General features: G+C 61.1%; 48 protein-coding genes, 1 tRNA gene and 3 pseudogenes (2 of these 52 only partly in view). 28 read left to right on the top strand and 24 right to left on the bottom strand.

The genetic code is table 11. The annotated features are described in order from the left end of the window. Window positions 1-316, bottom strand: partial view of a ribosome silencing factor gene (rsfS, locus tag ACD590_RS22060; protein WP_018244113.1) — the 5' portion only. It extends 134 nt beyond the left edge of the window; the window shows 316 of its 450 coding nt (coding positions 1-316); it begins with the start codon at window positions 314-316; its stop codon lies beyond the left edge, outside the window. Between the two features lie 204 nt (window positions 317-520). Here rsfS and ACD590_RS22055 point away from each other — a divergent pair, with 204 nt between their 5' ends. Next, window positions 521-898, top strand: a complete 378-nt coding sequence (locus tag ACD590_RS22055; protein ID WP_018244112.1) for a winged helix-turn-helix domain-containing protein — start codon at window positions 521-523, stop codon at window positions 896-898. On the opposite strand, the gene modC is transcribed toward ACD590_RS22055, so the two are convergent. The 7 genes from modC to obgE form a co-directional block, all read right to left on the bottom strand. Continuing rightward, window positions 899-1,966 (bottom strand): molybdenum ABC transporter ATP-binding protein, encoded by a 1,068-nt coding sequence (gene modC, locus ACD590_RS22050; protein ID WP_028734114.1) that lies wholly within the window; start codon window positions 1,964-1,966, stop codon window positions 899-901. Next, on the bottom strand, window positions 1,963-2,664 hold the full coding sequence (modB, locus tag ACD590_RS22045) for a molybdate ABC transporter permease subunit (RefSeq protein ID WP_028734115.1): 702 nt from the start codon (window positions 2,662-2,664) through the stop codon (window positions 1,963-1,965). The genes modC and modB overlap by 4 nt, the downstream gene beginning before the upstream one ends. 125 nt (window positions 2,665-2,789) lie before the next feature. Then, on the bottom strand, window positions 2,790-3,581 hold the full coding sequence (gene modA, locus ACD590_RS22040) for a molybdate ABC transporter substrate-binding protein (protein WP_439003361.1): 792 nt from the start codon (window positions 3,579-3,581) through the stop codon (window positions 2,790-2,792). A 526-nt stretch (window positions 3,582-4,107) separates the two neighbouring features. Beyond that, entirely contained in the window at window positions 4,108-4,770 is a 663-nt protein-coding gene (locus ACD590_RS22035) for a nicotinate-nucleotide adenylyltransferase (RefSeq protein ID WP_028734117.1), read from the bottom strand. Continuing rightward, window positions 4,745-6,028, bottom strand: coding sequence for a glutamate-5-semialdehyde dehydrogenase (locus ACD590_RS22030; protein WP_130718333.1), 1,284 nt, complete (start codon window positions 6,026-6,028; stop codon window positions 4,745-4,747). The genes ACD590_RS22035 and ACD590_RS22030 overlap by 26 nt, the downstream gene beginning before the upstream one ends. Continuing rightward, a complete protein-coding gene (gene proB, locus ACD590_RS22025) occupies window positions 6,021-7,190 on the bottom strand; it encodes a glutamate 5-kinase (RefSeq protein WP_439003360.1) in 1,170 nt (389 codons plus the stop codon). The genes ACD590_RS22030 and proB overlap by 8 nt, the downstream gene beginning before the upstream one ends. Next, complete coding sequence (obgE, locus tag ACD590_RS22020) at window positions 7,177-8,253, bottom strand: GTPase ObgE (RefSeq protein ID WP_439003359.1); 1,077 nt, start codon at window positions 8,251-8,253, stop codon at window positions 7,177-7,179. The genes proB and obgE overlap by 14 nt, the downstream gene beginning before the upstream one ends. Before the next feature lie 84 nt (window positions 8,254-8,337). On the opposite strand from obgE, the gene ACD590_RS22015 reads away from it, so the two are divergent. Then, a complete protein-coding gene (locus ACD590_RS22015; protein WP_112905554.1) occupies window positions 8,338-9,204 on the top strand; it encodes an endonuclease/exonuclease/phosphatase family protein in 867 nt (288 codons plus the stop codon). A gap of 33 nt (window positions 9,205-9,237) precedes the next feature. Here ACD590_RS22015 and ACD590_RS22010 read toward each other — a convergent pair whose 3' ends face one another. The 4 genes from ACD590_RS22010 to rplU all read right to left on the bottom strand — a co-directional run bounded on the left by ACD590_RS22010 (window position 9,238) and on the right by rplU (window position 11,225). Then, on the bottom strand, window positions 9,238-9,825 hold the full coding sequence (locus tag ACD590_RS22010) for a GNAT family N-acetyltransferase (RefSeq protein WP_018244103.1): 588 nt from the start codon (window positions 9,823-9,825) through the stop codon (window positions 9,238-9,240). Beyond that, window positions 9,822-10,478 (bottom strand): GNAT family N-acetyltransferase, encoded by a 657-nt coding sequence (locus ACD590_RS22005; RefSeq protein ID WP_017966066.1) that lies wholly within the window; start codon window positions 10,476-10,478, stop codon window positions 9,822-9,824. The genes ACD590_RS22010 and ACD590_RS22005 overlap by 4 nt, the downstream gene beginning before the upstream one ends. Window positions 10,479-10,604: 126 nt before the next feature. Further along, a complete protein-coding gene (gene rpmA, locus ACD590_RS22000) occupies window positions 10,605-10,874 on the bottom strand; it encodes a 50S ribosomal protein L27 (protein WP_003567620.1) in 270 nt (89 codons plus the stop codon). Window positions 10,875-10,907: 33 nt separating this feature from the next. Beyond that, entirely contained in the window at window positions 10,908-11,225 is a 318-nt protein-coding gene (rplU, locus tag ACD590_RS21995) for a 50S ribosomal protein L21 (RefSeq protein WP_003543907.1), read from the bottom strand. A gap of 306 nt (window positions 11,226-11,531) precedes the next feature. On the opposite strand from rplU, the gene ACD590_RS21990 reads away from it, so the two are divergent. Further along, window positions 11,532-11,621, top strand: a tRNA-Ser gene (locus tag ACD590_RS21990). Between the two features lie 202 nt (window positions 11,622-11,823). On the opposite strand, the gene ACD590_RS21985 is transcribed toward ACD590_RS21990, so the two are convergent. Further along, on the bottom strand, window positions 11,824-12,384 hold the full coding sequence (locus tag ACD590_RS21985; RefSeq protein WP_439003358.1) for a DsbA family protein: 561 nt from the start codon (window positions 12,382-12,384) through the stop codon (window positions 11,824-11,826). Window positions 12,385-12,420: 36 nt separating this feature from the next. Next, window positions 12,421-13,857: a DUF6880 family protein gene (locus ACD590_RS21980; RefSeq protein WP_439003357.1), complete on the bottom strand. Its 1,437-nt coding sequence runs from the start codon at window positions 13,855-13,857 to the stop codon at window positions 12,421-12,423. 198 nt (window positions 13,858-14,055) lie between these two features. On the opposite strand from ACD590_RS21980, the gene ACD590_RS21975 reads away from it, so the two are divergent. Further along, window positions 14,056-14,310, top strand: a complete 255-nt coding sequence (locus ACD590_RS21975; RefSeq protein ID WP_018448355.1) for a DUF2934 domain-containing protein — start codon at window positions 14,056-14,058, stop codon at window positions 14,308-14,310. A gap of 34 nt (window positions 14,311-14,344) precedes the next feature. Here ACD590_RS21975 and ACD590_RS21970 read toward each other — a convergent pair. Then, window positions 14,345-14,914: pseudogene (locus ACD590_RS21970) on the bottom strand (GNAT family N-acetyltransferase). 161 nt (window positions 14,915-15,075) lie between these two features. Then, window positions 15,076-15,720, bottom strand: a complete 645-nt coding sequence (locus ACD590_RS21965; protein WP_439003356.1) for a ThuA domain-containing protein — start codon at window positions 15,718-15,720, stop codon at window positions 15,076-15,078. 246 nt (window positions 15,721-15,966) lie between these two features. Between ACD590_RS21965 and galE the strand changes: the two genes are divergently transcribed. Together galE and ACD590_RS21955 are read left to right on the top strand one after the other, a co-directional pair. Then, complete coding sequence (gene galE, locus ACD590_RS21960; RefSeq protein ID WP_018517028.1) at window positions 15,967-16,950, top strand: UDP-glucose 4-epimerase GalE; 984 nt, start codon at window positions 15,967-15,969, stop codon at window positions 16,948-16,950. Beyond that, complete coding sequence (locus ACD590_RS21955) at window positions 16,928-18,472, top strand: alkaline phosphatase family protein (RefSeq protein ID WP_439003355.1); 1,545 nt, start codon at window positions 16,928-16,930, stop codon at window positions 18,470-18,472. The genes galE and ACD590_RS21955 overlap by 23 nt, the downstream gene beginning before the upstream one ends. Before the next feature lie 28 nt (window positions 18,473-18,500). Here ACD590_RS21955 and ACD590_RS21950 read toward each other — a convergent pair whose 3' ends face one another. After that, the gene (locus ACD590_RS21950) at window positions 18,501-18,998 is read right to left on the bottom strand and encodes a DUF1993 domain-containing protein (RefSeq protein WP_439003354.1); all 498 of its coding nucleotides are present in this window, start codon (window positions 18,996-18,998) and stop codon (window positions 18,501-18,503) included. Window positions 18,999-19,372: 374 nt separating this feature from the next. Here ACD590_RS21950 and ACD590_RS21945 point away from each other — a divergent pair, with 374 nt between their 5' ends. The 13 genes and pseudogenes from ACD590_RS21945 (at window position 19,373) to ACD590_RS21885 (ending at window position 40,627) form a co-directional block, all read left to right on the top strand. Next, on the top strand, window positions 19,373-20,302 hold the full coding sequence (locus tag ACD590_RS21945) for a sugar ABC transporter substrate-binding protein (RefSeq protein WP_018244093.1): 930 nt from the start codon (window positions 19,373-19,375) through the stop codon (window positions 20,300-20,302). 69 nt (window positions 20,303-20,371) lie between these two features. Beyond that, on the top strand, window positions 20,372-21,913 hold the full coding sequence (locus ACD590_RS21940) for a sugar ABC transporter ATP-binding protein (RefSeq protein WP_439003353.1): 1,542 nt from the start codon (window positions 20,372-20,374) through the stop codon (window positions 21,911-21,913). A 34-nt stretch (window positions 21,914-21,947) separates the two neighbouring features. Further along, the gene (locus ACD590_RS21935) at window positions 21,948-22,973 is read left to right on the top strand and encodes an ABC transporter permease (protein WP_018244091.1); all 1,026 of its coding nucleotides are present in this window, start codon (window positions 21,948-21,950) and stop codon (window positions 22,971-22,973) included. A 267-nt stretch (window positions 22,974-23,240) separates the two neighbouring features. Next, window positions 23,241-24,299: a dipeptidase gene (locus ACD590_RS21930; protein ID WP_131704840.1), complete on the top strand. Its 1,059-nt coding sequence runs from the start codon at window positions 23,241-23,243 to the stop codon at window positions 24,297-24,299. A 38-nt stretch (window positions 24,300-24,337) separates the two neighbouring features. Continuing rightward, window positions 24,338-25,981: an ABC transporter substrate-binding protein gene (locus ACD590_RS21925; protein WP_439003352.1), complete on the top strand. Its 1,644-nt coding sequence runs from the start codon at window positions 24,338-24,340 to the stop codon at window positions 25,979-25,981. 18 nt (window positions 25,982-25,999) lie between these two features. Next, window positions 26,000-27,067 carry an ABC transporter permease gene (locus ACD590_RS21920; protein ID WP_018244088.1) on the top strand — a complete coding sequence of 356 codons (1,068 nt, stop codon included), beginning with the start codon at window positions 26,000-26,002 and terminating at the stop codon, window positions 27,065-27,067. After that, window positions 27,064-27,999 carry an ABC transporter permease gene (locus ACD590_RS21915; protein WP_168298839.1) on the top strand — a complete coding sequence of 312 codons (936 nt, stop codon included), beginning with the start codon at window positions 27,064-27,066 and terminating at the stop codon, window positions 27,997-27,999. Before ACD590_RS21920 ends, ACD590_RS21915 begins: the two co-directional genes overlap by 4 nt. Further along, window positions 27,996-28,829: an ABC transporter ATP-binding protein gene (locus tag ACD590_RS21910; protein WP_439003351.1), complete on the top strand. Its 834-nt coding sequence runs from the start codon at window positions 27,996-27,998 to the stop codon at window positions 28,827-28,829. The genes ACD590_RS21915 and ACD590_RS21910 overlap by 4 nt, the downstream gene beginning before the upstream one ends. Then, window positions 28,826-29,575, top strand: a complete 750-nt coding sequence (locus ACD590_RS21905) for an ABC transporter ATP-binding protein (protein ID WP_168298838.1) — start codon at window positions 28,826-28,828, stop codon at window positions 29,573-29,575. The genes ACD590_RS21910 and ACD590_RS21905 overlap by 4 nt, the downstream gene beginning before the upstream one ends. Before the next feature lie 162 nt (window positions 29,576-29,737). Next, entirely contained in the window at window positions 29,738-29,926 is a 189-nt protein-coding gene (locus ACD590_RS21900) for a hypothetical protein (RefSeq protein WP_028733602.1), read from the top strand. 127 nt (window positions 29,927-30,053) lie between these two features. Next, window positions 30,054-30,218, top strand: coding sequence for a hypothetical protein (locus tag ACD590_RS21895; RefSeq protein ID WP_018244083.1), 165 nt, complete (start codon window positions 30,054-30,056; stop codon window positions 30,216-30,218). 567 nt (window positions 30,219-30,785) lie between these two features. After that, a pseudogene (locus ACD590_RS21890) lies at window positions 30,786-39,288 on the top strand (GH36-type glycosyl hydrolase domain-containing protein). A gap of 100 nt (window positions 39,289-39,388) precedes the next feature. Continuing rightward, window positions 39,389-40,627, top strand: a complete 1,239-nt coding sequence (locus ACD590_RS21885; RefSeq protein WP_182562160.1) for an OpgC family protein — start codon at window positions 39,389-39,391, stop codon at window positions 40,625-40,627. A 49-nt stretch (window positions 40,628-40,676) separates the two neighbouring features. Here the strand turns inward: ACD590_RS21885 and ACD590_RS21880 are convergent, their stop codons facing one another. Continuing rightward, a complete protein-coding gene (locus ACD590_RS21880; RefSeq protein WP_439003349.1) occupies window positions 40,677-41,030 on the bottom strand; it encodes a VOC family protein in 354 nt (117 codons plus the stop codon). Window positions 41,031-41,284: 254 nt separating this feature from the next. Between ACD590_RS21880 and ACD590_RS21875 the strand changes: the two genes are divergently transcribed. After that, window positions 41,285-41,479, top strand: coding sequence for a helix-turn-helix domain-containing protein (locus tag ACD590_RS21875; protein ID WP_439003348.1), 195 nt, complete (start codon window positions 41,285-41,287; stop codon window positions 41,477-41,479). A 228-nt stretch (window positions 41,480-41,707) separates the two neighbouring features. Here the strand turns inward: ACD590_RS21875 and ACD590_RS21870 are convergent, their stop codons facing one another. Next, window positions 41,708-43,471 carry a glucan ABC transporter ATP-binding protein/ permease gene (locus ACD590_RS21870; protein WP_047620366.1) on the bottom strand — a complete coding sequence of 588 codons (1,764 nt, stop codon included), beginning with the start codon at window positions 43,469-43,471 and terminating at the stop codon, window positions 41,708-41,710. Window positions 43,472-43,791: 320 nt separating this feature from the next. Between ACD590_RS21870 and ACD590_RS21865 the strand changes: the two genes are divergently transcribed. From ACD590_RS21865 to ACD590_RS21855, 3 genes are all read left to right on the top strand, one after another. Further along, window positions 43,792-44,547 (top strand): helix-turn-helix transcriptional regulator, encoded by a 756-nt coding sequence (locus ACD590_RS21865; RefSeq protein WP_131605699.1) that lies wholly within the window; start codon window positions 43,792-43,794, stop codon window positions 44,545-44,547. Between the two features lie 216 nt (window positions 44,548-44,763). Further along, entirely contained in the window at window positions 44,764-48,228 is a 3,465-nt protein-coding gene (gene pyc / locus ACD590_RS21860) for a pyruvate carboxylase (protein WP_439003347.1), read from the top strand. A 197-nt stretch (window positions 48,229-48,425) separates the two neighbouring features. Continuing rightward, window positions 48,426-48,998 carry an NADPH-dependent FMN reductase gene (locus tag ACD590_RS21855; RefSeq protein WP_130653291.1) on the top strand — a complete coding sequence of 191 codons (573 nt, stop codon included), beginning with the start codon at window positions 48,426-48,428 and terminating at the stop codon, window positions 48,996-48,998. Window positions 48,999-49,155: 157 nt separating this feature from the next. Here ACD590_RS21855 and ACD590_RS21850 read toward each other — a convergent pair whose 3' ends face one another. The 4 genes from ACD590_RS21850 to ACD590_RS21835 form a co-directional block, all read right to left on the bottom strand. Beyond that, on the bottom strand, window positions 49,156-49,917 hold the full coding sequence (locus tag ACD590_RS21850; RefSeq protein ID WP_130718283.1) for an amino acid ABC transporter ATP-binding protein: 762 nt from the start codon (window positions 49,915-49,917) through the stop codon (window positions 49,156-49,158). Then, entirely contained in the window at window positions 49,914-50,594 is a 681-nt protein-coding gene (locus ACD590_RS21845; protein WP_018244073.1) for an amino acid ABC transporter permease, read from the bottom strand. The genes ACD590_RS21850 and ACD590_RS21845 overlap by 4 nt, the downstream gene beginning before the upstream one ends. 213 nt (window positions 50,595-50,807) lie before the next feature. Continuing rightward, window positions 50,808-51,581, bottom strand: coding sequence for an amino acid ABC transporter substrate-binding protein (locus ACD590_RS21840; protein WP_439003346.1), 774 nt, complete (start codon window positions 51,579-51,581; stop codon window positions 50,808-50,810). 150 nt (window positions 51,582-51,731) lie between these two features. Continuing rightward, the gene (locus tag ACD590_RS21835; RefSeq protein WP_026188555.1) at window positions 51,732-52,601 is read right to left on the bottom strand and encodes a DMT family transporter; all 870 of its coding nucleotides are present in this window, start codon (window positions 52,599-52,601) and stop codon (window positions 51,732-51,734) included. A 211-nt stretch (window positions 52,602-52,812) separates the two neighbouring features. Between ACD590_RS21835 and ACD590_RS21830 the strand changes: the two genes are divergently transcribed. The 4 genes and pseudogenes from ACD590_RS21830 to ACD590_RS21815 all read left to right on the top strand — a co-directional run. After that, entirely contained in the window at window positions 52,813-53,589 is a 777-nt protein-coding gene (locus tag ACD590_RS21830; RefSeq protein ID WP_018244070.1) for a DeoR/GlpR family DNA-binding transcription regulator, read from the top strand. Between the two features lie 65 nt (window positions 53,590-53,654). Continuing rightward, window positions 53,655-54,845: an MFS transporter gene (locus tag ACD590_RS21825; protein WP_283185758.1), complete on the top strand. Its 1,191-nt coding sequence runs from the start codon at window positions 53,655-53,657 to the stop codon at window positions 54,843-54,845. Window positions 54,846-54,941: 96 nt separating this feature from the next. Then, window positions 54,942-56,192: a flavodoxin-dependent (E)-4-hydroxy-3-methylbut-2-enyl-diphosphate synthase gene (gene ispG, locus ACD590_RS21820; protein ID WP_018448334.1), complete on the top strand. Its 1,251-nt coding sequence runs from the start codon at window positions 54,942-54,944 to the stop codon at window positions 56,190-56,192. Window positions 56,193-56,240: 48 nt separating this feature from the next. Continuing rightward, window positions 56,241-56,945, top strand: a pseudogene (locus tag ACD590_RS21815) (pyridoxal phosphate-dependent aminotransferase); the annotation flags it as partial. Between the two features lie 17 nt (window positions 56,946-56,962). Here ACD590_RS21815 and ACD590_RS21810 read toward each other — a convergent pair. Continuing rightward, window positions 56,963-57,562, bottom strand: a complete 600-nt coding sequence (locus ACD590_RS21810) for a TetR/AcrR family transcriptional regulator (protein WP_439003345.1) — start codon at window positions 57,560-57,562, stop codon at window positions 56,963-56,965. Between the two features lie 71 nt (window positions 57,563-57,633). Here ACD590_RS21810 and ACD590_RS21805 point away from each other — a divergent pair, with 71 nt between their 5' ends. Further along, a protein-coding gene (locus ACD590_RS21805) for a cupin domain-containing protein (protein ID WP_439003344.1) crosses the window boundary here: on the top strand, window positions 57,634-57,671 show its beginning. Its footprint extends 451 nt past the window's final position; 38 of the gene's 489 nt are visible here — the first part of the coding sequence; it begins with the start codon at window positions 57,634-57,636; the stop codon falls past the right edge of the window.

Below are 57,671 nucleotides of genomic sequence, written 5' to 3'. Positions count from 1 at the left end.
GACCTTCGACGCGGGCCGTACCGAGGCCGTCGTCCTTAAGGTCGGTGAGCAGGTGATCCGAGATCGCCATGACATGCCTGTTCGAGCGGCCGGAGACGACGATCATGTAGTCTCCCAGCGCCGATTTTCCGGCAATGTCGATGGTGACGATATCTTCCGCTTTGGAGTCCTCGAGGCTGGCGAGGACGGTTTCTAGGGCACGGGCGGCGGCATCGGCGCCACGTTCCGCACTCTTCGGGATAACGGCGAACGTTTTTCCCTTGGCGTGTACTGTTGTCAGTGCTTTCCCTTTCCTGGAATGACAAACTAGGCACAACACAGATCCGATCGAGACCGGATCATGGTTAAGATAGGCATCAAACCATTAATGTTTCAAGACATGCTAAGGTACGGAACGGCCGAAAATCCGATCTGCCGTTCGAATTGAAGTATTTGGCTGCTCGGGGCGGCCTCGTGCGGGCGGTGTACAGTTTCCATGCCGCAGCGTAAAGTGCGGCAAATTCCACGATCTCCCGATTCAATGACCGACTCAGCCGCAAAAACACTCGTGCCCGTCCTGCGAATCAGCTTCCCGGATGAGGATCGCCTCGGCCATGGCAAGATGGAACTGCTGGAGCATATCCGCCAGACCGGATCGATCTCGGCGGCGGGGCGGGCGATGGACATGTCTTATCGCCGGGCATGGCTGCTGGTCAGCGAGATGAACCGGATGTTCTCTGAACAGGTGGTGGAATCGCAGCGCGGCGGGCAGAAGGGCGGCGGCGCGGCGCTGACGCCGTTCGGCGAGGAATTGCTGGCGCGTTTCCGCCGGATGGAAAGGACGATGCGCACCAGCCTTGCCGAAGATCTCGCCTGGCTCGAGGGCAAGCGTAACCTGCAGCAGGGCGAGCGCGGCTGATCAGGCCTCCAGGGCAACTGTCTTGATGACGGCGAAGACCGCCCTTCCCAGTCGAAGATCCAGACGCTCGCAGGACAGTGTGGTGATCCGGGAAAGAATGATATCGCCGCCGCAATCGAGCCGGATTTCCACCGTTCCGTCCTCGGTCGACGACATCGCTTCTATCCTTGCTTCCAGGATATTCAGCGCGCTGAGCCCCTCGGGCCTTGCGGTCGCCAGCATGACATCGCGGGAGGGAATGCGGATGCGGACCGATTTGCCGGGCGCAAGGGCGGCACCGGGAATATGGAGCTGGCAGGATTTCAGCGCGATAGTCGACAGGCGGTGAAGCGCATCGAAGCTTTCCACCGTGCCTTCCAGCAGCGCGCCCGCCTCGCGCCGCTCGGAGGCGGCGGAGGGGCGGCTCAATATGTCGATCGCGGGGCCTGTCGCTTCCACCTTGCCGTCGCGCATGACGACGACCTGGTTTGCCAGCCGCGCCACCTCGGCGATCGAATGGCTGACATAGACGATCGGGATGTCGGTTTCGTCGCGCAATCGCTGGAGATAAGGCAGGATCTCGGCCTTGCGCGCATCATCGAGGGCGGCGAGCGGCTCGTCCATCAACAGCAGGCGGGGCGAGGAGAGAAGTGCGCGGCCGATGGCGACGCGCTGCTTCTCGCCGCCTGAGAGTTTCGCGGGGCTGCGCTCCAGCAGCGTCTCGATGCCGAGCAGGTCGACGATGTGATCGAAGCTCTCGCCGTGTGCCGGTCTCGCCGCGAACCAGCGGCCATAGGAGAGATTGGCGCGAATGCTGAGATGCGGGAAAAGCCGGGCCTCCTGGAAGACATAACCGAAGCGGCGGCGATGTTTCGGGACGAAGATACCGGTTGCGGTTTCGGTCAGGGGCTCGCCGTCCAGGACGACGCGGCCTTCGTCCGGGCGGGCGAGGCCGGCGATGATGCGGATCATCGAGGTCTTGCCGGAGCCGGAGCGGCCGAACAGCGCGGTGACGCCGCGCTCGGAGGTGAAGGCGGCATCGAGCGAAAAGGCGCCGAGCCTCTGTTTTGCCTCGACGATCAGCGTCATTCCGGATCGATCCTCCGGCCGGCGAGACGGGCAAGGAATTCGGAGGCGAGCAGGGCGGCCATGGAAATGACGATGGCGACGAGCGTCAGGCGGAGCGCGCCGGCATCGCCGCCAGGCACCTGGGTGAAGGTATAGATCGCCGACGACAGCGTCTGGGTTTCGCCTGGAATGTTGGAGACGAAGGTGATCGTCGCGCCGAATTCGCCCATCGCCTTGGCGAAGGAAAGGATCATGCCGGCGATGATGCCGGGCAGGGTCAGCGGCAAAGTGATCGTCAGGAAGACCCAGAGAGGGCCGGCGCCGAGCGTTCCAGCCGCCTCTTCCAGCTTGCGGTCGACCGCCTCGATCGACAGGCGGATGCTGCGCACCATCAGCGGAAAGGCCATGATGGCGCAGGCCAGTGCAGCACCCGTCCAGCGGAAAGACAAGACGATGCCGAAATACTGGTCGAGCAGGCTGCCGATCGGACCGCGGCGGCCAAACAGGATGAGGAGAAGAAAACCGGTGACGACCGGGGGCAGGATCAGCGGCAAGTGAACGACGCCGTTCAGCAGCGATTTACCCCAGAAGCGGCCGCGGGCAAGCAGCAGGGCGACGAGGATGCCGAAGGGCAGGCTCGCCAGCATGGCGACAATCGAGACGCGCAGGCTGAGCAGGATCGCCGTCCATTCCTCATCGCTCAAGCCCAACATGTCCAAATGCAGCGGTCTCCCCGGAAAATCGAAGGCTCGCCGTGGCGAGCCCTCACGCTAAGCTGCGGCCGACGATTCCGCAATCATTTCAGCCCTCAATCACTTGAAGCCCAGATCATTTCAGGCCCATATCACTTCAGGATGGTGAAACCCTGCGCCGTGAAGAAGGCGGCCGCCTTGTCGGATTTCAGGAAGTCGAGATAGGCGGATGCATCCGGGTTCTTGCTCTCGGCGAGGATTGCGATCGGATAGATGATCGGCGGGTGGGAATCGGCGGGGAATGTGCCGACGATGGCGACACCCTTATCGGCCGCGGCATCCGTCTGATAGACGATGCCATAAGGCGCTTCGCCGCGCGAGACGAGGGCAAGGGCGGCGCGCACGCTTTCGGCGCCGGCGACCTTGCTTTCCACTGATTTCCAGACGCCGAGCTTTTCGAGCGCGGCCATGCCGTATTTACCGGCCGGAACCGATTTCGGCTCACCCATGGCAAGCTTGCCGCCACCGAGGAGTCCTGCGAGATCGAAGCCCTGCTTGATCTCGACCGGTTTTGCCTTGTCCTTTTCCGCCACGAGCACAATCTTATTGCCGAGCAGGTTGGAGCGGGTATCGGCCTTGATCAGGCTTTTCTTGGCGAGATACTCCATCCAGTCGAGGTCCGCCGAGATGAAGACATCGGCAGGGGCGGCGTTTTCGATCTGCTTGGCCAGCGCGCCGCTCGCGGCATAGGAAGCGACGGCGTCCTTGCCGCTTTCCTTCGTCCAGGCGGCATTGGCGGCGTCGAGCGCATTCTTGAGGCTCGCTGCCGCAAAGATAGTGAGCTTTTCGGCTGCGGCGGCAGGCGTCGGAAGCGCTGTCGCGCCAAGCCAGAGGGCCGAGATCGCGGCGGTTGCCAGTTTCATCCATTGGCGACGGTTTTGCATGATTATTCCCCGGGGTTCGAAATATTGCGACGAATATAACGAGCCACACGCCTTGGCTAGGGATATATCCAAGAAAATATAACCGTATTGGGCGCTCGCGTTCGCAGCAGCGCGATGTTCACGCATTCGTGAGGTGCATGGCTTCCGCCGAAAGTGAGATCAGTAGGGTGAAAATACCTGGGAGACAGTTTGCAAACCGCAAGGACTGCCGGCCGCCGGGACCAGTTCCTTAATTTTTGCTAATAAAAACGGCAATGGGGAAGCCAAATTCACCTCGAGATTTGCATCCTATGCATTGCTGCAATGCACCAATCGATATTCACCTTTTTGTCGAATATGATAAAACATACTCATCGACACGGCTTCTCCTCCTCCCATAGCCGTTCGATAGGGTCGACAACACTCCTCCTCCCAGTTGTCGATCGAGTTTATAAGCCCGACGGATCTCCTCCCCCGTCGGGCTTTCTCGTTTCCAGGATATTCTGAAATCAGGCCGGCGCATGCGTCTTGCTGGGCGCGGGGCGCTCTATTCGGCGTCGGCGTGCGACGAGCCGTTGCGGATTGCCGTCGAACTCAGGCCGGAGCGCGGCCCGTGGATGAAGGTCCAGGCCGGCGCACGCTTCTTCCAGAGAACACGCGCGTCATCCTCGTCAACACGGGCGAAATCGAAGGTCCTGGCCATTTTCGAGGAGAGGAAGGAAAGCGTCGCGCCCGGCCGATCGATCACCGCGATCGGGAAGGTGCGGGCAATCTCCTGCCATTTCTGCCATTTGTGAAAGGTCTGCAGGCTGTCTGCGCCCATGATCCAGATGAAATGCACATGCGGATTACGCGCCTTGACGCGGGCAAGCGTGTTGGCGGTGTAGCTGACGCCGAACGTCTGTTCGAAGGCGGTGACCTTGACGCGGGGATCGGCGGCAACACGCTCGCTTTCGGCAATGCGCTCGGCAAGCGGGGCGAGCTGGTTGCGGCTCTTCAGCGGATTGCCGGGGGTGACCATCCACCAGAGCTGGTCGAGGCCAAGCCGCTTGATGGCGATTTCGGCGACGAGCGCGTGGCCCTGATGCGGTGGATTGAACGAACCACCGAACAGACCGACGACCATGCCGCGCTCGCTGTGCGGCATGCGGAGATAGTGCCGGTCCACATTCTCGGTCGTCACGTCAGGGCCGCGTCTGTCCGGCACCATGCACCCGATATTTGAAAGAGGTGAGCTGTTCGACACCGACAGGCCCACGGGCATGCATCTTGCCGGTGGCGATGCCGATTTCTGCACCCATGCCGAACTCGCCGCCATCGGCAAATTGCGTCGAGGCGTTGTGCAGCAGGATCGCCGAATCGACCTCGGTGAAGAAACGCGCGACGACCTCAGGGTCCTCGGCGATAACTGCCTCGGTGTGGTTGGAGGAATATGTCTGGATATGGGCGATGGCGCCCGATATGCCGTCGACGACGGCAACCGAAATGATCGCGTCGAGATATTCCGTCGACCAGTCCTCCTCGGTCGCGGGCTTCATGCCGGGCGCGACCTTCAGCACCGTCGGCGAAGCGCGGATTTCGCAGCCGGCCTCGGTCAGAACCTCGAGCAGCGGCGTCAGATGCGTGCCGATCGCGGCGCCATCGACGAGCAGGGTTTCGGCCGCGCCGCAGATGCCGGTGCGGCGCATCTTGGCGTTGACGATAATCTTTTTCGCCATTTCGATATCGGCCGAGGCATCGACATAGATGTGGCAAAGGCCTTCGAGATGGGCAAAAACCGGCACGCGGGCCTCGCTCTGCACGCGGGCGACGAGGCTCTTGCCGCCGCGCGGCACGATGACGTCGATCGCGCCGTCGAGGCCGCGCAGCATGGCGCCGACTGCAGCGCGGTCGGTGACCGGCACGAGCTGGATAGCATGCTCTGCAAGTCCCGCCGCCTTCAGGCCCTCGACCAGGCAGGCATGGATAGCCTGCGATGAACGGCGCGAATCCGAGCCGCAACGCAGAATGACGGCATTACCCGCCTTGAGGCAGAGGGCGCCGGCATCCGCAGTGACGTTCGGCCGGCTTTCGAAGATCACGCCGATGACGCCGAGGGGTGTGCGGACCCGTTCGATCTTCAGCCCGTTCGGCCGGTCCCAGGCAGCAATGACTTCGCCGACCGGATCGGCAAGGGCGGCGATGGCGCGGATTCCCTCCGCCATTTCGGCAACGCGCTTGTCATTCAGCGTCAGCCGGTCGATGAAGGAAGCGAGCATCTCGGTGCCTTCGATGTCCTTCAGGTCCTTGGCGTTCTCGGCAAGAATATGCGCCTTGTTCGCTAGGATCGCATCGGCCATGGCATTCAATGCGCTGTTCTTGGCCTCAGTGGACGCAAAGCTCAGTGGTCGTGCTGCAGCCCTTGCCTTGCGGCCGATGTCGTTCATCAGCGCGTCAATGTCAGGGCTTGGCGCAACGGTATCAAGCATAGCTCGCGTCCTTCTTCTGCCTTTCCGATTTCGAACCGACCTGCGCGGTCATTACCATGTCGTCGCGATGGACCATGGCGGCGCGCCCGGCATAACCGAGAATGGCCGCGATCTCCGCCGACTTGCGGCCGGCAATCCGACGGGCGTCGTCGGCATCGTAGCTTACCAGGCCGCGGGCGATCTCGCGGCCGGCCGGGCCGATGATCGCCACCGTATCGCCGCGGCTGAAGAGGCCGGAAACGCTGCGCACGCCGGCTGGAAGCAGGCTTTTGCCGGCCCCGAGGGCAACGACGGCGCCGTCATCGACATGCAGTTCGCCGGCCGGCTGCAACTGCCCGGCAATCCAGGTCTTGCGGGCGGTAACGGGTGTGCCCGATGGCGCGAACCAGGAGGAACGCGCGCCGTTTTCGATCGCCGACAGCGGATTGTCGGTCTTGCCGGAGGCGATGATCATCGCGCAGCCTGATGCCGTCGCAATCTTGCCGGCATCGATCTTGGTGCGCATGCCGCCGCGCGAAAGTTCCGAAGCGGCTCCGCCGGCCATCGCCTCGATCTCGGGGGTGATTTCGGCAATCGTCTCGAGGAACGTCGCGTTCGGATCGAGATGCGGTGGTGCGGTGTAGAGGCCGTCGATATCGGAGAGAAGGATGAGCAGATCGGCGCCGGTCATCGTCGCAACGCGGGCGGCCAGCCGGTCGTTGTCACCATAGCGGATCTCGCTGGTGGCGACGGTGTCGTTCTCGTTGATGATCGGCACGGCGCCGATCTTCAGGAGCTGATTGATGGTGGCGCGCGCATTGAGATAGCGGCGGCGCTCCTCGGTATCACCGAGCGTCAGCAGGATCTGGCCGGCGACGATCTCGTCGCGCGACAGGCTTTCCGACCAGGCGCGCGCCAGCGCGATCTGGCCGACGGCAGCCGCAGCCTGGCTTTCCTCCAGCTTCAGCGCGCCCGAGGGCAGGTCGAGCACCGAGCGGCCGAGCGCGATTGCGCCCGAGGAGACGACGAGCACGTCGATGCCCTTGGCCTTCAGGCTGGAGATATCGGCGCACATGGCATCGAGCCAAGCCTTCTTCAGCCCGGCCTTGCGGTCGACCAGAAGCGCAGAGCCGATCTTGATGACGATGCGGCGGTAGCGGCCATGCGGCTTACGGCTGGTCATCGTCCTCGCCCTCATCGGTGACGACCATGTCGCGATGGCGCAGCTTCGGCACCTTGGCCGGCTTCTCTTCGGTATTGGCCTCGACGATGATGTCGCGGAGTGCGCGCAGCACCTCGGTCATGCCCTTGCCGGTGACGGCCGAAATCTGGAACGGCGTCTTGCCGCAGGCCTTGGCCAATTCCTTGGTCTTCTTCTTCAGTTCGGCATCGTCGAGCACGTCAATCTGCGACAGCGCCACGATCTCAGCCTTGTCGGCCAGCTCGTTTCCGTAGGCTTCGAGCTCGTGCTTGACCGTCTTATACGCCTTGCCGACCTTTTCCTCCTGGGCCGAGATGAGGTGGAGCAGCACGCGGGTGCGCTCGACATGGCCGAGGAAACGGTCGCCGATGCCGACCCCTTCATGGGCGCCTTCGATCAGGCCCGGAATGTCGGCAAGAATGAATTCGCGCTCGTCGATGGTGGCGACGCCGAGATTGGGATGCAGCGTGGTGAAGGGATAGTTGGCGATCTTCGGCCGGGCGCGGGTGACGGCAGCCAGGAAGGTCGACTTGCCGGCATTGGGCAGGCCGACGAGGCCGGCATCGGCAATCAGCTTCAGGCGCAGCCAGATGGTCTTTTCCTCGCCGGGCAGACCGGGATTGGCCCAATCCGGCGCCTGATTGACCGAAGTCTTGAAATGGGCGTTGCCGAAGCCGCCATTGCCGCCATGAGCGAGACAGTAACGCTGGCCTTCGACAGTCAGGTCGCAGATCAGCGCTTCCTGATCTTCCTCGAAGATCTGAGTGCCGACCGGAACCTTGAGCGTCACGTCGCTGCCATTGGCGCCGGTGCGGTTTCTGCCCATGCCATGGGTGCCGATCGTCGCCTTGAAATGCTGCTGATAGCGGAAATCGATCAGCGTGTTCAGGCCGTTGACGGCCTCGACCCAGACGTCGCCGCCGCGCCCGCCGTCACCGCCATCCGGGCCGCCGAACTCAATGAATTTCTCGCGTCGGAAGGAAACGCTGCCGCCGCCGCCGTCCCCGGACTTGATATAGACCTTTGCTTCGTCGAGAAATTTCATTTTACTTCCAATATTCAGTGGCAGTTGGACGGCCCGTCTTGGCCCATTCGATATAGGCGGTTCCGACGGAGGTCAAAGATTATCGTGAATTTTGCGAGCTATAACATACAGTACGGCTTCGGTCTCGACGGCAGATACGATCTGGCGCGTATTGCCCGGAGCCTCGAGGGAGCCGATGTCATCGCGCTGCAGGAGGTGACTCGCGGTTTCTCCCGCAACGGTTTTGCCGACATGGTGGCCGATGTTGCAGCCTTTTTTCCCGACTATTTCTGGGTCTATGGGCCAGCCTGCGACATGCATGTCGAAGCTGATGAAGGCGGGCTCCAGCCGGTGCCGGGCACCCGTTTCCAGTTCGGCAACATGGTGCTGTCGCGCTGGCCTGTTGTCTCGACCCGGACGCTGCTTCTGCCGCGCAGCCGGACGATCGGCAAGATCAACCCGCAGCGCGGCGCAACCGAAGCGGTAATCGCAGCACCCGGCGGGGCGATCCGCGTCTACTCCGTGCATCTCGACCATGTCTCCGCCGATGAGCGCATCCGCCAGCTGCAATTTCTGAACGCGCATATCAATGCCTTCGTCCAGGAGGGTGGATCGCTGACGGGGGGTGGTGAATTCGATCTGCCGGAGCCGCCGCTGCCGGAGGATTACGTGATCATGGGCGATTTCAACATGGAGCCGGAATCGCCGGAATATTGCGCGCTTGCCGGTGCTGGCGGCGGATATTATGGCCGTGTCGCCCGGATCGGCACGCCGATAGACGCCTTTGCGGCGCTCGAAGCCTATCGCCCGGGGAGTTACAGCTGGATGGATCCCGAAGATCACGGCAAACGCATGCATCTCGATTATTGCTTCGTCAGTTGCGGCCTCGAGGGCCGATTGAAATCCGCTCGGATCGATACGCAATCCGAGGGCTCCGATCACTTCCCCCTATGGGTCGAAATCGTTGATTGAGACGCCGCCGGTGCGGCGACGTCTCGATTTTGATCAGGCAACCTTTCGCGGTTGCAGCATGCCCGGCTGCAGCACGGTTTCGATGTGCGACACCATCGTGTTGCGAGAGAAACAATAGATTTCGCCGCAACCCGTCATGTGGAAACCGAGCTTCTCCTGCAGTCGCAGCGAAGCGGGGTTGTCGGCGAAGACGCCGGAATGGATCGGCGTCTCCGGCATGCGGCGCGAGAAGCGCTCGATGATCGCCGCCACCGCCTCGCTCATATAGCCGCGCCGCCAGTAATAGCGGTTCAGCCAGTAGCCGAGGTGCCAGCGACCGTGGCGCAGCTCGATCGAGACGTTGCCGATATGGACATCGTCCTTATCGGTGATCGCCAGCGGCCAGTCGGGCAGGGTGCCCGAGGTGACCGGGATCAGCCAGTCCAGCGCATCCTGCCGGTCGAACGGTGCGGGTACGCGGGACAGCATGCGCGTGACCGCGAAATCGGAGAGCGATTCCGCGATCGCAGGTGCATCGCTCAGCCTGTGGGGGCGAAGCGTCAGCCGGGCGGTCGAGATAACAGGCGCGGGGCCGGGCATCATCGGCTTGACCTCTGGCCTTTGCAGCGCAGTCGTGCTCATGCGATGTTCCCCCAGCTTCGGAGGGACATCCAGGTCTTTCGGTCGAGCCTGTACCATTCGACCGGCACGTTGCTGCCGAGCGCCAGCGAGGCGGCGAGCCCCGATCCCTGGAACTGGAAGCCGCACTTCTGGATGACGCGGCGCGAGGCGACGTTCATTACCCGGCAGCGGGCATCGATCTGATCGACGTCCTGGCGGGTCCTGAACACCATATCGACCAGGGCATGGCAGGCCTCGGTCGTATAACCCTTGTTCCAATAGGGCTCGCCCAGCCAGTAACCGATCTCGACGGTTCTGCCGTCCGCATGCGGCTCGACGCCGCAGCAGCCGATAAAGGCGCCATTTTCAGCCTTGGTGATCGCATAGACGCACTTGCCAATATCGCCATTTTTCGTGCGACGCACGAAGTCAGCAGCATCATCGGCGGTATAAGGGTGCGGCATACGCGATACCATGGTGGCGACTTTGGCGTTGTTGGCGAGATGGGCAAGGGCGTCGATGTCTTCTTCGTGGGGCGCGCGCATGACGAGCCTTTCCGATAACAAGACAGGGCAATCGGTCCTTAACCGTTCCGGCCTCAGCCGTTCTTCGGAAGACCGCTGGTCTTCCCGGGGCGACCGTGATTGGTCTGCCCTTAACAATTCGCCTTGCATGGTTCAGTCCTCCTTGAGGGGTAAAGAAAAAGGGGAGATGGCGCCCCATCTCCCCTGTTTTCTAGACTGAACCTGATACGGCCAGCCGGGTCGATGAGACGCCGGCTGTTTTTGAGCGCTACCGGCTTATTCCGCTGCTTCCGCTTTCGGCATGACAGACACGTAGACGCGACCGTTGGCCTTCGTTCGGTAGTTCACATTGCCGGCGGTAAGCGCAAAAATCGTGTGATCCTTGCCGAGGCCGACGTTGGAACCCGGATGCCACTGCGTCCCGCGCTGACGCACGAGGATGTTGCCTGCGATGACGGCTTCGCCGCCGAACTTCTTCACGCCAAGGCGCTTGGATTCGGAATCGCGACCGTTGCGCGAGGAACCGCCAGCTTTTTTGTGTGCCATTGGAGTTCTCCTTTAAACCTTGTCCCGTTGATCTTACTTGGCAGCCACGATGTCCGTGATACGGACGACCGTGTGATGCTGACGATGGCCGCGCGAACGCTTCGAATTCTGACGGCGGCGCTTCTTGAAGGCGATGACCTTCTTGCCGCGGTTCTGTTCGACGACTTCTGCCTTGACAGAGGCGCCGGTTACGAAGGGCGCACCGATCGCAGCGTCGGCGCCTTCGCCGATCACGAGCACTTCGGTGAATTCAATGGAATCGCCAGCGGTGGCTTCCAGCTTTTCGATGGTCAGCACGTCGTTGGCTGCCACACGGTACTGTTTACCGCCGGTCTTGATGACTGCGAACATTTTTTATCCTTTCATGTTCGTTCCAGCTCTCCTCGCCGATTGAGCAAGGTGGCCGTCTTTTTATCAGTCGAAGTTAAGCAGGGATTTCAGAGGACTAACCTCGAACTCTTCCTGCCGGTGAAGCGCCCCACGCAAACGCAGGACGAGCTAGGCACGGATTTCTCCAAACCTATTGCGCAGCCGAGATACGCGAGTGACAAAAAGCTGTCAAGGCAAAAGGATGGAATGGTTCGACTTTTCGGCTTGCCAGCCTGTCATTTGCCCGTTATGAGAACGCCCGCGCCGAACAAGCGCCGACCAGACCGCGGAGAGGTGGCAGAGTGGTCGAATGCACCGCACTCGAAATGCGGCATACCTGCAAGGGTATCGTGGGTTCAAATCCCACCCTCTCCGCCATAAATTTCCCGGGATTATTAACGTTTGAGATTACCGGGAGATTGCCGTGACCGGCGGTCAGAATCGCATGCATTCCAAGGCCGCACCCAGAGCCGTTCCCGAATCAAAACATCGCGCTTTGCTTGCGCTGATTCTGCCCGATATCCATTGAGCGAAACAGGCAGGAGACAAATATACGGGTGGCTCTTGGTGCGGGATCTCGTCAGTTACCCAGCGCCTTCTTCACCCAGACTCCAACCTCATCACCGCTGCTCATATCTGCCTGCACCAGCCCATCTATCATGAAGGTCGGCGAGACGTGGATGCCGTTCTGCCGGGCATATTTGCAGTGCCACTTGATCTCGCGGTCGAGATCCGGGATTGCGAAGGCTTCTTTCAGCTTGACGCCGCTGTAGCCTTCCAGGCGCTCGATGATCTGGTTCGGCGTCACATCCATATTCGGGCCGCCGGCGTGACGCTCGAATTCGAACTCCTCGCGATGGGCTGCAATGGCGGCCATCACTTTCTTTGCTGTCTGCTTGCCGCCTTCCAACGTTGAGGCTGCGATGATGCAGCGGACGAGGACACCCGAATACATATGCCAGGGCTGCGACTGCAGGCGGATCTTCACGGTGATCCTGTCCTCACCGGCCTGGCTCAGCAGTTCGTCGAGCTTGTTGAACGCTCTGACCGAGTAGGGGCAAGTCGGCTCCAGAAAGGCTTCGAAGATGCGGGGACCAGTGCCCCAAGTCAGCGGATCGGCATGCCAGGAAGTGGTCGTCATGGAATTCCTCTCTGAGGGTAAGGTATCTGGAGCAACTTAGGTCACCAGGCTCCAGAAGCCATGCTTCTTGCCGTGCCGACGTTTGAGTTCCGCGACATAGAGGTCATGGGATCTGGTGTTGCCGAAGTCATCGATATGAGGCGCAAAGGATGCACAGTCCGCCAGATGCCTCGCCGCATGCTTATAGCGGCCGGACCGGCCGCTATCGAGCGCGAAATCGATCATGGAGCGCAAGACAATGGTGGCCGCGAGCGGATGTTTCTCCGCCAGAGCTTCGGCCGCCAGCGTCATCAGCCCATAGAGATCGCCATCCAGTTCCGCCTTCCTGCTCGCTACAAGTTTTGCCGCCTCGGCAGGCGCCGGCCAGTTGAGAAAAAACGCAAGTGCCTGGTGGACGTCAGGAAAAGCCCGAACATGGACAAATGCCTTCTCCTCGGCCTCAAGATCGTCGAAATCGGGCAGCCGCTTGAGGAAAGCCTTGAGGTGCTCGCCATACAGTGACTGCTCGAAGCATGTCCATCTATAGGTCTGCGCCTCCGATGCACGCCCCAGGGCCTCGAGCGTCTCAACGCGCGCGCGCTGCCATTCGAATGGCATGTCGGCCCAGCCTCTCCTGTCGGCCTCATCCAACGTCTCAAGCGCTTCCTTCGCCCGGCCGGCCGAGAGCAGACGATTGGCGATGTCGGCAGCTATCATCGGCGCCTTGCGCGCGTCCTCGGGGTGTTGGCCAATGTAGGCATCAACATCGCCCTGGGCGTCGGCAATTTCCTGCAAGGCTATGCGCACCGTCAGATCTCGCTGAGTGCCGTCGATCTCATCTTCGTAAAGGGGGCCTGCGCTGCCCCAGCCGATGATCTCGCGCTTGTCCTCCGTCGGCTTGTCTTTCGGCTCCTTGGACCATTGGATGAAGAGGGTTTTCAGGCAATCGAGACCATCCTTGCCGAGAGCTGGCGCCATCGCCGCAATCAGGTTGTCGTACTGGCCGTAACCATCGTCTTGCACGGCTTTGAACACCTTCTCGGCCAGGACATTGGAGTCAATCTTGGCGGACGCGGCGATTGCGGCAGCATCCTCGCAAGCCTGATGAAAACTTTGGATGACAGAACCGCTGCTCTCGTTGGATCTCTCAAAGATGGAATTCGCCAGGGCGAGGAACTGCCATATCAGTTCGAAAGCCTCCTGGGGATCATCGGCGGCAACCGTCTCTGTGATCGTCTTGCGCTGCGTTTCCAGGTCGCTCTTCAGCGCCTTCACTTTGCGCCAGTTGATGAGGGTGCGAGCGCGGGCGATGCTGGCAAGCCGTTTTCGTACCTCACGCGCGACCTCGGCGCTGCCGTGATTGCCGGCAAGCTCCATTCGAAGCCGTCGCTTATGGGCAGCACTGCCCATGCTGATCTCGACCAGCAGCTCGGCAAGGCGCTGCGCACCAAGGGATTCAAGATTCTTCGCATTGAGTGTTGTCTTGGCTGCCATCGGTCATCGCTATCGTTTCTGCGATGACCCTACCCTGCAGGCAGTGCGAGGCCAAGGTCCGGGAATGTGCACAGGGATAATCCTCTGTGCCTCGCTATTAGCTAAAAACTAACGCTGCCTCGTAACGACTCCTAAAGCCGGTTTTGGCACCTTGTTGCCTGTCGAATATTGCTTCCAAATTTCTCGCTGGGGTTGATTATGAGTCATAATAAAGACGCCTGGGTCAGCCAGCGCGCTTATTCACTATGGGAATCGGAAGGCAGGCCGGATGGGCGTGGGGAAAGCCATTGGGCGCAGGCGCTGAGGGAGTTCGAGCAGCTGGAGCTGACGAAGGCCTCGCCTGATGGAAACGATCTCATCGAGAAGCTGAAGGCAGCCGGGCGGCTGATGCGGATCTATGACGAGGCGGCGCCCGCCGTCGAGAACGACCGGCAGATCAAGGCGGCTCGCTAGGCCGTATTTTTCGATCCCTGGGTTGCCGAAATATTCAGCGGCATTCCAGGCGGACGATCGGCCTTGCCGGCAGGCGTCTTGCCACCTCGACGAAACCGGCATCCAGAAACATCGACAGCGTTCCCGGATAGAGCTCGGCTCCGTTCGAAGCACGGGCTGCCTGATCGACAGGGTAGGCTTCGAGACATTCGGCGCCGTTCGCGCTTGCGAATTCGACGGCGTGTTTCAATAACAATCGCGACAGACCCTGCCGCCGGAACGACTTGCGGACGATGAAGCAATTGATCGACCAGACCGGCTTGTCATCCACCGGCGCAAAGGGTTTTGAACGGCGCAGCCGGTCGAATACGGCGCGTGGCGCGACACCGCACCATCCGGCCGGTTCATTCTCGTGATAACCGAGAATACCGGGCGGGCGCCGTTCGGCGACGAGGCTTCGGAACCAGTTGCGATTTCCCTCGCCTCATCCTGCCTTGTAGTCGGCATTCGGACGATACCAGTAGGCGCAGCGACAATTCCGGCCGTCGGCGCTATCGTCGAAGACCGCTTCGATATCGGCCAGGCGGTCGGTGGTTGCGGGGAAGAAAGAGAAGCGATCCTGCATCCGGGCAAATTATGGCGCGGGCGGGTGATCGGCAAGCAGTCGCCCGTGCCGGCCGATCAGCCGCGGCGGCCCACCAGCTTGAAATGCTTATTCTTTAGCGGCCGACGTCGTCCGGCTGTCGCCGCCGGTCGGCATTCGCCGGCGTGCGGTTCGCCCTGACGCTACTGGCGTGCGGCCCAGCTCAGGCCACGCCGCAGGATGAGGGGCATGTAGGGATGGTCGAATTCGGCTGCGACATGGCCGAGGGCGGAATAGAAGATGCGGCCGGCACCGAAATGGCGCTTGAAGGCGACGGGCATCACGACATTGCGGGCTGCCGGATCGTAGGCGCCGGTGAAGGTGGTGGTCGCAAGGATTTCGACGGTCGGATCGTAATGAAGGTAATATTGCTCCGAACGATAGTCGAAGTCGGGGATGCCCTCCATGACGGGATCGTCCTGGCGGGTGACGGCGACGCGGAAGTCGATGATATTGCCGGGATGGGCGACCCAGGTGACGCCGGAGACATAACGGAAAGGCGCGCTCTCCTTGAAGGATGTGGCGAGTGCGCCGTGATGGCCGGCAAGCCCCAGCCCGCCGCGCACCGCTTCGACGAGGGCGCTAGCATGAGGCTTTTCGAGCGTTTCGCCGGTAATGATGGGCACCAGCAGATCGGCCTTCGTCAGTGTCGGAGATCCGAAAATGCCGAGATCGCCGGTTACCTCGACCGCAAAATCGTCCTCGCGCAGAAGGTCGGCGACGATATGAGCGCATTGCTCCGGTTCATGACCTTGCCAGCCGCCCCAAACGACCAATGCCTTCCTCATTCGCGCTCTCCCTGCCTGATGGCTGCAGACCGTTGATCATCACATGGTGGTAGAAGCCCCTTAGATCGCGCGGTTATGCAAATCACGCGAATAATTCATGAATATTGCGGGTCCGGCACCCATCGCCCGGACGGGCGGCTTCGGCATTTGACGTATTGTCCGTTTGCGCCGATCGCAGTTCCTTCTTTTTATTGACGTGTAACTCGTTTAGGCTTCTCCCATCTCTCGTGAACAATAGGGTGGTGTATGGCAGGTGAAACGGTTCTTGTCGTCGGCGGCGCCGGCTATATCGGCTCGCATACGTGCCTCGACCTGGCGAACAAGGGCTATAGGCCTGTCGTCTTCGACAATTTTTCGAACGGTCATCGCGAGTTCGTCAGATGGGGGCCGGCCGAAGAGGGCGATATTCGCGATCGCGCCCGGCTGGATGAGGTGCTGGCCAAGCACAAGCCGGCGGCGATTCTGCATTTCGCGGCGCTGATCGAGGTCGGCGAATCGGTCAAGGATCCGGTTTCCTTCTACGAAAACAATGTGATCGGCACGTTGACGCTGCTTTCGGCGGCACAAGCGGCCGGCATCAATGCCTTCGTCTTCTCCTCGACCTGCGCGACCTACGGCCTGCCGCAGAGCGTGCCGCTCGACGAGACGCATCGGCAGGTGCCGATCAATCCCTACGGGCGAACGAAATATATCGTCGAACAGGCGCTTGCCGATTACGACCAGTACAGGAGCCTGCGCTCGGTGGTGCTGCGCTATTTCAATGCGGCCGGCGCCGATTTCGAGGGCCGGATCGGCGAATGGCACCAGCCGGAAACGCATGCAATACCCCTGGCGATCGACGCGGCACTCGGCCGCCGCCAAGGCTTCAAGGTGTTCGGCAGCGATTACGAGACACGCGACGGCACCTGTGTGCGCGACTATATCCATGTGCTGGATCTCGCCGATGCGCATGTGCGCGCCGTCGAATATCTGCTGAAGGGCGGCGATTCCGTTGCGCTCAACCTCGGCACCGGCACCGGCACGACGGTGAAGGAATTGCTCGGCGCGATCGAAGAAGTGTCGAACCGGCCTTTCCCGGTCGAATATATCGGCCGGCGCGAAGGCGATTCGCACACGCTGGTGGCCAATAACGACAAGGCGCGCGACGTGCTCGGCTGGGTGCCGCAATATGATCTGTCTGAGATCATCCGCTCCGCCTGGGATTGGCATGCAAAATCCAACCAGCATTGAGAAGGCGCGCCGGCCGAACGTCCTGCTGATCACGGCGGATCAGTGGCGCGGCGATTGCCTGTCAGCCGTCGGTCACGCCTGTGTAAAGACGCCTGGTGTCGATGCGCTGGCGCGGGAAGGCACGCTCTTCCGGCGGCACTATGCCGGCGCGGCACCCTGCTCGCCGGCGCGGGCCACGCTCTATACCGGCCTCTATCAAATGAACCACCGCGTCTGCCGTAACGGTTCGCCGCTCGATACCCGCTTTGACAATCTGGCGCTGGCGGCCCGGCGGGCGGGATATGACCCGACGCTGTTCGGTTACACGGATACGGCGCCCGATCCGCGCGGGATGGATGCCGGCGATCCGCATCTGACGACCTACGAAGGCGTGCTGCCGGGTTTTACGGCCCGCCAGCTTCTGCCGGAGCACGAAAGACAATGGCTCTCCTGGCTACGGTCCCGCGGCCATGCCGATGCCGTCAGCCGCGATATTCACATTCCCGTCGGTGCGGGAGCGGGAGAAATTTCGAATGCAGCGCCGGCCTATTCGCGCGACGAGACCCAGACGGCTTTCCTGGCCGGCGAGTTCATTCGCTGGGTGGGCGAACAGGACAGGCCGTGGTTTGCGCATGTCTCCTTCTTGCGTCCGCATCCGCCATTCTCCGTGCCGGAGCCGTTCAACCGAATGTTCAAGCCGGGGGACGGGCCGGTTTTTGCACGCGCGGCAAACTGCGAAGCCGAACAGGACAGTCATCCCTACCTCGCCTATGCCATGCCAGGCTCCGACAAGGGCAGCTTCATTCACGGTGCAACGGGGCCGCTCAGCGACTGGGACGGTGAGGATTTCGCTGCGGTCCGGGCGATCTATTACGGCATGATATCAGAGGTCGATGCGCAGCTCGGCCGTATCTGGCAGGCCCTCAAGGATGCGGATGCCTGGGACGATACGCTTGTTGTCTTCACCTCCGACCACGCCGAGATGGCGGGCGATCACTGGACGCTCGGCAAGGGCGGCTTCTTCGACGGCAGCTATCATATTCCGCTTGTCATTCGCGATCCCTCAAGCAGTGCTGCGGGTGGGGTCGTCGACAAATTCACCAGCGCTGCCGATATTTTTCCGACACTTTGCCAAAGGCTCGGCGTCGACGCGACGAACGGGCTCGATGGCAGGTCGCTCATGCCGTTTGTCAGGGGTGGGAGCGGACAGAACTGGCGGGACGCGGCATTTTGGGAGTTCGATTTCCGCGACATTGCGCATGGCGAGGCCGAGCGGCATTTCCGGCTGCGGTCCAATGAATGCAATCTCGCGGTGATCCGCGACGCGCGGTTCAAATATGTGCATTTTACCGCATTGCCGCCGCTCCTTTTCAATCTTGCCGATGATCCGATGGAGCTCGACAATGTCGCGGCGGATCCGGCCTATGCGGCGATAAGGCTCGACTATGCCGAGAAGCTGCTGTCGCTCCGAGCACGGCATCTCGATCAGACGCTCGCTTATACCGAACTGACGGAAAGAGGGCCGGTGACCCACCGGCCCTGATGTTAGTCTAGCCGAGCCGAACTAGGGTTCAGCCGAGATAATCGCGCTTGCCGATCGGAGCACCCTGGCTACGCAGGATGGCGTGGGCCGTCGCGACGTGGAAGTAGAAGTTCGGCAGGGCGAAGGTGGCGATGTATTCGTCACCCGGCAGCACGATACCACTCTTTCCCGGCAGGGTGATCTGGCGGGTTTGGGTGCCTTCCAGTGCTTCCGCCGAGAAGCCGGCGAGATAGGTTTCGGTCTTTGCCAGGCGCTCACGCAGGTCGTCGAACGTCGTTTCGTTGTCCTCGAACTTCGGGGCGTCGGTCGCCGTCAGGCGGGCGAGCGCAAATTTGGCGGTGTCGCTGGCGCGCTGATACTGGCCGGAGAGCGGCAGCATGTCGGGCGCAAGGCGAGCGGTGACCAATATGACGGGATCAATATTCTTTTCCTTCGCATAGGCTTCGGCCTTGTCGAGGTAGGTTTTCAGGCTGGCGAGACCGCGCTGGAACATCGGAACGGTGAGGCGATACATCGAAATGGACATCTGTCCTGTCTCCAAAATCTTCAAATGATTGGGTCGCGGCGAGAGATCGAAGGCGTCTGCGGCCGTGAGCCTGTCTTCGACCCTGCATAGATGGATGCTCGTTTCGTCTTTCACAACACCGGCAATGCGGGCCTCGGTCCTGAAGCCCGCATGGCATTGCGCTCTCATCCATATCTTGACGCCGCTAAAGATACTTGACGTCGCCCCCAGAAAATGGAATGAATATTCCGCAGAGCGGATTTGACGGTTTGTTTGTTCCGTTTTTGTGGAGCGCCGCGGGAGAGGTGGCGCGGGGAATTGCGGCTTCAGAGCAAATGCCTGGGGCTCCGGCGTGAGGAGGGTGCAGCCGGGCACCGCTTTGTGGAGGAAGTAAAATGAAAAAGTTTATCCTGGGCACTGCGATGGCGCTCGTCATGTCGACGGCGGCTCACGCGGAAACGGTCGGCGTCTCGATGGCGAAATTCGACGACAATTTCCTGACGGTTCTGCGTAACGGCATGACCGATTATGCAAAGACACTCAGCGGTGTGACGCTGCAGGTCGAAGACGCACAGAACGACGTTTCCAAGCAGCAGAGCCAGATCCAGAATTTCATCGCCTCCAAGGTCGATGCAATCATCGTCAACCCTGTCGATACCGATGCGACCACGGCAATGTCGAAGCTCGCGGCCGATGCCGGCATTCCGCTGGTTTACGTCAACCGTCAGCCGGTCAACGTCGACACGCTGCCGGACAAGCAGGCCTTCGTCGCTTCCAACGAGCAGGAATCCGGCACGCTGGAAACCAAGGAAATCTGCCGCATTCTCGGCGGCAAGGGCAAGGCCGTCGTGATCATGGGCGAGCTCTCCAACCAGGCTGCGCGCATGCGGACCCAGGACGTCCACGACGTCATCAAGACGGATGAATGCAAGGGCCTGGAGATCGTCGAAGAGCAGACGGCGAACTGGGACCGCACCCAGGGCGCCGACCTGATGACCAACTGGCTCTCCAGCGGCATCGAATTCGACGCTGTGATCTCCAACAACGACGAAATGGCGATCGGCGCCATCCAGGCGCTGAAGGCAGCCGGCAAGGATATGACCAAGGTTGTCGTCGGCGGTGTCGACGCCACGCAGGACGCGCTTGCCGCCATGCAGGCGGGTGATCTCGACGTCACGGTGTTCCAGGATGCCGCCGGCCAGGGCAAGGGCTCGCTCGATGCAGCGCTCAAGCTCGCCAAGGGCGAAAAGATCGACAAGAAGGTCTACATTCCCTTCCAGCTCGTGACGCCCGCCAACGTCAAGGACTTCGTCACCAAGAACTGAGGCGAAGGCCAAGCAGGATGCGGGCAAAGCCCGCATCCTTTTCGCCTACCCGTATCCGGAGGAGATGATATGGCCGTCAGCCCGACAACCATGGCCGCTGTGCGCGCGAGCGGCGCAGTTCCGAATGCGGAATATCTCTTGAGCGCCGAGGGTGTCCGCAAGGAGTTTCCTGGTGTCGTCGCCCTCGACGACGTGCAGTTCCGACTGAAGCGCGCTTCCGTGCATGCGCTGATGGGCGAAAACGGCGCCGGCAAATCGACTTTGATGAAGATCCTCGCCGGTATCTACACGCCCGACAAGGGCGATATTCGCCTGAAGGGGATCGAAATCCAGCTGAAATCTCCGCTCGACGCGCTGGAGAACGGCATTGCCATGATCCATCAGGAACTGAACCTGATGCCGTTCATGACGGTTGCCGAAAATATCTGGATTCGCCGCGAACCGAAGAACCGCCTCGGCTTCATTGATCACGGCGTGATGCACCGCATGACCGAGGAGTTGTTTACCCGGCTCAATATCGCAATCGATCCTGATATCGAGGTCCGGTTCCTGTCGGTCGCCAACCGGCAGATGGTCGAGATCGCCAAGGCGGTTTCCTATAATTCCGACGTGTTGATCATGGACGAGCCGACTTCGGCGCTGACGGAGCGCGAGGTCGAGCATCTTTTCCGTATCATCCGCGACCTCAAGGCCCAGGGCATCGGCATCGTCTACATCACCCATAAGATGAACGAGCTCTTCGAGATCGCCGATGAGTTCTCCGTCTTCCGTGACGGCCGATATATCGGCACGCATGCCTCGACCGACGTCACCCGCGACGACATCATCCGGATGATGGTCGGGCGCGAGATCACCCAGATGTTTCCCAAGGAAGAGGTGCCGATCGGCGAGGTCATGCTCTCCGTCAAGGATCTGTGTCTCAACGGCGTTTTCAAGAACGTCTCCTTCGAGGTCAGGGCCGGCGAAATCCTCGGTGTGGCCGGCCTGGTCGGCTCCGGCCGGTCGAATGTCGCCGAAACGCTGTTTGGCGTGACGCCGGCAAGTTCCGGCTCGACCGAGCTCTACGGCAAGCCGGTGACCATTTCTTCGCCGACCGAGGCCATCCGCAATCGGATGGCGTTCCTGACCGAAGACCGGAAAGATACCGGCTGCCTGTTGATCCTCGATATTCTCGAGAACATGCAGATCGCCGTTCTGCAGGACAGATACGTCAAGGGCGGCTTCGTGCAGCAGGGCGCAGTCGAGGCAACCTGCGAAGACATGGCAAAAAAGCTGCGCGTGAAAACGCCCAATCTTTACGAGCGGGTGGAAAATCTTTCGGGCGGCAATCAACAGAAGGTGCTGATCGGCCGCTGGCTGCTCACCAATCCGCGCATCCTCATCCTTGACGAGCCGACGCGCGGCATCGATGTCGGCGCCAAGGCGGAAATCCACCGGTTGGTCGTGGAGATGGCGCGAAACGGCGTGGCGGTGGTGATGATCTCGTCCGAGATGCCCGAGGTTCTCGGCATGAGCGACCGCATCATGGTCATGCACGAGGGACGCGTGACCGGTTTCCTCAATCGCGACGAAGCAACGCAGATAAAGGTGATGGAGCTGGCTGCGCAGTGATGCGTCGACGGCGATCGTCCAAGGGAGGTTTGACATGACTACCAAGGCAGCAGAGAGCGCGGCTCCGCTCGCAACCCGGCAAAGGCGGCGGCGCATACCGACGGAACTCAGCATTTTCCTCGTGCTCGTCGGCATCGCACTCATCTACGAAGTGCTCGGCTGGATGTTCATCGGCCAAAGCTTCCTGATGAATTCGCAGCGTCTGACGATCATGATCCTGCAGGTCTCCGTCATCGGCATCATCGCCGTCGGCGTCACGCAGGTCATCATCACCGGCGGCATCGACCTTTCGTCAGGTTCGGTCGTCGGCATGACGGCGATGATCGCAACGAGCTTTGCCCAGTCCTCGACCTGGGGACGGGCCGTCTTTCCCTCGCTGACCGACCTGCCGGCTTTCGTGCCCATCGTCGTCGGTCTGCTGATCGGGGCGGCGGCCGGCCTCGCGAACGGCGCGCTCATCGCCTACACGAAGATCCCGCCGTTCATTGCCACGCTTGGTATGTTCGTTTCGGCCAGAGGCGTGGCGAAGTGGTATACGAAGGGACAGCCGGTTTCCGGGATCACCGAGCAGTTTCATTTCATCGGAACGAAAGCCTGGCCGGTTGTCGTCTTCCTGGTCGTTGCACTGATCTTTCATATCGCGCTGCGCTACACCCGCTACGGCAAGTTCACCTATGCCATCGGCGCGAATCCGCAGGCCGCGCGTGTTTCCGGCATCAACATCGAGGCGCATCTCGTCAAGGTCTATGTGATTGCGGGATTGCTTGCCGGCCTTGCCGGTATCGTCACCGCGGCACGTGCGGAAACCGCACAGGCCAGCATGGGTGTCGGATATGAACTTGACGCGATCGCCGCGACCGTCATCGGCGGCACTTCGCTCACCGGCGGTGTCGGGCGCATTACCGGCACAGTCATCGGCACCATCATTCTCGGCGTTATGACCTCCGGCTTCACCTTCCTCAGGATCGACGCCTACTACCAGGAGATCGTCAAGGGCCTCATCATCGTCGCGGCTGTTGTCATCGACGTCTACAGACAGAAGAAACGGCGCAAGCACTAATTTCCGGCAGCGTGATCCGATAGTTTTGCGGGGGCCTCGGCCCCCGTTCCGTTTTGAGAGCATGATGCCGAAGAATGTGAGCGGTTTTCGGACGACATCACGCTCTAACTATTTAACTTAGAAGAGCATTCAGATTTTAAGCCGAACTGGCCGAAAATCATCCTGTTCCAGCGTCGATGACGGATTTTTAAAAAAAGAGGTGGCGAATTCCGTCAGCTTTTCTATTCTGCCGCTTCATTCGCCCGCTCGGGCAGCGCAGGAAGACAGATGCAATTCGTATTTGACGGTCACAACGACGTTCTCCTTCGACTCTGGACACATTCAAAAGACGGCAGCGACCCGATCGCGGAATTCGCAGACGGCACGACGGTCGGCCATATCGATGCGCGTCGCGCCAGAGAGGGCGGTCTTTCGGGCGGTCTCTGCGCCATCTACATTCCCTCGGGCGATCTCGTCTTTGCCGATCCGGATGCTAACGGTCGCTATATCACGCCGATGGCGGCACCTCTTGACCCGCTGCCTTCCCTTGCCATCGCCAATGAAATGGCGGCGATCGCGCTGCGGCTCGACGAGGCTGGCGCCTGGCGGCTCTGCCGGACGGTGAAGGATATCCGCGGCGCCATGGCGGATAACATTTTTGCCGCCGTCATGCATATGGAAGGTTGCGAGGCGATCGGCGCCGATCTCTCGGCGCTCGAGGTATTCTACGCGGCGGGGCTGCGGTCGCTCGGGCCGGTCTGGAGCCGGCACAATGTCTTCGGGCACGGCGTGCCCTTCGCCTTCCCAATGTCGCCGGACACGGCGCCCGGCCTGACCGATGCCGGCTTCGCGCTGGTCAGGGAATGCAATCGCCTCGGCGTCCTGATCGACCTTGCTCATATCACCGAGAAGGGTTTCTGGGACGTGGCGAAGACGACGGATCAGCCGTTGGTCGCCACTCATTCCAATGCCCACGCCCTGACGCCGGTCGCGCGCAACCTGACAGACAGGCAGCTCGATGCGATCCGCGAAAGCCGCGGGCTCGTCGGCATCAATTATGCCACCGCCATGCTGCGTGCCGACGGCCGCTCGGACAGCGATACGCCGCTTGCCGACATGATCCGCCATATCGACTATCTCGTGAACCGCATCGGCATCGACTGCGTGGCGCTCGGATCGGATTTCGACGGGGCCACCATTCCAGAGGAAATCGGTGATGCGGCTGGCAATCAGAAGCTGATTGCCGCTCTCAAGGAGGTTGGCTATGCTGATGCCGACCTCGCAAAACTTGCCCGTGAAAACTGGCTTCGCATTCTGGCCCAAGCTTGGCGGGAGGACCGCGCCTAAGCCTTTCCTAATCCAATCAAAAAACAGGGGAACAGACCATGATGATGACCAAACTCAGCCGCAATTTTCGCATGCTATCCGCCGGAGCCGCGCTTTCGCTCCTGATGATGGCGGCACCTGCCGCCTTCGCCGAGACGCCGAAGGATACGCTGGTCGAAGGAGTTGCCATCGACGATATCATCACGATGGATCCTGGCGAGGCTTTCGAGCTTTCGACGGCTGAAATCACCACCAACAGCTACAGTCTGCTCGTTCGTCTCGACATGGACGATACGTCGAAGGTGAAGGGCGATCTGGCCGAGAGCTGGAGCGTTTCCGATGATGGCCTCACCTATACGTTCAAGCTGAAGTCAGGCCTGAAATTCGCCTCCGGCAACCCGGTCACCGCCGAAGACGTCGCCTGGTCCTTCGAACGCGCCGTCAAGCTCGACAAGAGCCCGGCCTTCATCCTCACCCAGTTCGGCCTGACCGGCGACAATGTCACGGAAAAAGCCAAGGCTGCCGATGCCGGCACTTTCGTCTTCACGGTCGACAAGGCCTATGCGCCGAGCTTCGTGCTCAACTGCCTGACGGCAACCGTCGCGTCCGTCGTCGACAAGAAGCTGGTGCTGGAGCATGTGAAGGCGGTGACGCCGGATGCCGAGCACAAATACGACAATGATTTCGGCAATGAGTGGTTGAAGACCGGCTATGCCGGTTCCGGCGCCTATAAGATGCGCGAATGGCGCGCCAACGAAGTCGTGGTGCTGGAGCGCAATGACAATTATTACGGCGACAAGCCGAAGCTCAATCGCGTCATCTATCGCTACATGAAGGAAAGTTCGGCCCAGCGGCTAGCGCTCGAAGCAGGCGACATCGATATCGCCCGCAATCTCGAGCCGGGCGACCTCGATGCCGTTGCGAAGAATGCCGATCTGGCGACGACGAGTGCGCCGAAAAGCACGATCTATTATGTCAGCCTGAACAACAAGAACGAGAACCTGAAGAAGCCGGAAGTCCAGGAAGCTTTTAAGTATCTGGTCGACTACGACGCGATCGGTGCGACTTTGATCAAAGGGATCGGCGAAATCCACCAGACTTTCCTGCCAAAGGGACAGCTCGGTGAGCTCGACGAGAATCCCTACAAGCTCGATGTCGCCAAGGCCAAGGAACTGCTCGCCAAGGCCGGCGTACCCGATGGTTTCTCGATCACCATGGACGTGCGCAACACGCAGCCGGTGACGGGCATTGCCGAATCCATGCAGCAGACGCTGGCACAGGCCGGCGTCAAGATGGAAATTATCCCCGGCGACGGCAAGCAGACGCTGACCAAATATCGTGCCCGCACCCACGATATGTATATCGGCAACTGGGGTTCTGATTATTTCGACCCGAATTCCAATGCCGACACCTTCACCGGCAACCCCGACAATTCCGATGCAGGCACGGTGAAGACGCTCGCATGGCGCAACACCTGGGAAGCGCCGGAACTCGACAAGCAAGCCAAGGCCGCACTTCTGGAACGCGACGGCGCCAAGCGCGCCGCCATGTACCAGGATATCCAGAAGAAGTACCTGGCAAACAGCCCCTTCGTCTTCATCTTCCAGCAGATCGAAGTGGCCGGCTACCGCAAGAGCCTGAAGGACTTCAAACTGGGTCCGAGCTTCGACACCAATTTCGTCGGTCCGATCGCCAAGGAATAATCCGGCAGGATTGAGTACTTGAGCACCGTCGAAACAACGCAGGAGGCGCGGCCCCGAAAGGGCCGTGCCGGCGCCTTTGCAAAGGCGTTAGGGCGGTTTTTGTTTGCCGCCGTCACCACCTATCTCGGCCTGCTGGCCGTCACCTTCTTCATCGGCCGCGTCGTGCCGATCGATCCCGTGCTCGCCATCCTTGGCGATCGCGCGCCCAACCATGTCGTCGAGCGCGTGCGCCAGGAGATGGGCTTCAACCTGCCGCTCTACCAGCAGTTCTTCATCTATATCAAAGGCATCCTGTCCGGCGATTTCGGCAATTCGGTCCTGACGACCAATCCGGTGATGGTCGATATTCGCCGTGCATTTCCGGCGACAGTGGAGCTCGCGACGCTCGGAACGCTGATCGGCGCTTTCGTCGGCGTGCCGCTCGGGGTTCTCGCCGCGGTGCGCCGCGGCAGCATCGTCGACCAGGTGGTGCGGGTCATTGGCTTGATCGGTTATTCGGTGCCGATCTTCTGGCTGGCGCTGATCTCGCTTGTGATCTTCTATGCGCAACTGCGCTGGGTGGCCTTTCCCGGCCGCATCGACATCGTCTTCGAATATACGTTCACGCCGATCACCGGCTTCTACCTGCTGGACAGTGCCTGGCAGGGGCAATGGGATGTGTTCTACGATGTGTTCCGCCACATCATCCTGCCCGCATCCCTGCTCGGCTACTTCTCGCTTGCCTATATCAGCCGGATGACGCGCAGCTTCATGCTGAACGAGCTTTCCCAGGAATATATCGTCGCCGTACGTGCCAAGGGGCTTTCGGAAACGCGGGTGATCTGGGGCCATGCACTGCGCAATGCCGCCGTGCCGCTCGTTACCGTCATTGCGCTTTCCTATGCCGGCCTGCTCGAGGGATCGGTGCTGACCGAGACCGTCTTTTCCTGGCCAGGCATCGGGCTCTACATCACCAATTCGCTGCAGAACGCCGACATGAACGCCGTGCTCGGCGGCACGATCGTCATCGGTACGGTCTTCATCGGTATCAACCTTCTGTCCGATCTTCTCTACCGGACGCTCGACCCGAGGACGCGAAACCGATGACGGCCAATGCCAGCCCATCTCCTGCGATGAGCCGCCGCGAATGGCTGCTTTCCGACCGGCCGCAATCGCGCCTGCAGGCCCGCCTCGGCCGCACCTATGTCACCTGGCGGCAGTTTACGGCAAACAGGCTCGCCGTCGTTGGTCTGCTGATCATCGTGGCGCTGCTTTTCATCGCCGCCTTTGCCGATGTGCTCGCCACGCACAATCCCGTTGTCGGCGATCTGCGCAACGCCCGCCTGCTGCCGCCCGGCACGGGGGAATTCTGGCTCGGTTCGGATGACCAGGGCCGTGATATTTATTCGCGGCTGATCTACGGATCGCGATTGACGCTCCTTGTCGTCGCGCTCGTCGCCATCATCTCGGCGCCGATCGGGTTGATCGTCGGCACCGTCTCCGGTTATGCCGGAGGCTGGGTGGATGCGACGCTGATGCGCATCACCGATATTTTCCTTGCCTTTCCGAAGCTGGTGCTGGCGCTCGCCTTCGTCGCAGCCCTCGGTCCCGGCATCCAGAATGCGATCATCGCCATCGCCATCACCTCCTGGCCGCCCTATGCGCGCATCGCTCGTGCCGAGACGCTGGCGGTCCGGCGTTCCGACTATATTTCGGCGGTGAAGCTGATGGGTGCCTCGCCGCTTCGCATTGTCGTGCGCCATGTCATGCCGCTCTGCATTTCCTCGCTGATCGTGCGCGTGACGCTCGACATGGCGGGCATCATCCTGACGGCGGCCGGTCTCGGTTTCCTCGGCCTCGGGGCGCAGCCGCCGTTGCCGGAATGGGGTGCGATGATCGCCTCGGGCCGGCGCTTCATCCTCGATCAATGGTGGGTCGCGGCGATGCCCGGCATCGCCATCCTCATCGTCAGCCTCGGCTTCAATCTCCTCGGCGACGGCCTGCGCGACGCGCTCGATCCGAAGGAGAGCGGCCAATGACGACACTTCTGACGGTGGACAAGCTCAAGGTCAGCTACCCCACGCGCACGGGCGTGATCGAGGCCGTGCGCGGCGTCTCCTTCACGCTCGGCAAGGAAAGGCTCGGCATCGTCGGCGAATCCGGTTCCGGCAAGTCGCAGACCGGACGGGCGATCATGGGCCTGACGCCGAAACACGGCATCGTCACGGCCGACAGGCTTGATTTCAACGGCATCGATCTGATCAATGCGTCTGCCGGCGAAAGGCGCAGGCTGCGGGGCAAGCGCATCGCCATGATCCTGCAGGATCCGAAATATTCGCTCGATCCCGTCATGTCGATCGGACGGCAGATCTGCGAGACGCTGCGCACACATGAGAAGGTCGGCAAGGCGGAGGCGCGCGAGCGCGCGCTCGCCATGCTGGAAGCGGTGCAGATCCGCGACCCGAAGCGTGTCTTCGACCTGCATCCGCACGAGGTTTCGGGCGGCATGGGGCAGCGGGCGATGATCGCCATGATGCTCATTGCCGGACCTGAGCTGCTGATTGCCGACGAGCCGACCTCGGCGCTCGACGTGACGGTGCAGCTCGACGTGCTGAGGATCATGGACAAGCTGGTGTCCGAGCGCGGCATGGGGCTGATCTTCGTCTCCCACGATCTGAGGCTGGTCTCTTCCTTCTGCGACCGCGTCATCGTCATGTATGCCGGAAAGATCGTCGAGGAACTGGCGGCGGCCGATCTCAAACATGCGCAGCATCCCTATACGCAAGGACTGCTGAATTGCATGCCCGAGATCGGTGCAAACCGCCATCCGCTGCCGGTGCTCGACCGCAAGCCGGAGTGGGCGGCATGAGCGCAGCTCTTCAAGTCGACAATCTCAGCGTCGTCTACGACCATTTTCATGCGCTGAAGGATGTCAGCATCGCCGTCGAACGCGGCGAATCCTTTGGCCTCGTCGGTGAGTCCGGCTCGGGAAAATCGACCTTGCTGCGGGCCGTTGCCGGACTTGCGCCGGTAAGCGGCGGCGCGATCCACATCGACGACGAAGTGTTGAAAGGGTCGAAACGCAGTAAGTCTTTCTACCGGCGCGTGCAAATGGTCTTCCAGGATCCTTATGGTTCGCTGCATCCGCGCCAGACCATCGACCGGCTTCTGCTCGAACCGCTTGCAATCCACGGCATCGCCGACAGCGAGAAGCGCATCGCCCGGGCGCTCGACGAGGTCGGCCTCGGCAATGGTTTCCGTTTCCGCTACCCGCACCAGCTCTCCGGCGGCCAGCGCCAGCGTGTGGCGATCGCCCGGGCGCTGATCGTGGAACCGTCGATCCTGCTGCTCGACGAGCCGACATCGGCGCTCGACGCCTCGGTGCAGGCCGAGGTGCTGAACCTGCTGGAGCAGATCCGACGCGACCGCAAGCTCACCTTCGTGATGGTGAGCCACGATCTCGGTGTCGTCACCCATATGTGTGAGCGGCTCGCCGTGATGCGCAACGGCGCCGTCGTCGAGCGGTTGAGCTCGCAGGAACTGGCGAAGGGTGCGGTTCATGAGGACTATACGAGAAATTTGATGATCGCGAGCAAGGGTTTCGTGAAAGCCTGAAAGCCAATCTTTTCAAACCTTTGAAAAGAAAAGATCGGCGGCGCTGTTAAGGATAATGTTTTCCTAAAAGACGACCATTCGACTAGACTATTGACAGCTGCCTTGCTTCTGTCATGATCCCGTTAACGTTTGTTAGCTTTCGTGATCGATGGAGGTTGAAGCATGTTCTTTCTCGGTGGGATGACCATGGGCTACCTCGATCCTCCGGTGAAAACCGATCGCCGGGAGCAGATTTCGGTATCCCTTCCCGCGGAAAAGGACCGTCGGCTGATCGAGACTTCCTCCAACCCGCCTGAGAAGGAGAGTGCCGTCGAGCGCTCGTTGATCTGGGCATGGCGCACGCTCTGCTAAAAGGGCTGGTTGAATTTTCTCTTCCGTTCGCTCTAGACGGAATTTTATCTCTACCTACTTGATAGAGAAAATAAGAATATAAGCGCGAGCCGCACAACCGGCCGCACGAGAACAACGGAGGCGACATATGGCAGATCTGGGTATTTCGCATGCTCACGTGAACCAGTATGGTTCCGTACCGACCAAGAAGCCGCTCACCACGCGCCACAGGCTTCAGACGGTGCTTCATGGAGCGATCTTCACCGCGGCGTTCCTGTTCGTCGTGGCCATGGTTTGCGGCGTCGTCGGGTAATCCGGTGGATGATTAAGCGTCGGCAGGTGCCGGCGCTGCGGCGGTTTCCGCCCTTATTGAATTCCGAACATTAATTTGTCTCGGCTTTCCCACTCATCATCATTCTTCTATTCTTTTCACGCCATCCAAAGCGCGCCACGGCGAACTTGCTCATGCGCGGGGTGCAAGCTCGCCCAAATCGCTGTCAGGCGTAGGATCTGGCGATCGTCTTCTTTTCTTTTTCTGAAATCGAAGCTGTTGATCGCCGGGACCAGGGGCCGGCATTTTCGTCATTCCCACCGCCCAGACAAGCTCGCCGGGCAAGCGGTGAACGCCTCTTGACTTGAATTATCCCGATAGTGTCCAAATTTTCGACATGGCTTTCGCGGAGAGGTATCGATGGTCTCGATCCTGTCGGGCCGCGTCCTGAACCAGGGCTTAGCCCGTCTGCATCGCTTGCCAAGTGTCGTTCACCCCCACTTCATCGATCTTTGAAGAATAGGGCTCCGTTCATGTAGCAGTCATGATAAGCAGTGCAAAAGGCTGAGCAAAACAGCCATAACTTCGTTTGGATCCAGAACCGAACCCATGTCTATTTCCAATCTTTCTCCGAGCCTTTCGCGCGAACCCGAGACGAAGCAGATCGATCATAACGATTCGATCCGCTCGACCTATCTTTCCATCGAGGACATCAAGGCGATGGGCGATGCGGTCGCCCGCAACGGCGTCGACAAGCTGCCGGCTTTCGCTCCCTTCGATTTCTTCGCCCGCCATAAGGAAAACGAGAAGGAAATTCTGCGCGTCTACCGGACCACGGCGACCGACGTCGAAGCCGGCGAGACGATCACGCCGGCGGCAGAATGGCTGCTGGACAATCATTATATCGTCGAGGAGGCGATCCAGGAGGTGCGGCGCGACTTCCCTCGCCGCTTCTATCGCGAATTGCCGACCATGGTCGTCGGCGGCGTCGAGGTGCCACGCACCCTCGTGCTTGCCTGGCTCTATGTCGCTCATACCCACAGCACGATATCGCAGGAAAGCCTGACGGCGCTGGTCGATGGCTTCCAGGCCAGCGAGACGCTCAGGATCGGCGAACTCTGGGCGTTGCCCTCCCTCGTGCGCTATGTGCTCGTCGAAAACCTTCGCCGCATTTCGAGCCGTGTCGAAGCTAGCCGCCGCCTGCGCCGCCGCGCCAACGAGGCGGCCGATGAATTGGTGCGCCTAACGGATCCAGCCGGGGCGACCGCCTATCTGAAGACGCTGGAATCGCTTGCCGAGGACAATACCTTCTCGACGCAGTTCCTCTATCGCCTGCGCGACGGCTCGCAGACGTCGAGCCTGGCGATCACTTGGCTCGACGCGCGGCTGGAAGAGCTCGGCCGCAACACCGAAGAGACGACGACGGCCGAACACAGCCGGCTCTCTTCCGGCAACGTGACGATGGGCAACATCATCCGCAGCCTTCGCGAGATCGATGACGCCGAATGGTCGGTCTGGGTCGAGCAGGTCAGCCATGTCGACAAGCTGCTCTGGGAGCATTCGGATTACGGCATCCTCGATTCCGGCTCGCGCAACAAATATCGCAAACAGATCGAGAAGCTGGCCAAGCGCTCGCCGCTGACGGAAATGGAAATCGCCCAGCTGGCGCTCGACATGACTGACGCCGCCAAGGCCTCCGACGAGCCGCAGCCGCACGAACCGAATGTCGGCGGCTTCCTGTCCGGCGCGCAGCGGCCGAAGCTCGAAGCACGGGCGAACTATCGCCCGACGGTCATCCAGCATTTTGTGCGCGCCGTGCGCCGGTTCAACTGGCTGGCGATTGCCGTGCCCGTCATGCTGCTGACCATCATCGCCATGGCGATCGTCGGCAAATTCATGGCGAATGCCGGCATGGGTGCGTTTGAAATCGCCCTGCTGCTGATCATGTTCTCGGTGCCGGCGTCGGAGGGGGCGACAGGTCTCTTCAACACCTTGCTATCCTTCTTCGTGACGCCGGCGCGCCTCGTCGGCTACGAGTTCAAGGAAGGCATTCCGGAAGATGCGCGCACGCTGCTCGTCGTGCCCTGCCTGATCTCGAACCGCGACAGCGTCGACGATCACGTTCGCAATCTCGAGGTTCATTATCTCGCCAATCCGCGCGGTGAGATCTATTTCGCGATGCTCAGCGACTGGCCGGACAGCGAGGTCGAGGAAACGCCTGCCGATCTCGAGGTTCTCGATTATGCCAGGCGCGAGATCGCCAATCTCTCCGCCCGCTATGCCTATGACGGCAAGACGCGTTTCTATCTGTTGCATCGCCGCCGCCTCTACAATCCCGCGGAAGGCGTCTGGATGGGCTGGGAGCGCAAGCGCGGCAAGCTGCACGAGCTGAACATGCTTCTGCGCGGCGACCGCGACACGACCTATCTGCCGGGCGCCAATACCGTGCCGGCCAATGTGCAATATGTCATGACGCTCGATGCCGATACGCGCCTGATGCGCGATGCCGTCACCAAGCTCGTCGGCAAGCTCTATCATCCGATCAACCGCCCGGTCATCAATCCGAAAACCGGCCGCGTCGAAAGCGGCTATGGCGTCTTGCAGCCGCGGGTCACCCCGTCGCTGACGACAGGCAAGGACGCGTCGGTCTTCCAGCGCGTCTTTTCGATCAACCGTGGCCTCGATCCTTACGTCTTCACCGTTTCCGACGTCTATCAGGATCTCGCCGGCGAAGGCACCTTCACCGGCAAGGGCCTTTACCATGTAGATGCCTTCGAAGCGTCGTTGAAGGGCCGGATCGACGAGAACTCCGTGCTCAGCCACGATCTTCTCGAAGGCTCGATGGCGCGTTGCGCGCTCGTCACCGATCTCGAACTGGTGGAGGATTTCCCGATCCGCTACGAGGTGGAAACCTCGCGCCAGCATCGCTGGGCACGCGGCGACTGGCAGCTTCTCCCCTACATGTTCAATCCGAAATACGGCGTCACGGCACTCGGCCGTTGGAAGATGTTCGACAATCTGCGCCGCTCGCTGACGCCGATCGCCTGGTTCTTCGCCTCCGTGCTCGGCTGGTATTTCATGGGTCCGCTCGGCGCGCTGATCTGGCAGATTCTGCTGATCTTCTGCCTCTTCGTCGCGCCGACGCTGTCGCTCATCAACGGCATCATCCCGCGCACCAGCGATATCATCGCCCGCGCCCATCTCTATACGGTCTGGTCCGATATCACGGCCGCCAATGCCCAGGTTGCGTTGCGCATCGTCTTCATCGCCGATTCGGCTTGCATGATGGCGGATGCGATCGGCCGTTCGCTCTATCGCCTGTTCGTCAGCCGCAAGCTGATGCTGCAGTGGCGGACCGCTGCCAGCGTTCAGGCCGGCGGCCAGGGCACGTTGATCTCCTATTACAAGGCGATGTGGCATGCACCGGCGTTGGCGCTGCTGGCGCTCGGTTTCGCAGCTCTTCCCGGCGACAACGCCTTCCTTGTCGGCATTCCCTTCGCGCTGCTGTGGATCCTGTCGCCTGTTGTCGCCTGGTATGTCAGCCAGTCGGCGGAGACCGAGGACCGGCTCGAGGTCGCCGATTCCGTGTCGAGCGAACTGCGCAAGATCGCCCGGCGCACCTGGCGTTATTTCGAGACCTTCACGACGGCCGAGCAGAACTATCTGCCGCCGGACAATATCCAGGAAACGCCGCATGTGATTGTCGCGGCGCGCACCTCGCCGACCAATATCGGCGTCTATCTGCTTTCCGTCGTTTCCGGCCGGCATTTCGGCTGGTTCTCCTTCGAGGAGACGCTCGAACGGCTGGAGCAGACGATCGCGACGATCGACAGAATGGAGAAATTCCGCGGCCATCTGTTCAACTGGTATCACACCGATACGCTGCAGACGCTAGGCCCCCGTTACGTCTCGGCCGTCGACAGCGGCAATCTCGCCGGCCATCTGATCGCCATTTCGTCGGCCTGCCGCAACTGGGCCGAGGCGCCGTCCGCCCATATGCAGGGCAATCTCGACGGCGTCGGCGACACGGCCGGCATTCTCCGAGAAGTGTTGGCGGATCTGCCCGATGACCGCAAGACCGTGCGCCCGCTGCGCCGGCGCCTGGAGGAGCGCATCGTCGGCTTCCAGAACGCGCTTGCCGCCGTCAAACGCGAGCACGAATTCGCCTCGATCCGCATCATCAACCTTGCGGTTCTCGCGCGCGACATCGAGAAGCTCGCTGCCAATCTCGACCATGAGGTCAAGTCGAAGCAGAGCGAAGAGGTCACCCAATGGGCGGCATCCCTGGTGAAGGTCTGCGAGGCGCATATTTCCGACAGCACCTTCGACCTTTCCAAAGTCGATGCGCTGCGGCCGCGCCTGGTAGCGCTGCGCGACAAGGCGCGCGATCTCGCCTTCTCGATGGATTTCGGCTTCCTGTTCCGGCCGGAACGGCGTCTGCTGTCGATCGGCTATCGCGTCGAAAGCGGTGAACTCGACCAGGCCTGTTATGACCTTCTCGCCTCGGAATGCCGCCTGACCAGCCTCTTCGGCATCGCCAAGGGCGACCTGCCGACGGAACACTGGTACCGCCTCGGCCGCCAGGTCGTGCCTGTGGGGTCGCGCGGTGCGCTGGTTTCCTGGTCCGGCTCGATGTTCGAATATCTGATGCCGCCGCTCGTCATGCAGGAGCGCGGCGGGGGTATTCTCAACCAGACCAACAATCTGGTCGTCGTCGAGCAGATGAATTACGCCCGCAAGCTCGGTATTCCCTGGGGCATTTCGGAAGCGGCCTTCAATGCCCGCGACCATAACCTCAATTATCAGTACACGAATTTCGGCGTGCCCACGCTCGGTCTGAAGCGCGGCCTCGGCCACAATGCCGTCATCGCGCCCTATGCCTCGCTGCTTGCCAGCCAGTACGATCCGCCGGCCGCGCTGGAAAACCTGCAAAAGTTGCGCAAGCTCGGCGCACTCGGCAAGTTCGGCTTCCATGACGCCGTCGATTTCACGCCGACGCGCGTGCCGGAAGGCAAGAAATGCGCGGTGGTCTACAATTATTATGCCCATCACCACGGCATGTCGATCGCGGCGGTCGCCAACGTCGCCTTCAACGGTCATCTGCGCGAGCTCTTCCACGCCGATCCCGTCATCGAGGCGGCGGAGTTGCTGCTGCAGGAAAAGGCGCCGCGCGACATTCCCGTCATGAGCGGCAAGCATGAATCCGACACACCGGCCAGCATCCAGGACGATCTCCTGCGGCCCGAGCTCAGGAAGATCAGCGATCCGGCTTCCCGTGACCGCGAACTCGTCTTCCTGTCGAACGGTCATTATTCGGTGATGCTGACGGCGACGGGCGCCGGTTATTCCCGCTGGAACAATCTTTCCGTTTCCCGCTGGAAGCCTGATCCGACTGAAGACCGCTGGGGCAGCTTCATCTTCCTGCGCGATACTGCCACCAACGAATGGTGGTCGGCGACATCAGAGCCGAAGGGTGTCGAAGGCGAAAAGATCAAGGTCGAATTCGCCGACGAGAAGGCGCAGTTCACCAAGATGGTCGGCGACCTCACAAGCGAGGTGGAATGCATCGTCGCGACCGAGCATGATGCCGAGGCCCGTCGCGTCACGCTGCTCAACATGGGCACGGAGGACCGTTTCATCGAGGTCACCTCCTATCTCGAACCGGTGATTACCTCCGACGATACCGACAATGCGCATCCGGCATTCGCCCGCATGTTCGTCAAGACAGAGATCGGCAAGCGCGGCGACGTCATCCGCGCCGAACGCAACAAGCGCGACCCGAACGAGCCTAATATCAGCATCGCACATCTGATCGTCGACAATGCCGGCGACACCCGCCATACCGAATTCGAGACCGACCGGCGCAAGTTCATCGGCCGCGGCCGCAGCCTCGCCGATGCGGCGGCCTTCGATCCGGGTGCCACGCTTTCCGGCAGCGACGGCTTCATGCTCGATGCCGTCATGTCGCTGCGTCGCACCGTCCGCGTACCGGCCGGCAAGAAAGTCAGCGTGATCTTCTGGACGATTGCGGCGCCAAGCCGCGAGGAAGTCGACAAGGCGGTCAATCGTTACCGTCATCCCGATGCCTTCACCCACGAGCTCGTCCAGGCCTGGACACGCACGCAGGTGCAGATGCGCCATGTCGGCGTCACCTCCCAGCAGGCGGCCGCCTTCCAGCATCTCGGGCGCTATCTCGTCTATCCCGACATGCAACTGCGCAAGGACGAGGCGACCGTCGAGGCCGGCCTACAGTCGCAATCGGCGCTCTGGCCGCTGGCGATCTCCGGCGACTTCCCGATCTTCACGCTGCGCATCAACGACGACATGGATCTCGACATCGCCCGCGAGGCGCTGCTGGCGCAGGAATATCTGCGCTCGCGCGGCGTCACCGCCGATCTCGTCATCATGAACGAACGCGCTTCGTCCTATGCGCAGGACATGCAGCATGCGCTCGACGCCATGTGCGAAAACGTGCGCCGCATGGGCCAGGCCGACGGGTTGCGCCAGCATATCTTTGCGGTTCGCAAGGACCTGATGGAAGAAGCCACTTATCATGCGCTGATCGCGGCTTCCCGCGTCACGCTGCACACCAAGAACGGCAAGGTGGTCGACCAGATCAATCGCGCCGTCGCGCTGTTTGCACCCTCCAAGGAGGAACTGCAGGAGATGGAACGGGTCGAGCGCAACAAGGCCCCCGTCAAGCGTGTTGCGCCGGTGCCGCCACCTGTCGTGCCCGCCGTCATCATCGAGGAGGAAGGCGATCTCGACTTCTGGAACGGCATCGGCGGCTTTGCCCGCGACGGACGCGAATATGTCGTTCGGCTGCCTGGAGGTCATGCGACGCCGCAGCCCTGGATCAATGTCATTTCCAACGACAGCTTCGGCTTCCACGTGTCGGCCGAGGGTTCGGGTTTCACCTGGAGCGTCAATTCGCGCGACTATCAGCTGACCTCCTGGTCGAACGATGCGGTGGTCAACCGTTCGGGCGAGGCGTTCTATCTCACCGATCTGGACAGCGGTGCCGTCATGACGCCGTTCGCAGCGCTTTCCCGCCGGCCGGACATCCGTTTCGAAGCCCGCCACGGGCTCGGTTATTCCGTCTTCTCCAGCGTTCAGCACGATATCGCGCTCGAACTGACGCAGACGATCGACCGCGAAAAGCCGGTGAAACTGCAGCGCCTGCGCCTGCGCAACACCGGTTCGATCGGCCGCAAGCTGCGTCTCTACGGTTATGTCGAATGGATTCTCGGCAGCAATCCAGGACGCACGGTGCCTTTCATCCTGTCGAGCCATGATGAGGAGACGGGGGCGCTGTTTGCCACCAATCCCTACAGCATCGATTTTTCCAACCGCACCGCCTTCTTCGCGGCGAGCGAGACACTTTCGAGTTTCTCGGCAAGCCGGCGCGAATTCATCGGCAAGGCGGGGACGATCCAGGCACCGCAGGCCGTCACTTCCGCCGCCGCTCTTTCCGGCGCGACGGAACTCGATGGCGATCCGGCCGCGGCGCTTGCAATCGACATCGAGCTCGGCGCCGGCGAAGAGCGCGACTTCACATTCTTCCTCGGCGATACGCCGACGGAAGAAGAAGCGCGCACTGTCATCGCCGACATCCGCAAGGCTTCGTTCGACGAGACCGTCGAGGCAAACCGCGCCTTCTGGCGGGATTTCACCGGCAGGCTGCAGATATCGACGCCAGATCGCGGGATGAACAATCTCGTCAACACCTGGCTGCCCTATCAGAGCCTCGGCTGCCGCATCATGGCCCGCACCGCCTTCTACCAGGCAAGCGGCGCCTTCGGCTTCCGCGACCAGCTGCAGGACACGCTGGCCTTCGTGCTGCACGAGCCCTCGCTTGCCCGCCGCCAGATCCTGAATGCCGCTTCGCGGCAATTCCGCGAAGGCGATGTACAGCATTGGTGGCTGCCGGGAACGGGTGCGGGCGTGCGTACGCTGATCTCCGACGACGTCGTCTGGCTCGCTTACGCGATCCACCACTATTGCAGCGTCACCGGCGACAAAAACGTGCTCGACGAGGAGATCGCCTTCCTGGAAGGGCCAGCACGACTCGTTCTACAAGCCGGAGATCTCCGAGAACAAGGCGAGCGTCTACGAACACGCGGCGCTGGCGCTCGATCTCGCCATCGCTCGCAAGGGGGCCAACGGCCTGCCGCTGTTCCTTGGCGGCGACTGGAACGACGGCATGAACCGCGTCGGCGTCGGCGGGCGCGGCACCAGCGTCTGGCTCGGCTGGTTCCTGGCGGGGGCATTGCGCTCCTTCATTCCCTATGCCGACGAGCGTGGCGACACGGCCCGTGCAGAGCGCTGGTCGGCGCATCTCACCGAGCTGAAGAAGGCGCTGGAAACTGCAGCCTGGGATGGCGGCTACTATCGCCGCGGCACGTTCGACGACGGTGCGCTGCTCGGTTCCAGGGAAAGCCCCGAATGCCGGATCGATTCGATCGCGCAGTCCTGGAGCGTGCTGTCGGGCGAGGGCGATCCGGCCCGCGCGGTCACGGCGATGGATGCGGTGCTCGATCAGCTGGTCGACGAGGATGCCCGCATCATCCGGCTGTTCACGCCGCCTTTCGTCAATTCCGCCAGGGATCCCGGCTATATCAAGGCCTATCCGCCGGGCGTGCGCGAAAACGGCGGGCAATATACCCATGCCGCGACCTGGGTCGTGATGGCGCTGGCGGAGCTGAAGCGGGGCGACGATGCCTTCCGCTGCTTCCAGATCCTCAACCCGATCACCCATGCGCTCGACAAGGCTTCAGCGGAGCAATACCGCGTCGAACCCTATGTCGTTGCGGCCGACGTCTACGGAAACGAGCCTTATACGTCGCGCGGCGGCTGGACTTGGTATACCGGGTCAGCCGGCTGGCTCTATCGCGCCGCCGTCGAGGGCATCCTCGGTATCCGGCTGAAGGACGGCCGGATTTACGTGCGCCCGTCGCTCCCTTCGGAATGGGACGGTTTTGCGGCAGAGGTGGAGCAAGGCGGCGGCAAATACCGCATTTCGGTCTCAAAAGCGTCCAATGGCAGCGGCTACACTCTGTCAATCAACGGCTGCGAAGTCACCGATCCCGAAGAGGGATATCCGCTCGGATAACAGCGTTCTCCACGCTGAAAAAGACGGCGATTCGCGACGGCCAAAAGGGAACCCTTTTGGCCGTCGTCGCGTTTGCAAATCGGATAATAAGGAGAGACCAATGGCAAGCACGCCGACCCAAGCCATCGTCACGGGGCGCAGTTCCCTATCCGCAGCTGCGTCAGTGCGTGACACGAGGCTCGACGTCTTGCGTGGCGTGGCCCTGATCATGATCTTCATCAATCATGTTCCCGGACAGATTTTCGAATATGTGACGACGAAGAATTTCGGTTTCTCCGATGCCGCCGAGGCCTTCGTGCTGATCTCCGGCATTGCCGTCGGCCTTGCCTATGGGGGCCGCTTCCAGCCGGGCAACCGGCTCACGGTGGCGATCAAGTCGGCAAAGCGCGCCTTCACGCTCTATCTCGCCCATATGATCACCACCTTCATGACGCTGGCGCTCTTTCTCTGCGGTGCGTGGCTGTTTCATAGGCCGGGGTTGCTGGTCGAGATCAATATCCTGGCGGTTTTGATGAACCTGAAGGAAGGCATTCCAGCGCTGCTGCTGCTCGGCCACCAGATCGGCTACAATAATATCCTGCCGATGTACGGGGCGCTGATGCTGATGGTGCCGGTCATCCTGCTCTTGAATGCGCGAAGCCCTTGGCTGGCGCTCGGTGTCTCGGGCACGGTCTGGCTGCTTGCGGGCATCTACGAAGTGGCGCCGCACAACATGCTGATCGAGGGCTATTGGTTCCTCAATCCGCTCTCCTGGCAGTTCCTGTTTACGATCGGCATCGTCTCGATGCTGCATATCAAGCGCGGCGGCACGATCCCGCAGCATCCGCTGCTGCTGACGGTTGCTGCCGGTTACGTCATGCTGTCCTTCATCTGGGTGACCGGCCATCTCTGGATTTTCGGCAACTCGCTGGCAGCACTTGGCCTGCCGCCTGTCATCACCGGTTTCGACAAGACCTTCCTGTCGCTGCCGCGGCTGCTGCATGTGCTGGCGCTGACTTATCTCGTTATCAGCATCCCGGCACTCTCGCGTATCCTGCGCCGTCCTGCGGACCATCCGCTGACGATCCTCGGCCGCCACTCGCTGAACATCTTCGTCGCCGGCACGATCCTCGCCATGATCGGCCAGGTGGTGCTCTACATCACCAACAAGGACCAACTGGTCGGTCCGCTCTTCGTGATCGCTGGGGTCGCGACACAATTCGCCTATGCCTATTATCTCGAACGCAAGCGCCAGCAGGGCAGGCTCAAGGGGAAACTTGTCGCCGATACCGCCACCATCCCCGTTCCTGTCCGCATTGGCAGAACGGCAAATGCCTATCGCCAGAACGATCGGAAATAGAGCTCGGATTTGCCCGACATAAGGGAGCCGGCGGCCGATGGCCGCCGGCTCAACTTTTATGAACGAGGATGTTCACCAGCTTGCCGAAGGGATCGCGCACATAGAAGCGCCTGACGCCCCAAGGCTCGTCGGCCGGTCCGTACTCGATCGGGAAGCCTGAGGCCGACATCGCCGCGAAAGCAGCATCGAGGTCGTCGACCTCGATCGAGAGGGCGGGCACCTCCGTTCCGGAACCGCCTTCGCTGGCGATGCTGAGCTGAACGTTCATCGAGCGCGGGGCGCCGAACGTCGTGATCCAGCCGTGATCCATGATGACGTCGAGACCGAGGATATCCTGATAGAAGCGCCGGGCCAGAGTGATATCCGGTGCCTGAATATTGGCGACGATGCGCAGGACCTTCATGGCTTCGCTCCCCGTTGCTCTTCGACTGGCGGAGGTTAGAGCCTTTTCGGGTTAGATTGAACCATTCCGACTCCGTTTGAGCCAACCCGAAGGGCCAGGCATCTTTCCGTCAGGATCAGAGGCGATCGGCTCGGACGTACCAAGGGGTATGCCCATCGCCAATCGCCTCTGCCCTGACGAAAATCTGCTCCGGCAGAATGCTTCAATCTGACCCGGAAAGGCTCTAGCGGCCGAGGTCGATTGCGGACGAATATTTGGAATTCTGCCGGCTGGCAGAGCTTGAGGGGGAGAACGTATCTGAGCTTTGCCAGCGCCACTGCATCAGCCGACAGACCGGCTACGTCTGGCTGCGGCGCTTGCGGGCGGGCGAGCCGGTGGAGGACTGCTCCCGCCGGCGGCATGCCAGCCCATGGCGCACGGGAGCCGATCTCGAACATGCGGTTGCTTGATATCCGGGACGAGCATCCGGCCTGGGGGCTCGCAAGATCGCCCGCCGGCCGCAGGATCTCCGGACCTTTGCCGCCGTCGGCGACGACGGGCGTCGGCCGCTCGATCATTGAACTCCTTTGGGCCAACAGAATGCTTCAATCTGACCAGGAAAGCCTGCCAGGTCCCAGAGCAAACAAAAAGGCCGGAAGGAGCTACCCTTCCGGCCTTTATCTTGAAACCCGAACCGATCAGGCGGCTTCGGTGGCATGGGCCTTGCGGACTTCTTCGTCCGTCAGGATGCCGCTGGCGCGCAGCAGGGCGGCGAAGCGGCCGTTGCTGTGGCTGAGTTCGTCGAAGCTGCCCTGTTCAACGACACGGCCGTCATCCAGGAAGAGCACCATATCGGCTTCGCGGACCGTCGACAGGCGGTGGGCGATGATGAAGGTGGTGCGGTTCTGGCGCAGGTTGTCGATTGCGGCCTTGACGCGGGCTTCGGTTTCGACGTCGAGCGCCGAGGTCGCCTCGTCGAGCACCAGGATTGGCGCGTCCTTCAGAATGGCGCGAGCAATCGCGATACGCTGGCGCTCGCCGCCGGAGAGCTTGTTGCCGCGTTCACCGACATGCGTATCGTAGCGCTCCTCACGGGTCTCGATGAAGTCGGCGGCGGCGGCGGCTTCGGCCGCACGGCGCATTTCCTCTTCGCTGGCGCCTTCGCGACCAAGGCGGATATTGTCGCTGATCGAACGGTTCAGCAGGCCCGCATCCTGGAAGACGGTGGCGATGTGGCGGCGCAGCGACTTGCGGGTCACCTTGGTAATATCGGTGCCGTCGACGAGGATCTTACCGCCCTGGGCATCATAGACACGCTGCAGCAGGTTGACGAGCGTCGTCTTGCCGGCGCCGGTCGGGCCGACGATCGCGACCGTCTGGCCTGCCTTCACCGAGAAGGAGACGTTATGCAGACCCTGCGAGCTGTTGCCGAAGCCGAAGGAGACGTCGCGGAATTCGATCGAACCCCTGACGTCCTTGATTTCGCCGTTGCCGGCCGGCTCTTCGCGTTCACGCACCGAGTCTTCCAGCGCATAGAATTCCTCGAGCTTGGAGCGGGCCTCGAAAATCTGCGTAGCGAACTGGCGCATCAGGTCGAGGCGGCCAATCAACAGGTTGGCGAAGCCGATAAAGGCGATGACGTCGCCGACGCGCAGCTGGCCGGCCTGGACGAGCATGGTGCCGATGATCAGGACCACCATCATCGCGATGGTCGACGCCATGCGGTTCAGTGCGCTGGCAATCGCCCACCAGTCGAGCACCGGATACTGCGCTTCGAGCAGACGGTCAGCGAAGGATTTCAGCGCCCTGGTTTCGGCCTCGATGCGGTTATAGCTGTGCAGGACAGAAACGTTGCTGATCGAGTCGCTGACATGCGAGAAGACGGTGTGATAATGGTTCTCGACCGAAGCCTGGCCGTCCTTGGTGCGGCTCATGACGACGCGGCCGATCAGCCAGTAGGCGATGGCGAGCACCATGAGTACGGCGGAAAGGCGCAGGTCCATCGACATTGCGGTCGGTATCAGAAGAGCAAGCGCGATGACCGTCGACAGGTGGTTGCGCATAAATTCCAGCCAGAGGCCGAACAGCGTCTCGCAGGCGCGCAGCAATGTATGCAGCGCGTTGGAGGTGCCGCGCTGATGGTGCCAGCCGAGCGGCATGGAAATGATGCGGCCGAAGGCTTCCGTCAACAGCGTCGCTCGCCGGCCATGGGCCAGTCTGTCGGCCTCGCGGGCCACCAGGACGAAGGCAATGGTGTTGAAGACGGCGAAAGTCGCCCACATGAAGAGGATGGGCTTGACCTCACCCTTGCCCGAAATCGCATCGATAATGCGACCGAACAGGATCGGCTCCGCGATGGTGATCGTCGCAAGAACAATGTTTGCGACAACGACCAGGGATACGCGCAGCTTGTAGGCGCCAAGATAGCGCAGAGCTCTTGCATAGACCTTGAATAGCGTCACGTCGAACCTCTTGTGCATCTGCGAAAACGGGATGATGCGATGCTACAAAAGCCTACCTGAACGGGCGATTAACGGAGTAGTCAGGGTTCGATCGATGTGATGATTGCCGCGATCGTATTATCGCAGGATGCGACGAGTGGCCATGACGCCGAAATTGCCGCCTGGCCATATCTCGCAACAATTTGCGCTTGCATTTTATTAAATGTTTAGCACAGCATTAAATTACAGACTGCATTTATTAAAGAAGACCGTTTCGCGACCAGTTTGACCAGCCGCCGACGGCCTCATGCGGGCAACAGGTCCGGGCAAGGGGCATTTTTGTGAATATTAATTCGTTAATTCAATTGCTTGTAATTCTGGAAGAATGCTCAAATCCTGAAGCTGTCGTCACCGAGCTGGAGCAGATCCTCCACGGTTGCGGTTTCGAATATTACGGCCTGCTGCGTCATTTGCCACAGAAACCGGTGCAGCAGAATCCAGAGTCCTGGGCTGCGGCGCTGGCCGGCCGCTGGCCGGAGCATTGGCCGCGGATATATGCCGCGAAAAAATATGCTCTGATCGATCCGATGGTGCGCTATCTCGGCCACGCGCAGCGGCCTTTCCGCTGGCGGGAGGCGATGGCGGCCTTCCACAAGGATGCGCATCAGCGCCGCATGGAGCAGATGATGGTCGATGCCTTTGGCCACGGGCTGGAGGACGGCTACATCTTTCCGATCCACGGACGCAACGGTACTCTCGCCAGCCTCAGTCTCGCCGGCAAGCCGATCGAGTTGTCGCCGGTGGAGATCGCATTGTTGGAGGCGGTGGCGCGCAAGGCCTTCTGGCGGTTGCTCGATCTGAAAGGCGAGGCGCCGGCGCTGGAAACCATCCTGCCGGCCGACACGCCGCTGACGCGGCGCGAGATGGAAATCCTGCATTATCTCGCCGAAGGCATGACTTCGATGGAGATCAGCAAGATGCTGAAGATCTCAAACCACACGGTCGATTGGTATATGAACGGTCTGCAGGATAAACTGAAGGCGAAAAACAGGCAGCAGGCGGTGGCGCTTGCTTTCCGCCACGGCCTGATAAGTTAGAGCAATTCCGCTTCTGATCGAAGCGGAACCGCTCTGGTTTTTACTTTTACGCAACTCCAGACGGAAAACCGCTTCGCACTTTTCCTGGAGTTGCTCAGCGTGGCGAGAAATTGCATTTCGCAGTCGCAAGAGAAATTGAACTTTCTGTAACAAGAAGTTAAGAATTTTCTTCGCGGGTGCAGCATTGCCCGCGCCTGAACGTCTGAGGAGACCGTTTTGCCCATTTCCAAGATTCTCGTTGCCAATCGCTCCGAAATTGCCATTCGCGTGTTCCGCGCGGCCAACGAGCTTGGAATAAAAACCGTGGCGATCTGGGCGGAAGAGGACAAGCTGGCGCTTCACCGCTTCAAGGCGGACGAGAGCTACCAGGTCGGTCGCGGCCCGCATCTTTCCAAGGACATGGGCCCGATCGAGAGTTATCTGTCGATCGAGGAGGTGATCCGCGTCGCGAAACTCTCCGGCGCCGATGCCATCCATCCCGGCTACGGCCTGCTGTCGGAAAGCCCCGAATTCGTCGATGCCTGCAACAAGGCCGGCATCATCTTCATCGGCCCGAAGGCCGATACGATGCGCCAGCTCGGCAACAAGGTCGCGGCGCGCAACCTGGCGATCTCGGTCGGCGTCCCTGTAGTCCCGGCCACCGGGCCTCTGCCGGAGGACATGGCCGAAGTGGCGAAGATGGCGGAAGAAATCGGCTACCCCGTCATGCTGAAGGCTTCCTGGGGTGGCGGCGGGCGCGGCATGCGCGCGATCCGCGATCCAAAGGATCTTGCCCGCGAGGTGACGGAAGCCAAACGCGAGGCGATGGCCGCCTTCGGCAAGGACGAGGTCTATCTGGAAAAGCTCGTCGAGCGCGCCCGCCATGTCGAAAGCCAGGTTCTCGGCGATACGCACGGCAATGTCGTGCATCTCTTCGAGCGTGACTGCTCGATCCAACGCCGCAACCAGAAAGTCGTCGAGCGCGCGCCGGCACCCTATCTCTCGGAGGCGCAGCGCCAGGAACTCGCCGCCTATTCATTGAAGATCGCCGCCGCGACCAATTATATCGGCGCCGGTACCGTCGAGTATCTGATGGATGCCGATACCGGGAAATTCTACTTCATCGAAGTCAATCCACGCATCCAGGTCGAGCATACGGTGACCGAAGTCGTCACCGGCATCGACATCGTCAAGGCGCAGATCCACATCCTCGACGGCTTTGCGATCGGCACGGCGGAATCGGGCGTGCCGCGCCAGGAGGATATCCGCCTCAACGGCCATGCGCTGCAGTGCCGCATCACCACGGAGGATCCGGAGCATAATTTCATTCCGGATTACGGCCGTATCACCGCCTATCGCTCGGCATCCGGTTTCGGCATTCGCCTCGATGGCGGCACCTCCTATTCCGGCGCCATCATCACCCGTTTTTATGATCCCCTTCTCGTCAAGGTCACGGCATGGGCGCCCAATCCGTCCGAAGCGATCGCCCGCATGGATCGTGCGTTGCGCGAATTCCGTATTCGCGGCGTGGCTACCAACCTGACCTTCCTCGAAGCGATCATCGGCCATCCGAAGTTCCGGGATAACAGCTACACGACACGCTTCATCGACACGACGCCGGAGCTCTTCCAGCAGGTGAAGCGCCAGGATCGCGCCACGAAGCTCCTGACCTATCTCGCCGACGTCACCGTCAATGGCCATCCCGAGGCCAAGGACAGGCCGAAGCCGTTGCAAAATGCTGCCGAGCCGGTGGTTCCCTACGCCAATGGCAATACGGTCAAGGATGGTACGAAGCAGCTCCTCGACACGCTCGGCCCGAAGAAATTCGGCGAATGGATGCGTAACGAGAAGCGCGTGCTTTTGACCGATACAACGATGCGCGACGGCCACCAGTCGCTGCTCGCCACCCGCATGCGCACCTATGATATCGCCCGCATCGCCGGCACCTATGCGCATGCGCTGCCAGGCCTTTTGTCGCTCGAATGCTGGGGCGGAGCGACCTTCGACGTCTCGATGCGCTTTCTGACCGAGGACCCGTGGGAGCGCCTGGCGCTGATCCGCGAGGGCGCGCCGAACCTTCTGCTGCAGATGCTGTTGCGCGGCGCCAACGGCGTCGGCTACACCAATTATCCCGACAATGTTGTCAAATATTTTGTCCGCCAGGCGGCCAGGGGCGGTATTGATCTCTTCCGCGTGTTCGATTGTCTGAACTGGGTCGAGAACATGCGTGTCTCGATGGATGCCATTGCCGAGGAGAACAAGCTCTGCGAGGCGGCGATCTGCTACACCGGCGATATCCTGAACTCGGCCCGTCCGAAATACGATCTGAAATACTATACCGACCTTGCGGTCGAGCTCGAGAAGGCGGGCGCGCATATCATTGCGCTCAAGGATATGGCAGGTCTCCTCAAGCCTGCGGCTGCGAAGGTTCTGTTCAAGGCGCTGCGCGAGGCGACCAGCCTGCCGATCCATTTCCACACCCATGATACATCGGGTATTGCGGCCGCGACCGTTCTTGCCGCTGTCGATGCCGGCGTCGATGCCGTCGATGCCGCCATGGATGCGCTTTCCGGCAATACCTCGCAGCCCTGTCTCGGTTCGATCGTCGAGGCGTTGCGCGGTACGGAGCGTGATCCGGGCCTCGATCCGGAATGGATTCGCCGTATCTCCTTCTATTGGGAAGCGGCGCGTAACCAATATGCCGCCTTCGAAAGCGATCTGAAGGGACCAGCATCCGAAGTCTATCTGCATGAAATGCCGGGTGGCCAGTTCACCAACCTCAAGGAACAGGCCCGCTCGCTCGGCCTCGAAACCCGCTGGCATCAGGTGGCGCAGGCCTATGCCGACGCCAACCAGATGTTCGGCGATATCGTCAAGGTGACGCCGTCTTCCAAGGTCGTCGGCGACATGGCGCTGATGATGGTGTCCCAGGACCTGACGGTTGCCGACGTCGTCAGCCCCGAGAAGGAAGTCTCCTTCCCGGAATCGGTGGTCTCGATGCTGAAGGGCGATCTCGGTCAGCCGCCTTCAGGATGGCCCGAGGCGCTGCAGAAGAAGGCGCTGAAGGGCGACAAGCCCTATACCGTGCGTCCCGGCTCGCTGCTCAAGGAGGCCGATCTCGATGCGGAGCGTAAAGTCATCGAGACGAAGCTCGAGCGCGAGATCAGCGACTTCGAATTCGCTTCCTACCTGATGTATCCGAAGGTCTTCACCGACTTCGCGCTCGCCTCCGATACCTACGGCCCGGTCTCGGTGCTGCCGACACCCGCCTATTTCTACGGTCTCAAGGACGGCGAGGAACTGTTTGCCGATATCGAGCGCGGCAAAACGCTCGTCATCGTCAATCAGGCGATGAGCGCCACCGACAGCCAGGGCATGGTGACCATCTTCTTCGAGCTCAACGGCCAGCCGCGCCGTATCAAGGTGCCGGACCGGGCCCATGGGGCGACGGGTGCGGCCGTCCGCCGCAAGGCCGAGCCGGGCAATGCCGTTCATGTCGGCGCGCCGATGCCGGGTGTCATCAGCCGTGTCTTCGTCTCACCCGGCCAGGCCGTCAATGCCGGCGACGTGCTCGTCTCGATCGAGGCGATGAAGATGGAAACGGCGCTGCATGCGGAAAAGGACGGCACCATTTCCGAGGTGCTGGTGCGGGCCGGCGACCAGATCGACGCCAAGGACCTACTCGTCGTTTACGCAGGTTGAATGGCTGCCATCCTCGCAAAGACGCCCATCAGCCGACTTTGCGAGCCGGCTCCATTCACTCGATTGTGTACGATCGGCCTGTCAAAAAGTTGATTTTTCGAATGTCTGCGGCCTTCGCGCCTTGCCCGGCGCGGAGGCTTTCTCATAGACTTGCACGCTTACCACCTGCCCCCAAGACCCATCAGGAAATCATCTCCATGAGCAAATTGAAGATTGCCGTCATCGTCGGCAGCACGCGTATTGGCCGTTTTGCCGAGCATCCGGCCAAGTGGATTGCCGCTATCGCCGCCGAGCGCCAGGACATCGAGGTCGAGGTTCTCGACCTGCTCGACTATCCCATGCATTTTTTCGGTGAGCAGCGTGCGACGACCGCTGAAAGCGAAACGGCAGAGCGCTGGAAAAAGAAGCTGCGTGAATTCGACGGCTTCATTTTCACCGCTGCCGAGTACAATCACGCTCCGACGGCGGTTCTGAAGAACGCCATCGACCTCGGCGAGTTCATCCAGAAGCCGGTCGGTTTCGTCGGTTACGGCGGCGTCGGCGGCGCACGTGCGGTCGAGCATCTTCGCCTGATCTTCGTGGAAATGGGTGCGGCGTCGGTGAAAACGGGCGTGCATATCGCGCTTGGCGAATATCTCGGCGTCCTCAAGGAAGGCAAGAGCCTCAGCGACTACGCGCATCTCAACGAAGCGGCGAAGAACCAGCTCGACCAGCTCACCTGGTGGGGCAATGCGCTGAAGGCGGCGCGCTCGGTCGTCACGGCCTCCTGATTGGAGTTCCAGCAATGCCGGGATGTTCGCATCCCGGCATTAGATCCGGATGATTTTAGGCCAGGTTGGCCTAAAATCTGAATCCGGATCTAAATCAAAGAAATAGAGCATGATGTCGTCCGAAAACCGCTCACACTTTTCGGCATCATGCTCTAGCTCAGATATCGTAAGTATGGGCGGCGTTGATCGTCGAAATGAAACGTTTGGTGCGTTCGCGCTCCGGCGCACTGAAGATCGCTCTGGCGCTGCCCGTTTCGACGACGCTCCCGGCTTCCAGGAAAACCACGTCATTGGCGATCTTCGAGGCGAGTCGGAGATCGTGGGTCGCCATCACCATCGTCGTGCCTTCGCTGGCAAGTTGGCCCAGCACATCGACCACTTCGGCCGAAAGCTCGGGATCGAGGGCGGATGTCGGCTCGTCACAGAGAAGCACGCGCGGCGACGGCGCCAGTGCGCGGGCGATCGCGACGCGCTGCTGCTGGCCGCCCGACAGTGTCGAAGGCCAGGCATCGGCCTTATGGGTCATGCCGACCTTGGTCAGCAATTCCATCGCACGCTCGCGGGCCCTTTCCCTCGGCCATCTCAATACCGTCACCAGGCCTTCCATGACATTCTCGATCGCGGTCTGATGCGGGAAGAGCTGGAAATTCTGGAAGACCATGCCGGTCTGGCGGCGGATCTTCTGGATCGCCGGCCAGCTCGTTCGTTTGCCCGGTGCGAAGGCCAGCCTTTCCTCTCCGAGGCGGATGGAGCCGGCGGTCGGAATTTCGAGCAGGTTGATGCAGCGCAGAAGCGTGCTCTTGCCGCCGCCCGAAGGCCCGACCAGCGCGGTGACGCTGCCTTCGGGGATGCGGATACTGATATCCTTGAGGATGACCGCGTCGCCGAAGCGTTTTTCGATATTGGAAAGCTCTATCATGCGTTTGCCTCCAGCATGCCGCCATAACGCGCGAAGCGGCGTTCCAGCCGCACCTGCAGCTGCGAGAGGACGGAGCTCAGGACGAGATAGATCAGCGCCGCCTCAATATAGAGGATCAACGGCTCATAGGTGGTGGCGACGATGCGCTGCGCCGCCTGGAAGAGCTCGGGCACGGTGATGGCGGCGGCAAGCGATGTATCCTTGACCAGCGAGATGAAGGTGTTCGACAAAGGCGGCACGGCGACGCGGGCTGCCTGCGGCAGGATGGTGCGGCTCATCGCCTGGCGCCAGCTCATGCCGATCGAATAGGCGGCTTCCCACTGGCCCTTCGGTACTGAGGAAATGACGGCGCGGATGATCTCGGAGCTATAGGCGCCGATATTCAGCGTGAAGCCGATGAGGGCGGCTGGAAAGGCATCGAGCAGGATGCCGAGGCTCGGCAGGCCGTAGAAGATGACGAAGAGCTGCACGAGCAGCGGCGTGCCGCGGATGACCCAGACGTAGAAGCGTGCGATGGCCGAAAGCGGCATCGGCCCGAAGAGCCGGGCGATTGCGGTGGCGAGCCCGAGGGCCAGGCCGAAGACGAAGGATAACAGGGTCAGCGGAATGGTGAAGATCAGCCCCGCCCACAGGAGCGAGGGCAGTGATTCCGCCATCAGTTGGAGCCAGTGCGCCAAGGGAGTTCTCTCTCGTCGGTTGGGTCGTGATACTCGAAATACCCCTCCCCAACCCCTCCCCACAAGGGGGAGGGACTTATCTAGGTGTCGCCTCGCAAGAAATAGCGACCGAGCGGCAGGCCGAAACGATTATTTGGAGATGAGGCGGTCCGCCGGCTAAGCCCCTCCCCCTTGTGGGGAGGGGTTGGGGAGGGGACTTTTCTTCAGTTCAAATTACTTGGAAACGTCCTGGCCGAAATACTTGTCGGCGATCTTCTTATAAGTGCCGTCGGCCTTGATGTCGGCAAGCGCCTTGTTGATTTTGGCGAGAAGCTCCGGCTCGTTCTTGCGGATGATGACGCCGGAGTAATCGGCATTTTCCTGCTCGGCGACGATCTTCACAGGCGCGTCCGGCTTGTGCTTCTTGAAATCGAGGAAGGAGAGACTGTCGTTGATCGTGGCGTCGGCGCGCTTGGTCAATACGAGCTGGATCGATTGATCGAAACCGTCGGTGCCGACGAGCTCGGCGCCGGCTTCGGTTGCGAGCTTGCCGAAGTTGCTGGTCAGCGACTGGGCGGCTTTCTTGCCCTTCAGATCGGCGAAGGATTTGATGCTGTCGTCGCCGTCGCGGGCGATCAGCACCGCCTTGGAGGCGATATAGGGCTCGGAGAAATCATACTTCTGCTTGCGGGTTTCGGTGATGCCGACCTGGTTGATGACGGTGTCGTAGCGCTTGGCGTCGAGGCCGGCGATCAGGCCGTCCCACTTGCCTTCGACGAACTCGGCTTTGACGCCGAGCTTGGCGGCGATCGCTTCGCCGATCTCGACGTCGAAGCCGACGAGCTTGCCGCTTTCGTCATGATAGGTGAAGGGCGCATAGGTGCCTTCGGTACCGATCTTGAAGACGCCGGCCGATTTGATGGCAGCGAGGTTTTCACCGGCATGGGCAGGCAGGAGGACTGCAGCCTGAATGAGGGCGGCGGCAGCGGCGGTTTTCAACCAGTTCATTGTTTCATCCATCCTTGGGAGGTGTTTCGGATGGGGATAGTTGGCAGAAAATCATGGCGCCGGAAGCGTAGAAAACTGCGAATAAAAGCAGCAACTGCAAATATTTTTCTCAAACGGCCGCTCGAACCGAGAATCCTGCAGAAACAGGCATCAGGCGGTGATGCGGCGGCGCAGTTTTTCGCTGACGATGATGATCAATCCGGCGCCGAGGATCATCGCTGCGCCGACAACCACATTGGGCGTGGGGATATCGGCCCAGATCAGATAACCCAACAGGAAGGCCCAGACGAGAGATGTATATTCGAATGGCGCAAGCACGGAGACGGGCGCCTGACGCATGCCTTCGAAAAGGGCGAACTGCGCGCAGCCGGCAACGACGCCGGTGGCAATGAGGAGCGCGAGCTGCGTCATATCGGGGGTCTGCCATGTCCAGATCACGGCAATGCCGGTCATGGCAAGAAAAAAGACGTTGGAAACGGTGAGCTGGATAATGGTCTTCTCGTGCAGCGAGGTCTTGCGCAGCAGCACCATGGCAGAGGCCCAGAGCACGGCCGCCTGCAGCGCCAGATAGACCGGCCAGGAGATGGTGAGGCCGATCGGATTGCAGGCGATAAGGACGCCGACGAAACCGACGCCGACGGCCAGCCAACGTGTCGGCGTGACCTTCTCCTTCAGGATGAGCCAAGCAAGTAAGGTGCCGACGACAGGGGCGGCGTAATAAAGCGTGGTCACTTCGGCAAGCTGCAGGCGGCTTGCGGCGGAATAATAGGAAAGCCAGGCGCAGAGCAGAAGGATACTGCGGGCGATCATCGGCTTGATGATCGGCGATGTCATCGTCTGATGGACGAGCTTGCCGCGGCCATAGGCAAGACAACCGACGAGGATGGTGAGACTGCGGAAAAACAGGATCTGCCAGACGGGAATGCTGGAAGCCAGGATCTTGATGATCGCGTCATGGAAGGTGAACGCCATATAGGCGACGGTCGTGAGCAGGATGCCCAGGCTGACGGAGTTTTTCACGGGGGAACGCACCAGGTGGCGGATATGCCGGCGGGAATCGGGAATGACCAATCGATATTCCCGCCTCTCGGACCGGTCAATAGGGCTTATTCCTTCCGGTAGTGGAGCTTTATTTCCAAACGTCAGAAAACGTGTAACCGTGCATATTGCCTGCATGATCATAAGCGTTTATGCACGTTTTTAATTTGTAAGCTACGAACTCGGTAGGAACATGCAGGATTTTCTGTTGCGAGAGCGCCAAGGCGTGATTTCCGAGAGGCTGCGGCTGAATGGCCGCGTACTGGCGACGGAGCTTGCGCTCGAATTTGGGGTCTCCGAGGATACGGTGCGTCGGGACCTACGCGAGATGGCAGCGGCAGGGCTCTGCGAGCGGGTCTATGGCGGTGCATTGCCGGTCTCGCCGGCGCATGGAAGCCTGACGCAGCGTATCGGCTTTGCCGCAGACCGGAAACAAGCGCTGGCGCGCGCTGCGGCAAAGCAGATTGCCGCCGGCTCGACCGTGTTCTTCGACGCTGGCAGCACCAATCTGGCGATTGCCAACGCATTGCCGGCCGAACTTGCACTGACGGCTGCGACGAATGCGCCGGCGATTGCCGCAGCGCTGATCGACAAGCCGGTCGTCAACGTCATCCTGATCGGCGGAATGGTGGACCGACAGACGGGCGGTGCGCTCGGCGCCAAGGCGTTGCGGGATATGGAGCAGATTTCGCCAGATCTCTGCATTCTCGGCGCCTGCGGCGTCGATCTCGAGGCCGGCATCACGGTGTTCGGCTTCGAGGATGCGGAGTTCAAGCGGTTTGCGACGTCCAGGAGCAAGAGGGTGTTGGTGGCTGCAACCTCGGAGAAATTCGGCACTGCTGCCCCTCATAGCATCCTGCCAGTTGCGCATTGCGAATGCCTGGTCGTTGAGCACGATGCCGATCCGACCATTCTCGCCCGTTACCGCGAGCGCGGATGCAGGACTGTTCTCGCCGAGAAAACGAACTGAGGCCCCATCACAGAGTTTAGGGAAACCGGGCGCGAGCAAGCCCGGCAATGAGGAAAGATCGGAAAATGGATACTCATGTGAGTAAGCCGGGAGCCCGGAGCGGCTTCGTTACCAGAAGCAGGGCGGCGGTTTCTCTGCTCTTTCTCATGAACGGTTTTGTCGTCGGCTGCTGGGCGCCGAAGATCCCCGATTTTGCCGAGCGTCTGGCGCTGACCAAGTTCGAGCTTGGGCTGATGATCCTCGTCTTCGGCGTCGGCTCGCTGGTCATGATGCCGCTCGCCGGTGCGCAGATCGCCAAACACGGCTCGCGTGTCGTCGTCCAGGTACTGGCCCTTTGCGTGTTGCCGTTGCTTCTGGCATTGACGCTCGCGCCAAATGTGCTCACCGGGGCAATCTCGCTCTTCCTGTTCGGCGGCTTCATCGGCGCAATGGACGTGGCGATGAATGCCAATGCGGTGTCGGTCGAGAAATCCATGCGCCGCGCCATCATGTCGTCCTGCCACGCTTTCTGGAGCCTTGGCGGACTGATCGGTTCCGGTCTCGGCGGCATCGTGATCTCCAAGCTCGGCATTCTCGGCCATGCGCAACTGGCGACGGTGCTGGCGGCAATCTTCGTTGCCGTCGCCTGGCCGATGGTCCTTGCGGATCCGCCGCATCCCGACACCAAGAAGGAAAAGACGAAGTTGCCGATGGTGCCGCTGCCGTGGCTGCTCGGACTGATGGCGCTGTTCAGCATGGTGCCGGAAGGTGCGGTTCTGGACTGGGGCGCGCTCTATCTCCGGCAGGAAATGGATGCATCCGTGGCACTTTCCGGCCTTGGTTTCGCAGCCTTTTCGGCGACCATGGCAATCATGCGCTTTGCCGGCGACCTGGTGCGCGACCGTCTGGGCGGCGTCAAGACGCTGCGCATCTGCACGCTGTTTGCCATTGTCGGCATGCTGCTTGCAGGCTTGGCGCCCAATGCCGAGCTTGCGATCCTGGGCTTTGCTTTTTGCGGTATCGGCATTTCCAACATGGTGCCGATCGCCTTCTCGGCGGCGGGCAACATACCCGGTCTCAAGCCCGGCATCGCCATCTCGGTGGTCACGACCATGGGTTATTCCGGCATGCTGGTTGCGCCATCGTTGATCGGCTTCGTCGCCGAGCATATAGGCTTTGCCGTCGTTTTCATGGCGCTGCCGGTGCTGCTGCTCGTCGTTCTCCTGCTCTCCAAGCTGGCCCACTATGCGGATGGGACCTCCGGAGGCGGTCACTGAGCCGCCTCCCAACAAAAGTGATATCAGGGGCGGTTGACAAGCAGCCGGCCTTGATCCACCTGAAAAGCACTGTTTATAGGGGTGCAAGAACTCTTCATGTCTTCAGCCGCCGATTTTGATCCGAAACCGCGCCGCGCTTCCGTTGCCGTCGATGTCGGCGGTGTCATCGTTGGCGGCGGGGCGCCGGTTGTCGTGCAATCCATGACGAATACCGATACGGCCGATATCGATTCGACCGTCGCGCAGGTCGCCGCTCTGTTCCGGGCAGGCTCGGAGCTGGTGCGTATCACCGTCGACCGCGACGAGAGTGCGGCCGCCGTGCCGAAGATCCGCGAGCGGCTGCTGCGCCTCGGCATGGACGTGCCCTTGATCGGCGACTTCCATTATATCGGCCACAAGCTGCTCGCCGATCATCCTGATTGTGCCGCGGCGCTGGCGAAATACCGCATTAACCCCGGCAATGTCGGCTTCAAGGACAAGAAGGACAAGCAGTTCGCCGAGATCATCGAGATGGCGATCCGCTATGACAAGCCGGTGCGCATCGGCGTGAATTGGGGTTCGCTCGACCAGGATCTGCTGACGGCGCTGATGGACCAGAATGCCGAAGCCGGATCGCCGCTTTCGGCCCGGCAGGTTACACGCGAGGCGATCGTGCAATCGGCGCTGCTTTCTGCAGCCCTCGCCGAAGAGATCGGCCTGCCGCGCAACCGCATCATCCTGTCGGCCAAGGTCAGCCAGGTGCAGGACCTGATCGCCGTCAATTCCATGCTCGCCGAACGCTCCAATCATGCGCTGCATCTCGGCCTGACCGAAGCCGGCATGGGCACCAAGGGCATCGTCGCCTCGTCGGCGGCGATGGGCTTCGTGCTGCAGCACGGCATCGGCGATACGATCCGCGTGTCGCTGACACCCGAGCCGAACGGCGACCGCACGCGCGAAGTCCAGGTGGCGCAGGAAATCCTGCAGGTCATGGGCTTCCGCCAGTTCATACCCGTGGTTGCGGCCTGTCCGGGGTGCGGACGCACGACGTCGACCGTGTTCCAGGAGCTTGCCCAGAACATCCAGAACGACATCCGCAAGAACATGCCGGTCTGGCGCGAAAAATATCCTGGCGTCGAGGCGCTGAACGTCGCCGTCATGGGCTGCATCGTCAACGGGCCGGGCGAAAGCAAACATGCCGATATCGGCATTTCGCTTCCCGGCACCGGCGAGACGCCGGCGGCCCCGGTCTTCATCGACGGGCGGAAGGCGCTAACGCTGCGCGGTCCCAATATCGCCGCCGACTTCGAGGCGCTGGTTGTCGACTATATCGAGAAACGGTTCGGTCAGCGGACGGCGGCGGAATGAGCGCCCATAGGTTCGGATGAGCCAGTACTGGTCGCCAATCGTCAGCGCCTGCTATACTGTGTCGGGGCGATCGAGGTGCCGGTCGACGGCAGGTTCCAGGTCCGGCTGGCGGATTACGACAGGCCATGCGGCGCAATCATCATCCCCAATCCGAATGCGCCGACGGGATCGGCCTGCCGCTAGCCGGCATCGAGGCACTTCTTGCCGCCCATCCGGATGCAGTCGTCGTCATGGACGAGGCCTATATCGATTTCGGCGGTAAAAGCGCCATCCCGCTGATATCCACGCATCCCAATCTGCTTGTCATTCAGACCCTGTCGAAATCCCGTTCGCCTGCAGGTCTGCGCGTCGACTTCGCGCTGGGGCAGCGGCCGCTGTTCGAGGCGCTGGAGCGGGTCAAGGACAGTTTCAATTCCTATCCGCTCGATCGTCTGGCGCAGCTCGCCGCGACGGCGGCGATCAAGGATGAGGCGTGGTTCCAGACATGCCGGAGGAAAATCATCGCCAGCCGGGAAAGCCTCGTCTCCGAACTCGAAACGCTGCACTTCTAGGTCCTGCCGTCCCAGGCCAATTTCGTTTTTGCCAGGCACGAGAGACAATCGGGTGTAGCGCTTCAAGCCGGCTTGCGGGAGCGGAACATTCTCGTCCGGCATTTCGCCAAGCCACGTATTTCGGATTTCCTGCGCATCAGCATCGGCGCGGACGAGGAGTGCGCGCCTGGTTTCCGCTCTCAAGGACATGCTGGCGGCCTGAGCAGCCCACCGATTTCCTCAGCGTTCGGCCATGGCGCCGGCAAGCAAGGTCTTTGCGGTCCAGCGCAGAACCTTCTCCGCTTCCTTGGGCTCCAGCTCGCAGATGTCACGCATCACCACCAGTGCCTCTATGCCAACCGCCAGCGACAGTGCGTGGACGAGGCGCTGAAAATTCTTCGGCGGCATGGTTGCCTGCAGCGGTGACATCGCCTCTTTCAGCCACGCGATGCGGCGGCCACCGCGGCGGACCTGCGCCTGGCCGACAGCCGAGCTGCCGAGAAGCGCGCGAAAGACGCCCTCATTGTCGATGACCATCTTGAAGATCTGCGAGACCAGGTCGTCGAGCCGATGGCCGACCTCCGCATCGCCCATGTCGTTCCGCGCTGGCGGGATCTTGATCACATCCGCAACGCCATCGAGGACCGCCTCGCGGATGATTTCATCCGGCGTCGAGAAATATCGGTAGGCCGTCGCGCGCGAAATGCCAGCGAGATCGGCCACTTCGGCGACCGAGGGGTGGCCGCCTTTCTCTATGATCTCGCGCGCGGCACGCAGCAACTCGACACGCGTGCGACGCTTTTGATTGACCCTCTCGAATCTTTTTTCTTGACTGTCCATTCATGCCTCGTTATGAGATTAATGTCTCATTAAGAGTTTAGTGTATCACAATCAAATCAAGGCACAAGTCGATGAATTCCGCTCCCCTTTCCGGCCGGTCCGACGCCGC

Origin of the sequence: Rhizobium sp. 862_C5_N1_2, from assembly GCF_051811205.1 — a bacterium.
GTDB lineage: Bacteria > Pseudomonadota > Alphaproteobacteria > Rhizobiales > Rhizobiaceae > Rhizobium > Rhizobium leguminosarum.
Note: the sequence above shows the minus strand (reverse complement) of the source record. Positions and strands in the feature narration are given on the sequence as shown.

Bases quoted from the DNA above. Each gene is read 5' to 3' on its own strand.
- ACD590_RS22055 (WP_018244112.1), top strand. From the start codon at position 521: ATGACCGACTCAGCCGCAAAAACACTCGTGCCCGTCCTGCGAATCAGC.
- modC (WP_028734114.1), bottom strand. From the start codon at position 1,966: ATGACGCTGATCGTCGAGGCAAAACAGAGGCTCGGCGCCTTTTCGCTC.
- modA (WP_439003361.1), bottom strand. From the start codon at position 3,581: ATGCAAAACCGTCGCCAATGGATGAAACTGGCAACCGCCGCGATCTCG.
- ACD590_RS22035 (WP_028734117.1), bottom strand. From the start codon at position 4,770: ATGGTGCCGGACAGACGCGGCCCTGACGTGACGACCGAGAATGTGGAC.
- ACD590_RS22030 (WP_130718333.1), bottom strand. From the start codon at position 6,028: ATGCTTGATACCGTTGCGCCAAGCCCTGACATTGACGCGCTGATGAAC.
- proB (WP_439003360.1), bottom strand. From the start codon at position 7,190: ATGACCAGCCGTAAGCCGCATGGCCGCTACCGCCGCATCGTCATCAAG.
- obgE (WP_439003359.1), bottom strand. From the start codon at position 8,253: ATGAAATTTCTCGACGAAGCAAAGGTCTATATCAAGTCCGGGGACGGC.
- ACD590_RS22010 (WP_018244103.1), bottom strand. From the start codon at position 9,825: ATGAGCACGACTGCGCTGCAAAGGCCAGAGGTCAAGCCGATGATGCCC.
- ACD590_RS22005 (WP_017966066.1), bottom strand. From the start codon at position 10,478: ATGCAAGGCGAATTGTTAAGGGCAGACCAATCACGGTCGCCCCGGGAA.
- rpmA (WP_003567620.1), bottom strand. From the start codon at position 10,874: ATGGCACACAAAAAAGCTGGCGGTTCCTCGCGCAACGGTCGCGATTCC.
- rplU (WP_003543907.1), bottom strand. From the start codon at position 11,225: ATGTTCGCAGTCATCAAGACCGGCGGTAAACAGTACCGTGTGGCAGCC.
- ACD590_RS21985 (WP_439003358.1), bottom strand. From the start codon at position 12,384: ATGACGACCACTTCCTGGCATGCCGATCCGCTGACTTGGGGCACTGGT.
- ACD590_RS21980 (WP_439003357.1), bottom strand. From the start codon at position 13,857: ATGGCAGCCAAGACAACACTCAATGCGAAGAATCTTGAATCCCTTGGT.
- ACD590_RS21975 (WP_018448355.1), top strand. From the start codon at position 14,056: ATGAGTCATAATAAAGACGCCTGGGTCAGCCAGCGCGCTTATTCACTA.
- ACD590_RS21965 (WP_439003356.1), bottom strand. From the start codon at position 15,720: ATGAGGAAGGCATTGGTCGTTTGGGGCGGCTGGCAAGGTCATGAACCG.
- galE (WP_018517028.1), top strand. From the start codon at position 15,967: ATGGCAGGTGAAACGGTTCTTGTCGTCGGCGGCGCCGGCTATATCGGC.
- ACD590_RS21955 (WP_439003355.1), top strand. From the start codon at position 16,928: ATGCAAAATCCAACCAGCATTGAGAAGGCGCGCCGGCCGAACGTCCTG.
- ACD590_RS21950 (WP_439003354.1), bottom strand. From the start codon at position 18,998: ATGTCCATTTCGATGTATCGCCTCACCGTTCCGATGTTCCAGCGCGGT.
- ACD590_RS21945 (WP_018244093.1), top strand. From the start codon at position 19,373: ATGAAAAAGTTTATCCTGGGCACTGCGATGGCGCTCGTCATGTCGACG.
- ACD590_RS21940 (WP_439003353.1), top strand. From the start codon at position 20,372: ATGGCCGTCAGCCCGACAACCATGGCCGCTGTGCGCGCGAGCGGCGCA.
- ACD590_RS21935 (WP_018244091.1), top strand. From the start codon at position 21,948: ATGACTACCAAGGCAGCAGAGAGCGCGGCTCCGCTCGCAACCCGGCAA.
- ACD590_RS21930 (WP_131704840.1), top strand. From the start codon at position 23,241: ATGCAATTCGTATTTGACGGTCACAACGACGTTCTCCTTCGACTCTGG.
- ACD590_RS21925 (WP_439003352.1), top strand. From the start codon at position 24,338: ATGATGATGACCAAACTCAGCCGCAATTTTCGCATGCTATCCGCCGGA.
- ACD590_RS21915 (WP_168298839.1), top strand. From the start codon at position 27,064: ATGACGGCCAATGCCAGCCCATCTCCTGCGATGAGCCGCCGCGAATGG.
- ACD590_RS21910 (WP_439003351.1), top strand. From the start codon at position 27,996: ATGACGACACTTCTGACGGTGGACAAGCTCAAGGTCAGCTACCCCACG.
- ACD590_RS21905 (WP_168298838.1), top strand. From the start codon at position 28,826: ATGAGCGCAGCTCTTCAAGTCGACAATCTCAGCGTCGTCTACGACCAT.
- ACD590_RS21900 (WP_028733602.1), top strand. From the start codon at position 29,738: ATGTTCTTTCTCGGTGGGATGACCATGGGCTACCTCGATCCTCCGGTG.
- ACD590_RS21895 (WP_018244083.1), top strand. From the start codon at position 30,054: ATGGCAGATCTGGGTATTTCGCATGCTCACGTGAACCAGTATGGTTCC.
- ACD590_RS21885 (WP_182562160.1), top strand. From the start codon at position 39,389: ATGGCAAGCACGCCGACCCAAGCCATCGTCACGGGGCGCAGTTCCCTA.
- ACD590_RS21880 (WP_439003349.1), bottom strand. From the start codon at position 41,030: ATGAAGGTCCTGCGCATCGTCGCCAATATTCAGGCACCGGATATCACT.
- ACD590_RS21855 (WP_130653291.1), top strand. From the start codon at position 48,426: ATGAGCAAATTGAAGATTGCCGTCATCGTCGGCAGCACGCGTATTGGC.
- ACD590_RS21850 (WP_130718283.1), bottom strand. From the start codon at position 49,917: ATGATAGAGCTTTCCAATATCGAAAAACGCTTCGGCGACGCGGTCATC.
- ACD590_RS21840 (WP_439003346.1), bottom strand. From the start codon at position 51,581: ATGAACTGGTTGAAAACCGCCGCTGCCGCCGCCCTCATTCAGGCTGCA.
- ACD590_RS21830 (WP_018244070.1), top strand. From the start codon at position 52,813: ATGCAGGATTTTCTGTTGCGAGAGCGCCAAGGCGTGATTTCCGAGAGG.
- ACD590_RS21825 (WP_283185758.1), top strand. From the start codon at position 53,655: ATGGATACTCATGTGAGTAAGCCGGGAGCCCGGAGCGGCTTCGTTACC.
- ispG (WP_018448334.1), top strand. From the start codon at position 54,942: ATGTCTTCAGCCGCCGATTTTGATCCGAAACCGCGCCGCGCTTCCGTT.
- ACD590_RS21810 (WP_439003345.1), bottom strand. From the start codon at position 57,562: ATGGACAGTCAAGAAAAAAGATTCGAGAGGGTCAATCAAAAGCGTCGC.